At 45.8% G+C, this 57,671-nt stretch carries 49 protein-coding genes (1 of these 49 running past the window's edge); 18 read left to right on the forward strand and 31 right to left on the reverse strand.

Annotation, left to right across the window (positions count from 1 at the left end; genetic code table 11):
* The 4 genes from ACLGGO_RS03070 to ACLGGO_RS03085 all read right to left on the reverse strand — a co-directional run.
* On the reverse strand, positions 1–4,807 hold a 4,807-nt coding region (locus tag ACLGGO_RS03070), incomplete at its 3' end, for a tetratricopeptide repeat protein (protein WP_446418233.1).
* A gap of 253 nt (positions 4,808–5,060) precedes the next feature.
* On the reverse strand, positions 5,061–5,507 hold the full coding sequence (locus ACLGGO_RS03075; protein ID WP_446418234.1) for a type II toxin-antitoxin system VapC family toxin: 447 nt from the start codon (positions 5,505–5,507) through the stop codon (positions 5,061–5,063).
* On the reverse strand, positions 5,495–5,746 hold the full coding sequence (locus ACLGGO_RS03080; protein WP_446418235.1) for a hypothetical protein: 252 nt from the start codon (positions 5,744–5,746) through the stop codon (positions 5,495–5,497). The genes ACLGGO_RS03075 and ACLGGO_RS03080 overlap by 13 nt, the downstream gene beginning before the upstream one ends.
* Before the next feature lie 141 nt (positions 5,747–5,887).
* A complete protein-coding gene (locus ACLGGO_RS03085) occupies positions 5,888–7,189 on the reverse strand; it encodes a P-loop NTPase fold protein (protein ID WP_446418236.1) in 1,302 nt (433 codons plus the stop codon).
* Between the two features lie 231 nt (positions 7,190–7,420).
* Here ACLGGO_RS03085 and aroA point away from each other — a divergent pair, with 231 nt between their 5' ends.
* The 3 genes from aroA (at position 7,421) to ACLGGO_RS03100 (ending at position 10,328) form a co-directional block, all read left to right on the forward strand.
* Positions 7,421–8,791 carry a 3-phosphoshikimate 1-carboxyvinyltransferase gene (gene aroA / locus ACLGGO_RS03090; protein WP_446418237.1) on the forward strand — a complete coding sequence of 457 codons (1,371 nt, stop codon included), beginning with the start codon at positions 7,421–7,423 and terminating at the stop codon, positions 8,789–8,791.
* A gap of 92 nt (positions 8,792–8,883) precedes the next feature.
* Positions 8,884–9,264, forward strand: coding sequence for a hypothetical protein (locus ACLGGO_RS03095; RefSeq protein WP_446418238.1), 381 nt, complete (start codon positions 8,884–8,886; stop codon positions 9,262–9,264).
* 488 nt (positions 9,265–9,752) lie between these two features.
* Positions 9,753–10,328, forward strand: coding sequence for a hypothetical protein (locus ACLGGO_RS03100; RefSeq protein WP_446338660.1), 576 nt, complete (start codon positions 9,753–9,755; stop codon positions 10,326–10,328).
* A gap of 73 nt (positions 10,329–10,401) precedes the next feature.
* Here ACLGGO_RS03100 and ACLGGO_RS03105 read toward each other — a convergent pair whose 3' ends face one another.
* The 9 genes from ACLGGO_RS03105 to ACLGGO_RS03145 all read right to left on the reverse strand — a co-directional run bounded on the left by ACLGGO_RS03105 (position 10,402) and on the right by ACLGGO_RS03145 (position 21,190).
* Entirely contained in the window at positions 10,402–13,266 is a 2,865-nt protein-coding gene (locus ACLGGO_RS03105) for a GAF domain-containing protein (RefSeq protein WP_446418294.1), read from the reverse strand.
* A gap of 368 nt (positions 13,267–13,634) precedes the next feature.
* The gene (locus tag ACLGGO_RS03110; RefSeq protein ID WP_446338659.1) at positions 13,635–14,579 is read right to left on the reverse strand and encodes a glutathione S-transferase family protein; all 945 of its coding nucleotides are present in this window, start codon (positions 14,577–14,579) and stop codon (positions 13,635–13,637) included.
* Between the two features lie 138 nt (positions 14,580–14,717).
* Positions 14,718–15,011, reverse strand: a complete 294-nt coding sequence (gene gatC, locus ACLGGO_RS03115) for an Asp-tRNA(Asn)/Glu-tRNA(Gln) amidotransferase subunit GatC (RefSeq protein WP_446338658.1) — start codon at positions 15,009–15,011, stop codon at positions 14,718–14,720.
* Between the two features lie 68 nt (positions 15,012–15,079).
* A complete protein-coding gene (locus tag ACLGGO_RS03120) occupies positions 15,080–15,601 on the reverse strand; it encodes a photosystem I assembly protein Ycf3 (protein WP_446338657.1) in 522 nt (173 codons plus the stop codon).
* 186 nt (positions 15,602–15,787) lie between these two features.
* The gene (locus ACLGGO_RS03125; protein ID WP_446338656.1) at positions 15,788–16,621 is read right to left on the reverse strand and encodes a pentapeptide repeat-containing protein; all 834 of its coding nucleotides are present in this window, start codon (positions 16,619–16,621) and stop codon (positions 15,788–15,790) included.
* 31 nt (positions 16,622–16,652) lie between these two features.
* On the reverse strand, positions 16,653–18,272 hold the full coding sequence (gene lnt, locus ACLGGO_RS03130; protein ID WP_446418239.1) for an apolipoprotein N-acyltransferase: 1,620 nt from the start codon (positions 18,270–18,272) through the stop codon (positions 16,653–16,655).
* Between the two features lie 420 nt (positions 18,273–18,692).
* Positions 18,693–19,064, reverse strand: coding sequence for a hypothetical protein (locus ACLGGO_RS03135; RefSeq protein ID WP_446338654.1), 372 nt, complete (start codon positions 19,062–19,064; stop codon positions 18,693–18,695).
* A gap of 105 nt (positions 19,065–19,169) precedes the next feature.
* Positions 19,170–19,922: a hypothetical protein gene (locus ACLGGO_RS03140; protein WP_446418240.1), complete on the reverse strand. Its 753-nt coding sequence runs from the start codon at positions 19,920–19,922 to the stop codon at positions 19,170–19,172.
* A 26-nt stretch (positions 19,923–19,948) separates the two neighbouring features.
* Positions 19,949–21,190 (reverse strand): RNA-guided endonuclease InsQ/TnpB family protein, encoded by a 1,242-nt coding sequence (locus tag ACLGGO_RS03145; RefSeq protein ID WP_446418241.1) that lies wholly within the window; start codon positions 21,188–21,190, stop codon positions 19,949–19,951.
* A 409-nt stretch (positions 21,191–21,599) separates the two neighbouring features.
* On the opposite strand from ACLGGO_RS03145, the gene ACLGGO_RS03150 reads away from it, so the two are divergent.
* The 3 genes from ACLGGO_RS03150 (at position 21,600) to ACLGGO_RS03160 (ending at position 26,608) form a co-directional block, all read left to right on the forward strand.
* Positions 21,600–22,463, forward strand: coding sequence for a Tab2 family RNA-binding protein (locus tag ACLGGO_RS03150; protein ID WP_446367125.1), 864 nt, complete (start codon positions 21,600–21,602; stop codon positions 22,461–22,463).
* A gap of 68 nt (positions 22,464–22,531) precedes the next feature.
* A complete protein-coding gene (locus ACLGGO_RS03155; RefSeq protein ID WP_446418242.1) occupies positions 22,532–23,860 on the forward strand; it encodes a TldD/PmbA family protein in 1,329 nt (442 codons plus the stop codon).
* Between the two features lie 132 nt (positions 23,861–23,992).
* A complete protein-coding gene (locus tag ACLGGO_RS03160) occupies positions 23,993–26,608 on the forward strand; it encodes a chloride channel protein (protein ID WP_446418243.1) in 2,616 nt (871 codons plus the stop codon).
* Between the two features lie 283 nt (positions 26,609–26,891).
* Here ACLGGO_RS03160 and ACLGGO_RS03165 read toward each other — a convergent pair whose 3' ends face one another.
* Both ACLGGO_RS03165 and ACLGGO_RS03170 read right to left on the reverse strand, forming a co-directional pair.
* Positions 26,892–27,905, reverse strand: coding sequence for a hypothetical protein (locus ACLGGO_RS03165; protein ID WP_446418244.1), 1,014 nt, complete (start codon positions 27,903–27,905; stop codon positions 26,892–26,894).
* 75 nt (positions 27,906–27,980) lie between these two features.
* The gene (locus ACLGGO_RS03170) at positions 27,981–28,190 is read right to left on the reverse strand and encodes a hypothetical protein (protein ID WP_446338648.1); all 210 of its coding nucleotides are present in this window, start codon (positions 28,188–28,190) and stop codon (positions 27,981–27,983) included.
* A gap of 61 nt (positions 28,191–28,251) precedes the next feature.
* Between ACLGGO_RS03170 and ACLGGO_RS03175 the strand changes: the two genes are divergently transcribed.
* Positions 28,252–28,611: a hypothetical protein gene (locus ACLGGO_RS03175; protein WP_446418245.1), complete on the forward strand. Its 360-nt coding sequence runs from the start codon at positions 28,252–28,254 to the stop codon at positions 28,609–28,611.
* A complete protein-coding gene (locus tag ACLGGO_RS03180; RefSeq protein WP_446338646.1) occupies positions 28,583–29,911 on the forward strand; it encodes an ATP-binding protein in 1,329 nt (442 codons plus the stop codon). Before ACLGGO_RS03175 ends, ACLGGO_RS03180 begins: the two co-directional genes overlap by 29 nt.
* Positions 29,912–30,023: 112 nt before the next feature.
* Here ACLGGO_RS03180 and ACLGGO_RS03185 read toward each other — a convergent pair whose 3' ends face one another.
* The 3 genes from ACLGGO_RS03185 to ACLGGO_RS03195 all read right to left on the reverse strand — a co-directional run bounded on the left by ACLGGO_RS03185 (position 30,024) and on the right by ACLGGO_RS03195 (position 33,660).
* Complete coding sequence (locus ACLGGO_RS03185) at positions 30,024–30,698, reverse strand: histidine phosphatase family protein (protein WP_446338645.1); 675 nt, start codon at positions 30,696–30,698, stop codon at positions 30,024–30,026.
* A gap of 233 nt (positions 30,699–30,931) precedes the next feature.
* On the reverse strand, positions 30,932–31,948 hold the full coding sequence (locus ACLGGO_RS03190) for a serine/threonine protein kinase (RefSeq protein ID WP_446418246.1): 1,017 nt from the start codon (positions 31,946–31,948) through the stop codon (positions 30,932–30,934).
* A gap of 251 nt (positions 31,949–32,199) precedes the next feature.
* On the reverse strand, positions 32,200–33,660 hold the full coding sequence (locus ACLGGO_RS03195) for a PAS domain-containing sensor histidine kinase (RefSeq protein WP_446418247.1): 1,461 nt from the start codon (positions 33,658–33,660) through the stop codon (positions 32,200–32,202).
* 547 nt (positions 33,661–34,207) lie between these two features.
* Between ACLGGO_RS03195 and petJ the strand changes: the two genes are divergently transcribed.
* Entirely contained in the window at positions 34,208–34,540 is a 333-nt protein-coding gene (petJ, locus tag ACLGGO_RS03200; protein WP_446338642.1) for a cytochrome c6 PetJ, read from the forward strand.
* Positions 34,541–34,779: 239 nt separating this feature from the next.
* Here the strand turns inward: petJ and ACLGGO_RS03205 are convergent, their stop codons facing one another.
* The 8 genes from ACLGGO_RS03205 to ACLGGO_RS03240 form a co-directional block, all read right to left on the reverse strand.
* Complete coding sequence (locus ACLGGO_RS03205) at positions 34,780–35,730, reverse strand: F0F1 ATP synthase subunit gamma (protein ID WP_446338641.1); 951 nt, start codon at positions 35,728–35,730, stop codon at positions 34,780–34,782.
* A 74-nt stretch (positions 35,731–35,804) separates the two neighbouring features.
* Positions 35,805–37,322 carry a F0F1 ATP synthase subunit alpha gene (gene atpA, locus ACLGGO_RS03210; protein ID WP_446418248.1) on the reverse strand — a complete coding sequence of 506 codons (1,518 nt, stop codon included), beginning with the start codon at positions 37,320–37,322 and terminating at the stop codon, positions 35,805–35,807.
* Positions 37,323–37,456: 134 nt separating this feature from the next.
* Positions 37,457–38,014, reverse strand: a complete 558-nt coding sequence (atpH, locus tag ACLGGO_RS03215) for an ATP synthase F1 subunit delta (RefSeq protein WP_446418249.1) — start codon at positions 38,012–38,014, stop codon at positions 37,457–37,459.
* 2 nt (positions 38,015–38,016) lie between these two features.
* Positions 38,017–38,538: a F0F1 ATP synthase subunit B gene (locus tag ACLGGO_RS03220; RefSeq protein ID WP_044207913.1), complete on the reverse strand. Its 522-nt coding sequence runs from the start codon at positions 38,536–38,538 to the stop codon at positions 38,017–38,019.
* A gap of 177 nt (positions 38,539–38,715) precedes the next feature.
* Positions 38,716–39,207 (reverse strand): F0F1 ATP synthase subunit B', encoded by a 492-nt coding sequence (locus tag ACLGGO_RS03225; RefSeq protein ID WP_006102101.1) that lies wholly within the window; start codon positions 39,205–39,207, stop codon positions 38,716–38,718.
* A 142-nt stretch (positions 39,208–39,349) separates the two neighbouring features.
* Positions 39,350–39,595 carry an ATP synthase F0 subunit C gene (gene atpE, locus ACLGGO_RS03230; RefSeq protein WP_446338636.1) on the reverse strand — a complete coding sequence of 82 codons (246 nt, stop codon included), beginning with the start codon at positions 39,593–39,595 and terminating at the stop codon, positions 39,350–39,352.
* A gap of 147 nt (positions 39,596–39,742) precedes the next feature.
* Positions 39,743–40,483, reverse strand: coding sequence for a F0F1 ATP synthase subunit A (gene atpB, locus ACLGGO_RS03235; protein WP_446340728.1), 741 nt, complete (start codon positions 40,481–40,483; stop codon positions 39,743–39,745).
* A 195-nt stretch (positions 40,484–40,678) separates the two neighbouring features.
* Complete coding sequence (locus tag ACLGGO_RS03240; protein WP_446364034.1) at positions 40,679–41,032, reverse strand: ATP synthase subunit I; 354 nt, start codon at positions 41,030–41,032, stop codon at positions 40,679–40,681.
* A gap of 659 nt (positions 41,033–41,691) precedes the next feature.
* Between ACLGGO_RS03240 and larC the strand changes: the two genes are divergently transcribed.
* The 7 genes from larC to ACLGGO_RS03275 all read left to right on the forward strand — a co-directional run bounded on the left by larC (position 41,692) and on the right by ACLGGO_RS03275 (position 48,407).
* Positions 41,692–42,981, forward strand: coding sequence for a nickel pincer cofactor biosynthesis protein LarC (gene larC, locus ACLGGO_RS03245; RefSeq protein WP_446418250.1), 1,290 nt, complete (start codon positions 41,692–41,694; stop codon positions 42,979–42,981).
* 166 nt (positions 42,982–43,147) lie between these two features.
* The gene (locus ACLGGO_RS03250; protein ID WP_446354576.1) at positions 43,148–43,360 is read left to right on the forward strand and encodes a DUF2997 domain-containing protein; all 213 of its coding nucleotides are present in this window, start codon (positions 43,148–43,150) and stop codon (positions 43,358–43,360) included.
* Between the two features lie 13 nt (positions 43,361–43,373).
* Positions 43,374–43,916 carry a nucleotide exchange factor GrpE gene (locus ACLGGO_RS03255; RefSeq protein WP_446418251.1) on the forward strand — a complete coding sequence of 181 codons (543 nt, stop codon included), beginning with the start codon at positions 43,374–43,376 and terminating at the stop codon, positions 43,914–43,916.
* A 147-nt stretch (positions 43,917–44,063) separates the two neighbouring features.
* Positions 44,064–45,650 carry an Hsp70 family protein gene (locus ACLGGO_RS03260; protein ID WP_446418252.1) on the forward strand — a complete coding sequence of 529 codons (1,587 nt, stop codon included), beginning with the start codon at positions 44,064–44,066 and terminating at the stop codon, positions 45,648–45,650.
* 865 nt (positions 45,651–46,515) lie between these two features.
* Positions 46,516–47,700, forward strand: coding sequence for a GerMN domain-containing protein (locus tag ACLGGO_RS03265; protein WP_446418253.1), 1,185 nt, complete (start codon positions 46,516–46,518; stop codon positions 47,698–47,700).
* Between the two features lie 198 nt (positions 47,701–47,898).
* On the forward strand, positions 47,899–48,162 hold the full coding sequence (locus ACLGGO_RS03270) for a DUF4258 domain-containing protein (protein WP_446418254.1): 264 nt from the start codon (positions 47,899–47,901) through the stop codon (positions 48,160–48,162).
* A complete protein-coding gene (locus ACLGGO_RS03275) occupies positions 48,159–48,407 on the forward strand; it encodes a DUF2283 domain-containing protein (RefSeq protein WP_446335540.1) in 249 nt (82 codons plus the stop codon). The genes ACLGGO_RS03270 and ACLGGO_RS03275 overlap by 4 nt, the downstream gene beginning before the upstream one ends.
* Before the next feature lie 318 nt (positions 48,408–48,725).
* Here the strand turns inward: ACLGGO_RS03275 and ACLGGO_RS03280 are convergent, their stop codons facing one another.
* From ACLGGO_RS03280 to ACLGGO_RS03290, 3 genes are all read right to left on the reverse strand, one after another.
* Complete coding sequence (locus tag ACLGGO_RS03280; protein ID WP_446335541.1) at positions 48,726–49,256, reverse strand: NUDIX hydrolase; 531 nt, start codon at positions 49,254–49,256, stop codon at positions 48,726–48,728.
* Between the two features lie 370 nt (positions 49,257–49,626).
* Positions 49,627–51,465, reverse strand: coding sequence for an ATP-dependent zinc metalloprotease FtsH3 (gene ftsH3, locus ACLGGO_RS03285; protein WP_446335542.1), 1,839 nt, complete (start codon positions 51,463–51,465; stop codon positions 49,627–49,629).
* A gap of 162 nt (positions 51,466–51,627) precedes the next feature.
* Positions 51,628–52,443: an aminotransferase class IV gene (locus ACLGGO_RS03290; RefSeq protein WP_446418255.1), complete on the reverse strand. Its 816-nt coding sequence runs from the start codon at positions 52,441–52,443 to the stop codon at positions 51,628–51,630.
* Between the two features lie 164 nt (positions 52,444–52,607).
* On the opposite strand from ACLGGO_RS03290, the gene ACLGGO_RS03295 reads away from it, so the two are divergent.
* Both ACLGGO_RS03295 and ACLGGO_RS03300 read left to right on the forward strand, forming a co-directional pair.
* The gene (locus ACLGGO_RS03295) at positions 52,608–53,954 is read left to right on the forward strand and encodes a cytochrome P450 (RefSeq protein WP_446418256.1); all 1,347 of its coding nucleotides are present in this window, start codon (positions 52,608–52,610) and stop codon (positions 53,952–53,954) included.
* A 127-nt stretch (positions 53,955–54,081) separates the two neighbouring features.
* Positions 54,082–55,608, forward strand: a complete 1,527-nt coding sequence (locus ACLGGO_RS03300; protein WP_446418257.1) for a 2-succinylbenzoate--CoA ligase — start codon at positions 54,082–54,084, stop codon at positions 55,606–55,608.
* A gap of 271 nt (positions 55,609–55,879) precedes the next feature.
* Here the strand turns inward: ACLGGO_RS03300 and ACLGGO_RS03305 are convergent, their stop codons facing one another.
* Positions 55,880–57,148: a glycosyltransferase family 4 protein gene (locus ACLGGO_RS03305; protein WP_446418258.1), complete on the reverse strand. Its 1,269-nt coding sequence runs from the start codon at positions 57,146–57,148 to the stop codon at positions 55,880–55,882.
* A gap of 154 nt (positions 57,149–57,302) precedes the next feature.
* A protein-coding gene (locus tag ACLGGO_RS03310) for an RNA-guided endonuclease InsQ/TnpB family protein (protein ID WP_446418259.1) crosses the window boundary here: on the reverse strand, positions 57,303–57,671 show its 3' end. Its footprint extends 867 nt past the window's final position; only the last 369 of its 1,236 coding nucleotides appear in the window; its start codon lies off the right edge, out of view; it ends in the stop codon at positions 57,303–57,305.

Below are 57,671 nucleotides of genomic sequence, written 5' to 3' on the forward strand. Positions count from 1 at the left end.
CTAAACACTTTTGTTGACACTCTATAGATTTTTCATACTGTCCCCTGTTTCGATAGCAATCACCTAGCCAGTACCACGAATCAGCGACATCCTTCTGCTTGTCTAAATGTTCATAAAGTTCAAGGCTTTGTTGGTGATGTGCGATCGCATCGTCATATTTGCCCCATTCCTGGTAGATTCTACCCAATTGATAGTAGGCATCAGCGATATTGAATTGGTCATCTAGCTGCTGGCGAATGGCTAAACACTTTTGTTGACACTCTATAGATTTTTCATACTGTCCCCTGTTTCGATAGCAATCACCTAGCCAGTACCACAGATTAGCAACAGCCTGCTGTTTGTCTAATTGCTCATAGAGTGAAAGGCTTTGTTGGTGATGTGCGATCGCCTCCTCATATTTGCCCCAATTGTGATAAATATAACCAAGCTGAAAGTAGGCTAAAGCGATAAGGGGTTGGTCATCTAGCTGCTGGCGAATGGTTAAACACTTTTGTTGACACTCAATCGCTTTCTCATATTGTCCCCAAGCTCGATAGCAATCAGCTAGGTTGTACCACAGAGTAGCGACATCCTGCTGTTTGTCTAAATGCTCATAGAGTTCAATGCTTTGTTGGAAATGTGCGATCGCCTCCTCATATTTTCCCCAATCCTGATATATTCTACCTAACTGATTGTACGCATTAGCGCTATCTGATGGGTCATCTAACTGCTGGCGAATCGCTAAATCCTTTTGTTCACACTCTATGGCTTTTTCATACTGTCCCCAGTCTCGATAGCAAGCGGCTAGACAGTACCACGAATCAGCCACATCCTTCTGTTTGTCTAATTCCTCATAGAGTTCAAGGCTTTGTTGGTGATGTGCGATCGCATCGTCATATTTGCCCCATTCCTGATAGATTCTACCCAATTGATAGTAGGCATTAGCGATATTGGGTTGGTCATCTAGCTGCTGGCGAATGGCTAAATCTTTTAGTTCACACTCTATCGCTTTCTCATATTGTCCCCAAGCTCTATAGCAATCAGCTAGGTTGTACCACATATCAGCGACATTCTGCTGTTTGTCTAATTGCTCCAAGAGTTCAATGCTTTGTTGGTGATGTGCGATCGCGTCCTCATATTTCCCCCAATCCTGATAGATTCTACCCAATTGATAGTAGGCTAAAGCGATTCTGGGTTGGTCATCTAGCTGCTGGCGAATGGCTAAATCCTTTTGTTCACACTCTATGGCTTTTTCATACTGTCCCCAGTTTCGATAGCAATCAGCTAGCCAGTACCACTGATTAGCGACATTCTTCTGTTTGTCTAATTGCTCATGGATTTCAAGGCTTTGTTGGTAATGTGCGATCGCATCTTTATATTTGCCCCAATCCTGATAGATTCTACCCAACTGATAGTAGGCTAAAGCGATACGGGGTTGGTCATCTAGCTGCTGGCGAATGGCTAAACATTTTTGTTGACACTCTATGGCTTTCTCATATTGTCCCCAGTCTCGATAGCAATCAGATAGCCAGTACCACTGATTAGCTACATTCTGCTGTTTATCCAACTGCTCATAGCGTGAAAGGCTTTGTTGGTGATAATCTATTGCTTGTTCATATTTTTTCCAATCTTGATAGGTTCTTCCTATGTGATAAAGAGCGAGTGATTCATCTTTAGGCTTGCCAACCTCTCTAGCTATCGCTAACATTTGCTCAAAGCAGTCAATTGCCTGTTCATATTTTTCATGTAATCGGTAACAAATACCCCAATTTCTCCAGAAAATCATCAAAGCGGTTGGCTCGATATATGGCTCCAGCTTTTCAAAACAGGCTTGATAAGCATCAATTGCTTGGTCAAACTTATTCACTTCCTGATAAGCAGCAGCCAGTGACCAATCGATATAAGCTTGAATCACGCTGTTATTTGGCTCAGTTATCTCTTCTAAAAGAGGAATGGCTTTTTTATAATCATCGCTTCGCAGGTAAGACATCCCGGTGAGAAAGGTTAATCCCATTAACCCACTACTCTGATTTTGTCGCGTTACCTCTAACGCCGAAGTCATTTCTTCCCCTAATTCTTCCACTAAATATTTAATTGAACAAAACAACGTCGGTTCTAACTGATTAACAATCTCTGTCACACAATCAACCAATTCCGCACCCGATTCACCACAAGCCACATATAAAATAGCCGACTGTGCTTTCACTCGTTGTTCCGCTATTTCTTGAGCCTCCTCAACCGCTTGACGCAAATAACGGATCACTTCTCCTTTCTGATTAAATCGTTCAATTTGTCGCAGCAATCTCAATACCTGTTTAATCGTTTCATTCTCAAACTCCTCATCCAATCCCAAATAGGTCACACCTAACTTCTCAATCACCTTTGACCGAATCCGGCTATTCACCTCCACTTCAGCCACAACCTGACCCGCAAATAGCAATTCCTTCAATATCGATGCAGATTCACGCGAGAAAATTGTCCCATCTTCCGCCAAAACTGACCACCGTAAAATCGGCTTACTTGATGAACTATTTTTAACCTGAATTTCTCCCTCTCCCAGAACAGGTTGATACTCGTCCAACCCCTTAAACAACCGTTCCACTAAATGCTTTACCTGCTTAGGACTATGAATTCCCAAATACCCCAACGCCAATAAAATCGGTTCTTGCCAACGTGCATCATCCTGGTGTTTCTGGATAATCTCCAGAATCTCACTCACGTCATTATCGGCAATATACCGCGCTGTCAAATACTCCTCAAAAGTTAAATGCATAAACCCATAAACATTGGGCGCACGTTCTACAAATAACCCCGTCGTTTCCCGTACCCGCCGCAAAAACTCCTGTACGGCTTTTTTCACACTATCCGCTTCCGCATCTTCATCATTTAACGCTGCCAATTTTTCCCCTAACTGCGCTTCCGCTTCCGCTTGAGTAATTAACCCCGATGGTTTCTCCTCATGCATCCAATACGCCAGAGGTGCTAATAGTTCAATTACCTCACTTTCCCGCAGCACTACCTGCGGCGCATCGGGTAAATTCTTACTCAATTGCCAATCTTCAATCAACGTTTTCACCGCCAACGCATACAGTTCCACCCGCCGATTCGGGAGGCGCGACCCATTGCGATGAATTAATGCCAAAATGGTTAATAATAGGGGATTTCCGGTGAGGCGTTTGACCCCTTCATTCTCTTGAATTGCCTCCAACAGTTCCTCGGCTTCTTTCTCCGCGTCTCGTCGCCAAACCTCCTCCGTTTCATCGGGTTTCTGGGCTTTTTCAATCGCCAAACACCAGCAACCCAGGAATCGCTCTACCTGATCAAATTCCATCTGAGTAATCGTAAACTGGGTAAAGCGACTGTCTAATTTCACATCCTGATAGCCAGCAATCCGGCTGGTAATCACATATTTGTTATCAGGATAATCGGTAACAAACGCCTCTATTTGTTTAACAATCTGCTGACGGCTAGTCTGATTAAATACCTCATCCAAACCATCCAGCAGCACCAAGCATTCACCCTGACGCATCTTTTCACACAGCAGTGTAGAGACGCGCCATGGCGCGTCTCTACATTCATCGTTCACATCCCGAACATCCGCTTCCCACTGCTGATAAAATTCTTCCAGAAACGCCAACCAACTCAACTCTGGCTGTTTCACCAACCGTTCCGCATAATCCGCAACTCGTAAAAACACCGGGAAACGAGTATCCCCCAATACCTCCCCAGCTCCCCCAGCTCCCCCAGCTCCCCCAGCTTCCCCAGCTCCCCCAGCTTCCCCAGCTCCCCCAGCTTCCCCAGCTCCCCCAGCTTCCCCAGCTCCCCCATCCACCAAAACCTCCACCTTCCCATCCCGTTGCGCCATGGCAAAATGCAGCGCTAGATATCGCAAAAGTGTGGTTTTTCCCGCCCCCGGATCACCTAAAATCACACTATAGTTACACTTCCCCACCGCCTCCGCCAAATCTACCTTATGTGTCACCGTCTTCGTCGTCATTTCCGACGGCGCAAACTCCATACCTAACCCCCCAGCCTTGGAATTTAAAGCCTTCTTAAGAGCAGGAGAGAGGTTTGGAGAGAGGTTTTCCAGATCCCGTGAAACGTAAGCCTTGTTACCTGGTTCGTCAATCTCGGCGTACCTTTGTGTTTCAAAACCTAACTTACTCCCCCCCTTAAACTCCGTCACCTGCTGCTGACGTTCCGCCTGTAGGGACACATAAACTTGATCCAAAAAAATATCCACTTGGCGCTGAACTTGCATCACGCCACTCATTTTCAGATAGGAATTCTCCGCAATTAAACTCTCTAAATAGGGATAAAGTAGCAGGTTCAACGGCGGACGAGTGGTAAACTTAACCACCTTTTCCCGCCAATCCCAAAAATCCGGCGCATAACCGCGAAACGCCTCTAAGAAATCCCGCTTATTCAGCCAAAATATCAGGACAATCTCCCGTGAAAACAGCGCCTCTCGCCCCAGATTCAATCGTTTCAGTTCCTTCAGTATCCGGGGGCGAGGTAATTGTTCAATCCCAAACGCCATGATGACTGGACGTTTGGATTCGTCTTTTGCGTCTGGGTTAATGGGGATTCTCTTTTCTAAAGCGTAGAGAAACGCAATCAGCGACTCTTGACTATAAAAGAAGTTTTCAATCTGAAATTCATCGGGGTTGAGGACGGATTTTAATTGTTCGATGACGGGATGATTGGGGGCGCTTTCGGGGGCGATGGCAAAGATAATGGTTGTCCCGTCGGATAATTCTAGGGTGGTGGCTAAATCGTCTAAGGTTTCCTGGTCAGGTTGATTTAGGTGGTTTGTGTCGATTGCCATGGTCAATCCATCCTGATGCTTAGTCTAATTGTAGATGATTTTGTTAGTAGTAGGCACTTTAGTGCCTTAAAATGCTTTATTTGCCAGCACTAAAGTGCTGACTACGAACAGGTTCATAACATTTCAGGATGTTGGTGGGTTACGGCGGACATCTAATTAAATGGTTATTTCCTAAATTTAACACCGCCTAACCCACCCTAAAATCAATTTAATTTAACCTTAAGTTTGAGGGTTTTAATCATTTAGATATGTCTCATAATGTTAATACCTCATCTAGAATTAAGATGGGCAAACCAGGTACTGTCCGCAGACGCTGATCATTCGTGAGAAACTGACTACATCCTAAAATCATTGCGGTAGCTGCATGAATAGCATCTGGTGTTCTCAGTGAGGTTGTTCCTCCGCGAAGTTGGGCGGCTTCTCGAATGATGGTTCGATTAATTGGAATTAATTGAATCCCTGACCACAGGAGCAACTGATCATAAGTATTAATCAAATTCGTATTTCCTTGCCTAAATGGGACGACTAGCGATTCCATGAGAGTAAGTTCGCTAGTTATCAGTTCAATTTGACCAGATTGAAACTTTTGCCATAGGGGTTGAAGCAGTTGCCAATACGTTGGATTGACCTCAATCGTATAAATCACGATTACTGTGTCAATGTATATCTTGGCAAAATCTGGTAAATTTAGCTGTCCCATGAATCTCTTTCAGCCTGGATATCACGATTAATTTCTTGAGCTGTTCTAGACGGATGTTGGCTTCGAGCTTGTTCAATCCATTCCAGAACATTTTGACGCATTAGCTTGGGTGGATTGGGTATAATAACAATTACCTCAACGGTTTGTCCTACTGCCTTGGAAACTGCATCTGATGGTAAAGTTATTTCAATTTTATTTCCGGGTAAAACCTTGGTTTTAATCCTTAACGCTGATTGCATTAATTAGTCTCCTTGTAAAGGTTTATGTTTGTATGTACCAGGATGTTGGTGGGTTACGGCGGATATTAATTAAATGGTTATTTCCTAAGTTTAACACCGCCTAACCCACCCTACGAATGATTACAAATGGCAAATGACGAATCATCCTTGAGTCGCTTGCCATCGCTGTAAGTCTTCAATCAATATCGGATTTACATCAAACCAAGGATTCTGATTTTTATCATAATAGCCTAAAACAAATTTATTTTGCAGGAGTTCATCGCTAATCACAAATTCTCCTTTATTCGGCAATGTATGGGTTTTTGTGGTTAATCGTCCAGTTCGGTGAATCGCGGCTAATTCCGTAAACTGATAATCACTAATGGTATACGCTTGTCGTTCTTCTTTTACCGCTTGTTCAGCTACGGCTTGATCCACAGAGGTGGCTTTCTGTTTCACCGCTACTTGACAGGCTGTCCGCCCTAAACGAATTAAATCTCGCATCACTCCCCCACTTTTTTCACACAAGAGTTCTAAGGCTTCTGGGGTAAACAAGTCTTGGGTATTATAATGGGTTAATCGCGCTAATCGCTTTTCAATCACTTGTTTCAATATCTGTCGCCCCATCTGATCCGGCTGGGTTGTGGGACATAAATTGGCGTCACATTCAAATACGGGGATATTCGCCAAGTCTAAACAGTCTTGGAACCGCTGCATGGGTTGGCGAAAACTGGGAGAATACCGCAGGGAAATGGGTATAGTGTAGATGATATGACAATTGAGTTCTGTCAGCAGGGGACTGGCAAACATTTCTAAGGCGGTCATCTGATCATGACGATCTAATCCATCGACAATAACTAATAGTTTTTGCTTTCTATCGTTTTCTGCGGATTGAATAATTGCATTGACTTTAGCGATAATTTCACTTAACAGTGGGCGAATATTTAAGCTTCTCGTCATTTCTCGCGTTAGCCCTAATTTTAAGGTCATGCCCATTTTGGTCAGCAGATCGGGTAGGGCTAATCCTTCAACGGAATTAGTTTTATCTTGATAAATAACGGTTTTGAGACTGTCTTCTAAGGCTTTGAGTAAACGGTCATCTTTGCGTGACCACCACCCGGGTTTAATCGCTTGACGACAAATTTCTTGACCAATTAAGACCACGACTTCGGCATAACCAATATTATAACGGTCAAGGGCGGTGGCGGTGTCAATCCAGATTACGGTATAGTTATCAGCTAAACAATGTTCAACGCGATGTAATTCTGTGGTTTTACCGCTACCTGTGTGACCCGATAGTAAAAATTTGGCGGGGTCATCTTCCATTTCCAATGCGTTGACTAAATGCTCAACGGGACTATCCGATCGCGAAACGTAAAAATCCCGAATATCTTCAGGCTTTTCCAGGGGTTCTTCAGGTTTAAACAGTTGATAAACGGGTTTCCAAAATTTGGGATTAGTCATTGGTCATTTGTTCATTGTTGATTGTTAATGGTTCTGCTGAGAAAATTCTTCTCTCCCCCATCTCCTCTGGAATTGGGCGAAGCATTCGCGTTGAAACTTGGGTAGAAAACCGATAGAGATGGGCGCGAATGCTTCGCCCCTACGAATGTATTTCTTCCTCCGCCCCCATTACCCCGATACAATTATCTTTGATACAATTCTAAGTCCCCCCTGTTAAACCCCTCCATACCTATGCCCGTTACGGTTGTCACCCTGAAGCAAATCGAAACTCAACTCGATTTAATTATCACCCGCCCGCCATCGGGATTGTTCCTGAAAGGAAATCTACAGGTTCCCGGTGATAAATCTATCTCCCACCGCGCTTTAATGTTGGGTGCGATCGCGCAAGGGGAAACCCGCATCCAGGGACTCCTACTGGGGGATGATCCCCGCAGTACCGCCGTTTGTTTCCAAGCTATGGGTGCAAACATCTCTGTACTCAACGCCGCAGCGGTTATCGTTAAGGGCGTGGGTGTGGGAGAATTACAAGAACCTCTGGATATCTTAAATGCGGGTAACTCTGGGACTACCCTGCGGCTGATGCTGGGACTTTTAGCCTCTCACCCCGGACGCTTTTTTACTGTAACCGGAGATAAATCCTTGCGATCGCGCCCCATGTCTCGTGTGGTGCAACCCTTGCAACAAATGGGTGCCCAAATCTGGGGGCGTGGGAATGGTTCATTAGCCCCCCTAGCAATTCAGGGACAACGCCTCAAGCCGATTCACTATCATTCCCCCATCGCTTCTGCCCAAGTTAAATCCTGTATTCTATTAGCGGGGTTAATGGTAGAAGGGGAGACAACGGTAACAGAACCCGCCCTGTCTCGTGACCACAGCGAACGGATGCTTAAGGCGTTTGGTGCTAAGATTACCGTTGACCCAGACACCCACAGTGCTACAGTCACGGGTCCGGCGCAACTCCAGGGACAAACGGTGATTGTTCCCGGCGATATTAGTTCCGCTGCGTTTTGGTTAGTCGCTGGGGCGATTGTTCCAGATTCTGACTTATTGATTGAAAATATTGGTGTTAACCCCACCCGCACGGGTATCTTAGACGCCCTGGCGATGATGAATGCGGATATCCAGTTGGAGAATCAACGGGTAGTGGCGGGAGAACCGGTTGCTGATATCCGAGTTCGCTATAGTCACCTCAACGCTTGTGAAATCGCTGGGGATTTAATTCCCCGTTTAATTGATGAGATTCCCATTTTGGCAGTTGCGGCTGTTTTCGCCCAGGGAACCACCGTAATTCGGGACGCCGCAGAACTTCGGGTTAAAGAAAGCGATCGCCTCGCGGTTATGGCGTCTCAGTTAAACCGGATGGGCGCAAAGATTACCGAACTCCCCGATGGGTTAGAAATCACTGGAAACACCCCCCTAACTGGTACAGAGGTTGACAGTCATACCGATCACCGGATCACCATGAGTCTTGCGATCGCGGCTCTCAACGCCCAAGGTATTACCACCATCCACGGTGCAGAAGCCGCAACCATTTCCTATCCCGACTTTACCACCACATTACAACGTCTGTGCAATAGGGGCAGTGCGGAGCAACTTGTTTAAATCTTGGCACAGACTAAGCCAGTGAAGCGAGGTTTTTATTAAATTTAATTAACTTCGCATTTACTAATTTTTTAGCTCCCCAAGCATTTTCCTTGAATTTCATCATTGGCACGCCTAATGATGATGTTGCCATCGTTGGCACCAATGAACCCGATCAAATTTTCGCCCTCGACGGCAATGATGGCATCTTTAGTCTTGATGGCGACGATACAGTCTTTGGCGGCGGTGGCGTTGACGTCATTATTGGTGGTGGCGGTAATGCTGACTTTGCCTTGATCACTGACTTTACTCTGGGTCAAGACACAATCCAACTGGCTTCGGATACCTTGTTTAATGATCTGGAGTTTGGTTTCTCTAGTGGTTTCCTCCCACCAGGGGCGACGATTTCTTTCCAAGGCGACCTAATTGCGATTATTCAATCCTCCGTTTCACCTTCTGCCCTTAACAACCCTGTACACTTCGTTAACGCCTAGAAAATGAAGCGGTTGGAAACGCTGAGCTTGACGGTTACCGAAAACCCCACAGAGACAATCTCTCTCAACTAAGTTCTCAGACACTTCCCAGACTCTCATCCTCGGTTTCCGTAGACTCGAACGCCCCATCCTAGCTCCTGACTAGGGTGGGATTTCGTTATAGCAGGACAGATTCTATTTAATTTATTGACACTATACTGGTTTTGTGGATGAGAGTCAGGTGGCAGATGAAATTCCCTATTCTCACGTTGACCAAATCGGTGGTCTAGCAGGTAAGCTGAAGGCAGTCTCAGAATGGGCTGAGCTGGGATTAGTCTAATTCTCCAACATTCCTCAGTCAGGTGGGAGAGCAAGATCACCAATTTTTTGGCGGAGGCGCTATATTATAAACTCTTGCATTCTACGCCACTATCCTTATGAACTATACTTTGGCACAATTGGTCAAATAACTCCCCTAGAATAGTTTTTTTACTAAAAACGTTGGACTTATGCGCCAAAATAACCAGACATTGCGTTTGCAACTGAACCACTACCGCTCCTATATTGCCATTTCCTGCGAGGATATGGAAGTTGGGTTTTGTACGCCAGAATTTGCGGCGAAGATGGTGGAAATCTTTAATGAGTACGAACGACTCCATGAAGAAAATGAAATGTTAAACAAAGCCTTAAAATTAGCCTGTATCGATTTGCTTAAACAAGCTGGGATTAGCATAAATCATCTCGACCGGCGCATCCAGGATTATCTGGACAGAGCTAAACGTCCGGAACATGGAACTCGTGCTATCGCTTTTTTACTGCGGGAAAGACAGCAAGCCCTCGATATTAGTAATCGAGAATTTGTTCGGTTTTGTGCCTCTTACAAATTAGCGCCGCAACAACTTAAAGATATATTCCAAGGTAAAGATATTCCGGATAGCCAGCTTAAGTCATTATCCCGAATTTTAGGAAAATCCATGGAAGAGCTAATCGAAGTACGGGATGGATTCAGTGATAGCGAACTCAATCGATTGGCACGCATCTTGGGAACGTCTAATGAAGATTTAGCTCAGGTATTTAGCAGTTAGAAATTGTTCATTGTTCAGTTTGTTATTGGTCACTCAAAACAGACGCGCCATGGCACGTCTGGTACAAACTCAATCAACGAATAATACCTGGAAGCACAACACCCACTTGATTGTTAAAAATTTCCATGTCCCGTTGATCATTTTCATCAAAACTGGCTTTAAAGTACTCAGGAACTTGGGGCCAATTGGATGGATCATACTCCGTCGTATCCTCACCATGACGTTTGTTCACGAGTTGGGTAACGGCAAGTAACTCACCATCACAACTTAAAACAGGCATACATAACAGACTGCATGTCCGATAATGGGTTTTGGCGTCTGTTCTGCGGGCGATATCAGAATCGGGGTGATCGTAGAGGTCAAAGGGAATGTTTAACGGTTGACCGGTTTGGGCAACTTTCCCAGCAAACCCTTCTCCTAAAGGTACTCGCGTTTCCATTAATGATCCATCGGCTTGGGGAATTTTTGTCCATAATTCCTGAGTTTGGTAATCAATTAACCAAAGGGTGGTGCGATCAGCATGGGTCAGTTGTTTTGCCGCTTGCATCACCGTTTGGATGATTTCTTCGGCATTTCCGCCACTACTGCTACTAACTAAACTAATCGCTTGATAGAGGGGATCGATCGCCTTGCGTTGTTCCTGAATATTGCGGATTTCCCGGTGAAATGCTTGGAACCCTTGCAGAATGGGTAACGTGGATGTCATACGTTCCTGCAATTTCTGGGCATCGGCTTGGGTAAAGCCATTGATTTCGATTTGTTCGGATAACGTCCCTCCCGGTTCATAGGTAAATATGAATTTGTTAAATGACCGAATAATAGCCATCACTTTCCCTTTCGAGTCTACAACCGGGAATAACAACAGGTTTTCGATGTGTTTGATCGCGTCAGGTTCTAAGCCAATATGGATTAACAGATCATTCAGTTTCTTGGGGTTTTTGCTGGCTTTGACTGAACGAGACTCAACAATTTTACTGGCGATTCCTAGGGTGGCGGACACCCGAATCTCTTGAGCATTTAGGGTTCTGGAGTTCCAGACTAATGACCAAAAGATGCTTTGTTCGGCATCCATTAGGAAAATCGTGGTTTGTTCGGCACCCAAGAGTTTGTTGATCGAGTTAGTGACAAAGCTCAACGTATAATACAGCGCATTGTAGAGCGCTTCATCACTCTGATCGGCAACGGAATTACTGAGAATTGCCAGGGTGTTATAAACGGATTCTTTTGGCTCAATTTGAGCAAGCTGTTTTAGTGTCTCATGGGTCTTGACAAATTGCAGGATTACGCCCACTCGTTCGTTAAAGACTTGCATGGACTGGCGGTCATTTTTATCAAAACTCGCTTTAAAGTAACTGGGAACGTGGGGCCACTCGTCTTTGTTATACTCTGGATGATCTCCGGGTTTGCGCTTGTTAATCAGTTGGGTTACGCCCAATAATTCCCCATCTGGACTAACAACGGGCATACAGAGGAGGCTACAGGTACGGTAGCGGGTTTGTTCATCCGTTTTTTTGGCATTTTCCGCACTGGGATGATCGTAGAGGTCGAAGGGGATAATCATCGGTTGGCGGGTTTGCGCCACTTGACCCGCAAAGCCCACCCCAATATCACAGCGCACCTCTCCTTTCCCTGGAAGTTCCGTCCATAAGTCTCCGCGATCGCGATCCACTAACCACAAGGTACTGCGATCGGCGTTCAGCAGCTTCTTGGCGGTATTCATTACCCGCTGCAAAATGGCTTTGGTATCTAAGTTAATCTGATCGAGCGATCGCGTGGCTTCCGCTAACGCTGCTGTCGCCCGCAGCTTTTTCATGACCTTATAACAGGATTGGCAACTTTCCAGAATTCGCCGCACTGGAACCACACATTTTGCCAACCGTTCTAAGTCTAAGGTGGTGAATCCTTTGGGTCGCTTGTCAGATTGCTCATCGGTGGGTAATTTATTCAGTAGCTGAATGACCGCAATCACTTCTTGGCTTTCACTTAAAATGGGAAATGCCAAGATGTTTTCAGTGCGGTAACTATATTTTTTGTCAAATTCTTTAACCAGGGCGGCGCGTGGATCATCATAAACATTGTCGGGAATATGGATCACCTTTTTCGTCTGAGCCACCTGACCGGCAATCCCTTCCCCGACTCGCACTTGAATATCCAGGAATTCCCCTTCTTCATTCTCCGCCACTAATGACCAGAGTTCTGTCTTCTCGTCATTCAGTAAGAAAATGGTGGCGCGATCAGCACCGAGTAATTCGCCGACTTTAGAGGTGACATCGCGCAGCACCTCATAAAGGGCTTGCGCCGAACCTTCATCCTCGGATTCCGTATCGGCTTTTGATAAGATTTCCACTTGGGAAACCAGGAGTTTTCGTTCTAATTCTGCTAAGGCTTTGAGAAATTCCGAGTCCCCTGGTTCTAAATCCGCTTGGATGGTTTTTAAAGCCTGATTGACCCATTCTTGGTTAAAGACTGATTCATAGATGCGATTGTGAATCCTAACTTTCCCTTGATGCTTGAGGATTAACCCCATCATCCGCAGTTCCTTCTGTTCGGAACTGTCATTAGCGATCGCTTCTCCTTGTTGGAGGATTCGCTGATACACCAGCAACAGCTTATGACTGCGGTGTTTGCGTCTGAGCAAGCGATCGCGGATCGTCTGCAAATGCATCAGTTCCGGTTGCTGCTCCCAATTCTCGATCCAGCGCGATCGCACTAAGTTTTCCACCCATTGCGCTTCTGCTCCTTTCGACGGTGCATCAGGTGCTTGAGCGATCAATCGACAAAGCTGCTGGGTGAGGAAGGGTTGTCCTCCTGTCCATTTCAACACCTCCACCAGCAATCGTTTATAGTTTTGTGATTTAGCTTTTAATCCTCTGGCGATTTGTAATCCGCTACTGGCACTTTCTGGATAATGGGACTGTTCCGATAAATTAGAAATCATAGTGCAACCTGGTGTAAACGCCTTGGCAGCTTGCCTTCTCTCGCTAGTCGGGTGGTGATTGGGGATCAGGAGCCGTGAGTAATCCATTGGGACTATCTCAGATGCTACCTCACCTATGGCTTAAATTAGACTCTACCGATCTCAATATCGTAAGACAAATAGTATTGACAATACTACTAAATTATGTATGCTCCTGAATATATTTCACCCTATCGGTGAAAATTTGTGAAGATGAGGGAGATGGGGGAACACAGGCGCTGCTTGAAGCTGGGGGAGTTGACTCAACACTCAGTCAGGGCGGGCGCGAGTTAAGTTAACGGTTTGCTTCTGAATGGTATCTGTAAAACCCGCCCCTACACACTCAACACTTACCCCATCACCCAATCAATTACTGGCCCTTTGGGTACAATGCGAGTCGGGTTAATGTGGGGATGGCTTTTGTAATAGTGTTGCTTGATCTGGTCAAGGTTACAGGTATCACTAACACCCGGTTGCTCATAGAGATCTTTGAGATAATTTCCCAGATGGGGATAATCGCTAATTCGGCGTAAGTTGCACTTAAAATGCACGTAGTAAACAGGGTCAAAGCGAAACAGGGAGGTGAACATGCACCAATCGGCTTCCGTTATGCGATCGCCACACAGATAAGGTTGCTGGGATAGAACGGCTTCCCAATAGTCTAGTTCTTCAAAAAGTTCTGTTACCGCCTCGTCATAAGCCGTCTGAGTCGTGGCGAACCCAGCACGGTATACACCATTGTTGATCGGTTGGTAAATTCTGTCAATCGCGCGATCGATTTCTGCTTGCAGATGATCGGGATAGAAGCTAACCTGAGATTTCGCGATCGCCTCAAACTCAGTATCGAACATGCGGATAATCTCACGGGATTCATTATTCGCGATCGTATTCTTTTGTTTATCCCAAAGCACAGGGACTGTCACTCGTCCGGTACAGTTCGGGTCAGCTTTTAGATACACTTGTCGCAAATAACGAGACCCATGAACCGTATCCGGGATACAACCGGGAGCATCAGAAAATTCCCATCCGTCCTCATCCATAAACGGGTCAACAATTGAGAGGCTAATTGCCTCCTCCAAACCCTTTAATTTCCGCATAATCAGCGTGCGGTGCGCCCACGGACAAGCGAGAGACACATAGAGATGGTAGCGTCCCGACTCAGCTTTAAACCCTGTAGAACCATCCGCACTCACCCAGTTATGAAACTTGGTCGGATTTCGCATAAATCGCCCCTGAGGGTCTTGCTGGTAAGGTTCCTTTGTCCATTGTCCATTCACCAGCATTCCAGTTGCCATATTTTCTCCCTATTTCAACGCTTTGTTAATTATCCCAAATTTATGTTATTCAATTCTCTATTTCATCTTGTCATCCTTCGCCCTTGGTTATTCTCAAAAAAAACGGCACATAACCAAAGACGAAGGACAAATTCAGCGTTACTCTTCCGTACTGAGGATTTGCGGCACTTTAAAAAAGTCCCCATCTTGGTCAGGAGCTTCTGCCAATAAAGCATCCCGCTCCGGATATCGTTGAAGTTGGTCAGGTCGGGTCACATTACTCACATCAATAGCTCTAGTCGTTGGCGGAACATTTTCTGTATCCAATTCACTAAGCTGTTGAAAGTAATCCAAAATGCTATTAAGCTGCGGCAAAAATTGATCTTCTTCTTCAGAAGTCAATTCCAAACGCGCCAGATTAGCGACTTTGCGAACTTGTTCTAGGTCAATCATGATTGTTGATTGTTAATTTTTGATTCTTCCCTAGTCAATGACCAAGGACAAATGACAAATGACGATCACTAAAAATAGATATCAATAGCTGAACGTCCGCTAGTTTTTAGCCAATTTTGGGCTTCCAAGTAGTTATTAGGAGCCAGACGAATCGCTCGTTTCCAATACTCGGCGGCTTGCTCAAACAACTTTTCTGCGGCTTCATCATTTCCTGCTTCCTTCTGCTTCTCACCTTGGAAGTGGTAAATGACAGCAACATTATTCAGCGCTTGGGGGAGACGGGGATTAGAGTCGAGGGCTTGATGGTAGTACTCTAATGCTGTCTCATGCTCACCGTTGCTGGTATAAATTAACGCCATGTTGTATAGAATCAAGCCGCGGTCATAGGAATCTTCTTCTAACTCCAACGCTTGCTTGTAGTTATCCAAAGCTTCGGCATATTCGCCATCTCCCTGAGCAGACATACCATCTCGGTAATAGACAAATGCTTCTTTCGCTCTCTTGTTGGTTGGCAAAACCTTAAGAATTAGATCTGCCATTACCGTGAAGGTTTTATCAACAAAGTTATCGTTACGCTGTGTTCGTGGCATAGTAGCTTCCCAATTATCCCGGTTGTCAATCATCGTAGCGTGTCTGGGATGCACTCGATCAGACATTGGGGAAGAGGTGATTATTGAATCGGGGACACGTCGCTTTGATACAAGGGCGCAGGTCGGTGCGCCCCTACGGTTTGCGGGCGTACAGCAGAAATAACTGAACAGCTAATACCTCCCCTATCAATGAATCGTCCCCTCGGGCAGAATTGTCCCTTGGAGACTAGCACCCTCTAGGTTACAATCATCTAAATTTGCCCCTGTCAGATTCGCTTTGTCAAGATGGGTACCTTCCAATCTAGCGCCTTTGAGGTTAGCGGCTTGGAGATTTGCTGCTGTGAGATTCGCCCATCTCAAATCTGTTCCTTCTAAATCGGCGGCGCTGAGGTTTACCCCAAACAGATAAGCACTACCCAAATGAGCCTGACTCAGGTTAGCCTTTTCCAAGTCAGCTTGGTAGAGGTAAGCACCAATCAATTCGGCTTCATGGAGGTTAGCATGACTCAAATTAGCCCGGTTAAGATGGGCATGAATCAAGCTGGCTTCACTGAGATTGCTGCGTCTCAAATTGGCTTCATTGAGCATTGCGCCTTTCAGGTTTGCCTCTCTCAAGTCTGTGCCAATCAGATTAGCATGACTCAGATTAACGTTCATCAACTTAGCGCTTCTGAGATCAGCGCCGATTAAGTTAGCATGGCTTAGATCAGCATAACTGAGTTCCGCTTGCATCAAATGAGCGCTGACTAAGGAAGCTTCGATGAGATTAGCGTCAATCAGATTAGCCAGACTCAGATAAGCAAGGCTCAGGTTGGCTTTTGTTAGGTTGGCGGTGATTAGATTCGCCGACTCTAACTGCGCCCCTTTCAGGTTAACGTGCTTCAGGTTAGCGCCTCTGAGGTTAGCGCCTTCTAGGTTAGCCTCGCTCAAATCGGGTTCTATGGTTTGATGTTGATTTCTCCATTTAATCCAGCCAACTGCACCTTGTTGAAGTAATCTCAGATGCTCTAAATTTGCCATTCGCGTCTCCCGCTTTACCGTTCACTCTTGTCTATTGGTGAAGATTCAAGCGACTCACGATAAACGCCACAATCGCCAATCCTAATAATGTCGGAGTTAACCAATTTCCCCAGCGCACGTAAAGCGTCTGGGTTTGTCGCCGATATATTGTCGCCGCGTGAATCTGGTATGTATTAATCCCAGAAAGCCATAAGGTTCTCCCATGAGGATCTACAATGCCAGAATAGCCCGTATTCGTCGCCCGTACTGCCCACCGGTCTGTTTCAATGGCTCGCATCACATCTTGGGCGTGATGTTGGGCGGGCATGGTTTCACTATAATGAGCATTATTTGAGGCACTGAGAATAAACTCACCCTCCCTGGCGGCTTGATGGCGGAAATGATAGGCAAAGGCTGACTCATAACAAATCCCCGCGATCGCACGACCAAAAGGTGTGGCAAACTGTTGGTTGGGTTTACCTGCGGCTAAATGGGCATCTAAGGGGGAAAGTCGATCAATTAAACCGCCGAATAGTTCCTCAAAGGGAATATATTCTCCTAAAGGTACAAGAATAACTTTGTTATAGCGACTGATGGTTTCACCCGTACCTGTAATCGTAAATAAGCTATTGGTAAGGCTATCCCCTTTTTCACCAAAAGCCCCCAGCCAAACCAGTACACCTTTTTCTAAAATAGCTTGTTTTAAACGGTCGAGTTTGTATTGATAAAACGGAACGGGTGAGCGAAATTGATTATCCTGTTCATCCCAGATAAATGGCAAAGCTGTTTCGGGTGTCAAAACTGCCTCAACTCCTTGATCAGCTAAGGCGTTGTAACCGTTGGTATAATTTTCAATTGCCCGACTCAAACCATCTCGGTAGAGTTTAATTGTGTTCGGAATATTCCCTTGAATAATGCCAACCTTGAAGGCGGCTTGAGTCGGTTGAATCAGAGGGCGACTGTAGAGTCCAAATCCAATCAGATGGAAACCGATGAGGAGTCCTAAGGCTAGCATAAGTTTCTGCTTTGCGTTAGAATCAGTAACTCGTTTGGTTCGATTTGAGAAATAACTAATCCCAGCTTCGGCGATTAACCCATTTACAGCAACAACGGCTGCAGTTACCGTAAACGGACCTGAAATCTGACCTAGATGCAAAATCCATAAATTATGGGGACTCTGGGTATAAGCCAGGGATGTCCAGTTGAGATCGCCTAAGGTCCAGAAGGCTTCTAAGCCACACCAGAGGGCAATTCCCACCAAGACGCGAGTGAGGGTTTTAAATTTTGCACCTTGACGATTCAACATTGAATTGAACGCCGTCATCCCCACCGCCCACAGCACCACAAGCACCGTCCCCCAGAGGGTAATAAACGCCCAGCAAAAAAGCGCGATCGCTAAACTGGCTAACCAGGGTACTCCCATCCAATCCATGGGATGAACACCTGTAATCCAAAATAGGGCTAAGCCTTGATAGCCAATCCCCCAGCAGAAACCAGATAAAGCCGTCTGGCGCAGGCTTTGACGGGTTACGACTAAGAACCATAAAGGCATCAAAGCAATCCACGCCAAAGACCATGCTTCTACAGGGGATGGGGTTAATCCCATGAGGATACCACCCAACAGGGATAACAAGAAAGGAGATGCTCGCCAAAGTTGCTTAGGAATTTGCATAGTAAGGATTGTGGTACTCAGGGTAATCTGTCACCCAATTAAGTCCTATTAAACATTCTGCCTTAATCTAGCCGTTAGCAGTTTTCAATGATTGGCAAAATTGTCTTTTCCTGTTCCCTGTTCTCTGTTCCCTCTGACTGAAGAGAATGGGCTAGCACTATTGAGAATTTATGAACACTTCTCACCGTACTAGCCCAGATTGCTTGTTTTTGTTGGAGATGTTACTTGATTGTGTTCTGTTTTTAACGGCTATGACATCGGCAATAGTTATCAAATAATTTTGCGCTACTTTGCGGATGTCATTTGAGAAGAATCGGATCTAAACACCATAAGATCCATGATGCCTTTTTTGGCGTTTTAGGATATGGGGTTCCATTTAAAATTAGATACACCCATCCCAACACTATAACGAGTTGCAAATTATTCACTGAGCGGCACTTGTAACTTGAGTCTTTGAACATCCCCCTCTTCACCCACAGCCGGAAATAGGTCAAGGGGATCGCCAGAGTTGAGGGTATCTCCGACTACAATTCGTAGGCGATCGTTGATGGCAAAGCCTGAATCTGTAGAATTCACTCCCGCTTCATCTGGAGCAATGGGCGAGTTGGTATTGAAGAAAGAGCGGTAATCATTGGATAAACTGCGACGTTCTACAGTCCGTAGGGATTCACCAGATAACGTAACTGAATTTTCATTAGAACTAAACGGCGCGTCAGACTGAGCTTGGGTAAGGGGGGCTAAGCCAAAGACCGCAGCGGTGATACCTAAAACAATAAGTGTGTGGCGTCTCATGAGCGCTCTCCCTGATTCTATAGTGTTGGAAACTTGCTACTGTTGAGACCAATCATACTTTTTAGCATAGCAAGAATTGCCCTTGGCTAATCAATCGAGTTTCAGCTACTGACCTCTGTCTTGATCATCAAATTCAAATCCCCAGTCTTCATCCTCATCCTCAGGTTCCTCTTGTGGTGGGGGTTGACGATAGGGTGGGGTAATCACTCGATAGTTAGCATCATACACTCCATCAGCTCTGCCAATCCCCGACTTAGACTTATTTGATTCTCGGTAACTGTAGGAATAAACAGAGTCGGGTTGAGATGGGCGGCTGGGTTCTTGAGTGGCTTCGTAACCCCTACTTGGGCGCTCTGTTTCCTCTGATACCTCTTCCTCCTGCTCACTCTCAAACTCATCCCAGTCAAACTCGTCATCTGTGGATGTTGCAGGTTCTCCTTCAAAGTTCCATTCTGGAGCAATAGATTGATCCCAATCCGAACCTGAAGCAGAGGACGAGGGTTCTGGAGGTGGTGGTTCTGGAGGTGGCGGGGGAGGTGGAATTTCCGGTTCAGAGTTCTCCGGTTCAGGTTCCTCCTGCTCAAACTCGGCTTCCTTTCGCCAGCGATTTTGAGGCGATGCTTGGGCGACGCGCTCAAACCTCTGAACCCTCCTGGGTCGAAAACTGAGCAATTGTAAGACTAAACTGGTGAGTATGCCGAGTGCGATCGCCAGTCCTATCCATACCGTCAGAGGCAATGCAACGGTTTGCATTCCCAAAAACATGACAGACAAGACGGGGGCTGACAAATTTGACAAAACAAATATAGCCAGTCCGCCTCCAACCACGCATAAGAGTACAATTCGATTGACAGGCATGATCACTCACAGTTATAGATCCAGCGTTACCTGCTACATAAAACTAATACAATTCCCGACATAACCGGACATTGATGTTTACTTACTGCTTCTACCAGGGCTGTCGGCAGCGTCCTGTCCACAGTCGTTAAGTTCCGGGCCCAGCCGCCCGTACTTTTTCTTTTGGTGCCTTTTCGCTTGTTAACTGCCGCGTTGAAATCCCGGCACTTAACAGCACCGCACCCAAGACAGTGAAATACCCTATCGCTCAATTTCATCGGTTGTATGTGTCCACAGTCTGAACACATCTTCGATGAAGGAAACCATCGGTCTACCAATTCAACCACTGTGCCAAACATCGATTGTTTGTAGGTGAGTTGACGCCGAAATTCATAAAACCCTAAATTGCCAATCGCATCGGCTAACTTTGAATTAGCCATCATCCCGGACACATTTAAATCTTCTATCCGAATGTGATGATAGTTTCGACTGATAGAAGTGGTTAACTTCTGTAGGAAATCACGTCGAATATTGGTAATTCGGTTATGCAATCGGGCAACTCGTTTGTAGAACTTCTTGGCGTTATTGGAAGCGGGTATTCCCTGTTTAGAATTTCCTAGTTGTTTATGGCGGTTACGCCATTGTATTTTCGCTAGCTTGATTTTCGCTTGCTTTATCGATTCGGGTGCTTCTACTGTTGTCCCATCACTGAATGTGGCAAAGGTTTTCACTCCCAAGTCGATACCAACTTTCTCTACAGCCTGAGAGCTAACAGGTCGTTTATCAGCCCGGATAGCAAAGGACACATACCATTTAGAGGCAACACGAGACAGTGTAAACGTCTGCGTCGCACAGGTAAAGGGTACGGGTTCAGCTAACCTAAACGTCCCTAGGGTCGGGATTTTTATCCTCCGACCTGACCACACTGTTACTGGTCCGTTGGATGAATCCACTGTGAATGACGCTTGAGCTTTTTTGCGCTTGAATTTCGGGAAGTCTCCCAACCCTTTAAAAAAGCGAGTCAAGGCGTTTTTCAGGGCAATCAAGGCGTTTTGATAAACACGAGAGGAGAGCTGATTCATCCAAGCGAACTCGGGCTTCGTCTTTGTGAAGTTGGTGAGAACTTTACGGATTGCCGAAATCTTCTTAGTCACACCTCCCTTGATATCCATCACCTGCTGGTATAGCGCCAGTCCATAGTTATAGACAAACCGGGAAAAGCCTGCGTGTTGCGCCATCAAGGTTTGTTCAATGTTATTGAGTTTTAGTTCCAGCTTGATGGCATACATAGTAGGTAGAACCTAAGGGTGGCAACCCCAGTCCATTGACTCTCTCTGAAATCATGTTAATTTATTTTGGCAACAAAGAGCGAGTGCTTCAAAAAATGTCATATAATGTCGGAAAATGTCAGTAAAATTATTGTCCTAGGTCATCCTCTAACTTACCGCTTTCTTTGCATCTGATCCCTCATCCTGAGTGGGGTGTGGAGTTTAGGATGTGGGGTTTAGGGTTTACAGCAGTAGCTCAAATACCGAGTTTTACCGATAATTGACCTGTACACGGATGAGATCATCGCGTCCGTGGTAGGTTCCTCATGTATTAGCGCGATACATCACTGATAGTTCCTTGGGAGTACGTCCCGGAGCGGATCACTAACCCGTATTATTAGAAGAGGGGTTAGATTATAACAGTCTTGGCATGACGATTATTTGGGAACTCGATTTCTATTCGCGTCCAATTTTGGACGACAATCAGAAGAAAGTCTGGGAAGTCTTAATTTGTAAGAGTCCTTTAAACATCCATCAATCCTCAGACGACATATTTCAGTACGCGCAGTTTTGTTCCAACCAGCAGGTCAACTCCTTATGGTTACGGCAATCTATAGAAGAGGCGATCGCGCAAGCGGGACAAAAACCCAAAAAAATTCGCTTTTTCCGGCGTCAGATGAGCAACATGATTAGTATTGCCTGCCAAGAGTTAGGCATTCCGGCGATCGCGAGTCGTCGGACTTATACCCTAGATCGCTGGCTCCAGGAGCGGATGCAGGACGTTTATCCCCATCAACCCGGATATCAGTCCTCAGCCGCCGCGTCTTCCTTTGTGCGCTACCAACCTCAGGTTCCCCAACCCTTACCCGACGCCATCCAAGGACAAAAATGGGCATTGGTGAGCTTGGAAGCCGGAGCATTTGCGGAAATGGAAGAGTGGGACATTGACTTTGGCGAAGCCTTTCCCCTGTCAATGATGAAACTCGCTCCAGATACGCGCATTCCCGGCATAATTATTTTCTCTGATCGCGCCAAAGCCTTAGCCGCTTGGATGTCTGGCTTAGAACTGGCGTTTGTTAAATTTCAGGGAGGCGTCACCCCTAAGTTATTACTGGAAACGGGTGCTAGTGATAGCTGGATTTTAGCTAATATAACCGATACCCAAACCCTAGCGGAAGCTCAAGGATTTGAATCTGCCAAAGAAAACGCCCAGTTCGTACATTTTCTCGCTGTGCAGTCAACGCCAACCTCAGAAACCTTTGCCGGATTTTGGTTGTTGCAAGAGCTAAAGTAGCGCTTACTGGGTTAGGGGTTCACCACCATAAGCCGGAAATATAAACAGAATAATTAACTCTAAACATTATGGAGTCTCCAAATTTGTCACCCGCCCTCTTGAGCGAGCAACTCTTAGATCTGGCACTCAAAGCCGGAGCCAAGGATGCTGAAGTCTATCAGTCGCGATCGCTGTCTCGACCTGTATTATTTGAAGCGAATCGCCTCAAGCGGCTAGAAAGTAGTCAATCAGAAGGGGTGGCGCTACGTTTATGGAAAGATGGACGTCCAGGATTGGCGGTTGCTTATGGTGGGGTGAATCCCCAAGATTTAGTGGATCGAGCTATCGCCATTAGCGCCCTGAATGAATCTGAATCGGTGGAACTAACACCAGGACGAACGGAAAGTTATCCCGACTTGGGCAAGTTCGTAGCGGTAGAAGAATTGGTCGTCATGGGCAAAGAAGCGATCGCTCAAATTCGGGATGCCAATCCAGATGTCATCTGTACGGCGGAATTGGAATGTGAAGCAGAAACCACCCGTTTGATCAATTCTCAAGGCTTAGATTGCCACTACACCGACACCACACTTAACGGTTTTTTCTCCGTAGAATGGGTGCGTGGTGATGACTTTTTATGCGTATCTGATGGTCAAACTCAACGAGAGGAGCTTAACCCAAATAAGGTCGTACAAGCAATTCTGCAACGCTTAAACTGGGCGCAAGCCAATGTTTATCCCCCCATCGGTCAAGTGCCAATCTTGCTCACAGCCAAAGCCGCAGATTTGCTCTGGGATACCGTACAAACCGCTTTGAATGGGAAGCAGGTTTTGGAAGGCGCTTCACCTTGGAGCGATCGCGTGGGTCAAGTGGTCAGTTCCCTCAATCTCACCCTCTCTCAACAACCGAATACAGGTCCATATAGCTGCCCTTTTGACGACGAAGGTACGCCCACTCGACCCCTACTATTAATTCGAGAAGGGCAATTGCAGCAGTTTTATTGCGATCGCACCATAGGGCGATTAATCGGAGGAGGCAGTACAGGTAATGGATTTCGCCCCAGCTTAGGCAGTTATCCGACCCCAGGCTTAGTCAATATCATGGTGCAACCGGGTAAAGGATCGTTGAGAGACTTGCTACGTCAACTCGATGATGGATTAGTAATCGACCAAATCCTCGGTGGTGGAGCTGGCATATCCGGTGACTTTTCTGTCAATGTTGATTTAGGGTATCGCGTTTGCAACGGTACGATCATCGGTCGGGTGAAAGACACTATGGTCGCGGGTAACGTCTATACCGCCCTTAAGCAGATTATTGCCCTCGGTGAAGATGCGGATTGGAATGGTCCATGTTATACCCCATCCTTAATTTTAGAAGGACTCTCGGTCACCGCTTCCGAGCAAACCTCTATTCTGATTTAGCCCGTTAGGGGAGTTATCAGTTATCAGTGAGCAGTTATCAGTTATCAGGAGCAGGGGAAGCAGGGGGAGCAAACAAAGAAGGCATGATAAATGATAAATGACAAATAACCAATGACAAATGATAAATGACCAATGATCAATCCCATACGTCAATGGTTACTACCCAAGCGACGTTTGGCGATCGCAGAAGCCTGTTTAATTGGGGTGGTTTCTGCGCTATCCGCCGTGTTACTCCAACACAGCATTGGCTGGCTCGGTTCATGGCGCATTCATTTTTCTGAACAATTTTCGCCATTTTTAGTTTTACCCGCCTTCGGACTGGTATTGGGAGCGCTGTCTGGATTCCTAGTCGAGTACTTGGCACCCGATGCTTCAGGGAGCGGTATTCCTCAGATTAAAGCCGCACTTGCCCAATATCCCATCGCTCTAGATTTGCGTGTAGCGCTAGTCAAACTCGTCAGTAGTATTTTAGCGATCGCGGGAGGACTAACCCTAGGACGCCAAGGACCTACTGTGCATATTGGCGCAGCGTTAGCGGCTCAGTTTAGCCGTTGGTTCCCCACATCCCCAAGCCATCGACGACAGATCATTGCGGCGGGGTCAGCGGCGGGTTTAGCGGCGGGGTTTAATACCCCAATCGCGGGTATTTTGTTTGTGGTTGAGGAATTACTCCATGATTTTTCTGGGTTAACTCTAGGAACGGCGATTCTCGCCTCATTCATCGGTGCGGTGATTTCCCGGATTTTAGGGGGTCGTAGTCTCGATCTGAACCTGGAACTGAGTCAGACGACCAATAGTTTTTCCGCCCTGGAAATTCCTTTTTATTTGCTGCTGGGTCTTTTAGCGGGATTACTGGCAACATTATTTAATCGCGGGATTCTGTTTTCGTTGACGTTACAGCGCCGCTTTCATGTCTCTTTGGCGGTGAAAATGGGGCTAGCTGGATTAATCTGTGGTTGTGTGGTGTCTCTGTTACCATCAGATTTTCGCAATAATCGTGGGTTGCGGGAGTTGTTAATTACAGGCGCAGAAACTTGGCAATTCACTAGCCTCGCCTTAGTAATCTACTTTTTTCTCACTCTCATTTCTTACGGATCGGGCGCTCCTGGGGGTTTATTTCACCCCTCACTGGTTTTGGGTTCTGCTTTGGGTCATCTGGTGGGCGTCGCTAAGTTGTCTTTTTTTGGTTTTGGATCGCCGACGACTTACGCTTTGGTCGGGATGGGGGCATTTTTTAGTGCGGTATCCAAAGTTCCCATAACCGCGATCGTGATCATATTCGAGATTACGGCGGATTTCAATCTGGTTTTACCGTTAATGATCACCTGTGTGGTGTCTTACCTGATTGCCGATCAACTCTCCAAAGGTTCGCTTTATCAGCGTCTGTTGGAATGGAGGGGGTATATCTCCCCGACTGAAAAAGTAGACAAGGGTTCATTGACTGGGTTAACCGCAGCGGATTTGATGCAACGGCGGGTGGAAACCTTATCGCTGCAAATGAGCCTTGATGACGCTTTACAAACGGTGTCTAGCTCGACGCACCAAGGGTTTCCTGTGGTAGATGAGGGGACACTGGTGGGGATTATTAGTCAATCAGATATTACAAATGCGACAAAAATGCAAGGTAATCCCCCCCGCTGTGCTTTTCCCGGAACCACACCCTTAACGGATATTATGACGCCACACCCGATCACGGTTAAGCCGACGGCGAGTTTAGTGGATGTGCTGTATTTGCTCAACCGTTACCACCTCAGTCGTCTCCCAGTAACTGAAGGGCGTAAGTTATTAGGAATTATTACCCGCAGCGATATTATTCGGGCGGAATTAGATCAGCTAGATCGTAAGACAACTCAACCCGGCTCACAATTGACACCCTCTTGTGTGGTTTATCAAACCCGCGCCCCAGAAACTGGACGAGGACGGTTATTAGTTCCCATCGCCAATCCCCAAACTGCGCCGATTTTAGTCAGACTCGCCGCCGCCATTGCCCGCGATCGCGATTATGAATTGGAATGCTTACAGGTGATTATCGTCTCCCGCAGCAATTCTCCAGCAGAAACTCCAGTAAAAACAGCAAAAATTCGTCGCTTATTACGTCAGGCAGAAAAGTGGGGACGAGATTGGAATATACCTGTTCACACTCAAATACGGGTGAGTCAGGATATTACTCAAGGGATTCTAGAAACCATTAAAGAACGACATATTAATCTGATTCTGATGGGGTGGAAAGGCTCAACCTCAACCCCTGGGCGCATTTTTGGCGGGGTGGTGGATGGGGTGATTCGACAGGCGCCCTGTGATGTGATGGTGGTGAAATTCGGTGAGATGATGCATCCGCCTTATATCCCTCCCTTCTTTCAGCGTTGGTTGATTACCATCGCCGGGGGTCCCAATTCTCAACGCGCCTTGGAGTTTATTCCGGCGTTAGTTCCCTTAAGTGGTAAGCCCCTAGATATTCAATTATGCCAAGTCTTTGATCCAGATGATACGCTGATGAATACAACAGCCCTAGAAAAAGCCAGCAACTTTTTAAAGGGGCAAATGAATGGTCGGATTCGCCAGATTCCCATTCGCGCCAGTGAGGTATCTGATGCTGTTGTTCATTTAGCCAATGACCAATTCTGTGATGTTGTGGTTTTAGGGGCAAGTCGGGAAGGGCTGTTACAGCAGGTGATTCAGGGGAATATTCCCGAAGCGATCGCGCGACGGGTTAAGAGTACAGTTATTTTAGTTCGCAGTGTGACATAATTTTTCTTACAATTCCTATTTTTTCCAGGGAAGCTTTGTCCCCATTTCAGTTAGCGCTGAGAAAACCAAATAGAGGATAAGACAGCTAACACCTGCCCAAAAAAGAACTAAATCATTATCCATAATTTGCTAACTCTAAAATCATTTTTGAAACAAAGCATGACTTGGTTGCCACAAAATCCCTAAAATTTATCAATGGATAATTAATAATTGTCAATTATCAATTATTAATTATCCATTGATAAAGGCGGATTTGGTATAATGGGATATTGATATGACACATTCAGCGTTTTTTCTTCGACCCAGAAGAGCTGCTACTACTACCAAAACTAGAGGAACTATTTCTGGATGAATTAGGTTTAGGTTTTGATTGGTTAGATCTTAAATTACTACTCCCGTAACCAGAACCCGTAGTTTTGCTACTCGATGAAGACGGGGAGGAACTTGTTGAGGAACCTGTCGATGGTGGAGCAGATTGAGTTGTTGTGGCTGGATTTCTTGTTCCCGGTGGAGTTTTCGGTATTGTCGATTTATCCGTTGGCGTTGATGGCGTCGTACTGGATGAATTTGTGGATTCGGGTGAAGTTTTCGGAGTCGTTGTTTGACTCGTGGTTGACTTCCTCAACACTCCCGATGTGCGTAACTGATTGTTCGACACCGCAGGCGGTGGTGTATTGTGGTTGCTTTTATATTTAGCTACCGCTTGGTCATAACTTGAGGCATGATAGCCACTATACAGCACTTGACCTGATCGATAGGGGGGTGGAATATAATATCGAGGAGAATTAAATTCCAGTTCAATCTCAATCCCCCCGTCACTCTCAAAGGGTTGCCAGTACGTTGATTCCTCACGCACAATGACCATTTCATTATTACTGGCTCCTTCCGTAACCGCGTGGATATATTCAATCTGAAAATCTGGACTCAAATGCAAAACGGCTTGGTTATTCTGCTTATGTAGATAACTTTGTTCTCCAGCATTGAGTTCCCCTTGTGTCAGGGGTATCATTTGCGGATTCGTCGTGCTGTACGCCGCGCCTGTATAATTCATCAAAAATAAGGTATACTGCCCATTGGCGTCATTGTAGGTCACTTGCTGGAGAGCATACTTCCCATCAGTGAGTCGAGTTTGAGACGATACGGTGTTGGTGTCCTGTCGCCCAGTAGACTGATAAGAGTTGGTTGAATCCTGACAAGCCACTGTTGTCCAACACAGCGCTACACTGAGAATAACGGGCGTAAATTTGCGGAACCTTCGGCGTGGCGTACCCATAACTGCTTTTAAAGAATTTTTCATCGCTACTACTTTAAACTTTAACTCGTGATTATTTAAGGAAGGAAGGTTGTTAACGTTTAGACATGACGCCTCGGCTTAGCCAATAGCCAAACTGGGGATGAGTGTCTGTCTATTACTCAAGATTAGGTCTTGGATTATATGCGCGATCGCGAGTTTTGTTAAATTTCTTAACCGATTGTTCCCAGTTCCCGGAAAATCCCTGGTGTGACACTGAACGGGTGGGGAATCTCTTGACCAAACCAATATAATATCCTGATTTCGGCTAAGGCGTCCAGAATATTGCATAGAAAACCGATGGAAGAGTGATCGCAATCTTCACACCGACGCGAGCAAGTTGTAGGAAAAAATGAATAAACGACTATTGAGTGTCAGTCTGCTCTTCCCTATTTTACTCCTTGAGGCAGCTCACAGTTTAGCTTATCCTGGAAACACAGCGACTCAAGCATTCGTATTTTCCAGACTTAGCCAGAGAACATCTCAAGTTACATTTGCTACAAGAGAGTCCCCCTCATTTTTCCTTACAGCTAGGAAAGAGAAACCGAAAACCTGTCGGTGGGCGGGCTATTGTGACGATGAAGATAACGAAGATGAGAATAACGAGGATAATGAGACAGGTGCGATCGCGTGGCGAGATGCTATGTCTTTCAACGACAATAGAATAAGGATGATGAGGACTTATGGGACTAGATCTACCGAGATTTTATAAAGCGTGCAATCCAAGCAAACCCTTAACCGCAGGGGAAGTGGAAGATCAGAACTATTATATTGATTTTTCCCCCGTTAGAGGGAACCGAATTATTCAGTCACTGCGACGCACAATTGCCCTAATTTCACCAGATGAACCCACCTGCCAACTTTTTACAGGTCATATTGGCTGTGGTAAGTCTACTGAATTACTGCGACTCAAAGCTGAGTTAGAAGATCAGGGATACTATGTGGTTTACTTTGAGTCATCCCAAGACTTAGATATGGCGGATGTCGATATTACTGATATTCTCCTCAGTGTTGCTGGTCGAGTCAGTGAGAGTTTAGAAGCGATTAAAATTAAACTTCACCCCGGTTATTTTGCCAATCTTTTTAGTGAAATTGCCGATTTTCTGCAAACTCCGATTGAATTGAATGCCGAAGCAGAACTCTCGATTGGTATTGGTAAAATTACCGCCAAAACCAAAGAAAGCCCAAAACTCCGCCGCCGCTTACGGGAATATTTAGAACCCCGTACCAGTGGTATTTTAGAGTCGATTAACACTGAACTTTTAGGACGGGCAAACACCGAACTGCGGCGACGGGGAAAAGCGGGACTGGTAGTGATTGTCGATAATTTGGATCGGGTGGATAATCGTCCGCTTCCCTCGGAACGCTTACAACCCGAATACTTATTTATTGACCGAGGTGACCAATTACGGAAACTGAATTGCCACGTTGTTTATACTATTCCGCTATCGTTAACCTTCTCTAATGATGTCGAAATTCTGAAAAATCGATTAGGAGGTGGACTACCGCCGACTATTTTACCCATGGTTCCTGTGCGCGAACGGGATGGATCAGAATGTAAGGAAGGGATGGATTTGCTGCGACAAATGGTCTTAGTGAGAGCATTTCCTCATCATACTCCAGCACAACGATTAGCCTTACTTCCAGAAGTCTTTGATAATGCTGAAACCTTAGATCGTCTCTGTCAAATCAGCGGGGGTCATCTGCGAAATTTATTGGGACTTCTATTTGGCTGTTTGCGACAAATGGACCCCCCAATCTCGCGGGATTGTTTAGAAGGCGTGATCCGCGAAAGTCGGGATTACCTCACCTCATCTATTGATGATGAGGAGTGGGAATTGTTATTTCAGGTGGTACAACAACAGACAGTGAAAGGAGACGTGGAATACACGACTTTACTCCGTAGCATGTTCGTCTATGAATACCGCGATCGCAACGGGAATTGGTTCTCTATCAATCCAGCTTTAGAAGAGACACAGAAGTTTCAAAATTGGTTGAGAGAAAACACCTAAAATGACGGTTGGTGTAACTCTACTTAGCAACAATTTTAGGGGCGTGTTTAGGGATTCAATGATGAGACAAACTTAAAACAAAACAACAAAACCAGCCCCTACAACCAAAATTTTACAAGTTTGTAAAATTTAGACCTTTCTCGATAAATTCTGGAATAATTAAATGATGCCACTCCAGTTTTGTCAACTCAGTATTAGCAAAACGCTGACCCAATACATCCACAGGATTTGTGTTTTCCGTGATTATACCAACTAGAATCCGGATTGAACCGATATGACTACAAATCAGAACCTTATTCACCTTACCCGTTTGCGTTGCCTGAGCCAGCTCAATCAAAAATGAGAAAATCCGTTGAGCTAATTGTGCATAACTTTCGCCATTTTCTGGTGCGTAGTTTAAATTTCCAGCCGCATATTCGGGAATAAATCGGAGTTTCCCTCCTTCTAATACCCCTAAATTACGTTCATTCAGGCGCTCGTCTTTGTGGATACTGCCCACGCTGATCCTGCTGCTAGTTATAGCAATATCTAACGTTTTATAGGCGCGTTTTAATCCGGAGGCAAATGCTAAACTGTAATCCGGATCAAGTTGAGTTCCTAATACCCTGGCTTGATCTTCTCCTTGAGGCGTTATGTCTACGTCTTGAGAACCGGCAATTCGCTTTTCGGCATTGACGGTGCTTTGAGCATGACGAAAAATGTGTAATGTTATTGGAGTTGCTAAAATCAAAGGGTATTTTAGGTGTTTGCGGATGTCTTGCCAACTAAGAAATTTGTCATTGTTCATTCATTTTATTTCCTTTGAGGCAATAGAAATTGAAGCAACTCTTGAGGGGCGGCAATGTTCCTATAATCCCTTTAACAAACATAACTTTACTACTCTAAGTTCTCTGGATAAATGAAGAATCCCGCGCTGTAATCAAAGATTTCAGCGTCGGGAGTGTCAATGTAAAAGCGAAGTATCCGAGCCGAGTCATAATTGGCATAACCTAGTAGATAGACGATCGCGCGATCGCAGAGTTATTCTTCGGTTTCTGGTGATTTTAAATATAAGGGGGATGAGACGGAGGGGTTAACATCTGGAGATGATTCAGGAATAAACTTTTCCCAAAATCCCATTCCTTCAATACTGGCAGATACCACGCCAGCGGCTATGCCAACTACCCCTAAAATCCCGACAACCATCGCCCAACGGGGTGGTTTAGCTAATCCAGAAATCACACCACCTCGCTGTACTCCCAACAATTTTAACCAATCCAGCACAGACTTGGGACGTGCTTCGGGTTCGAGTTTCATTCCCGCCAGAATCGCTTTATTAACGCGCTTAGAAATTTGAGGATTAATCTGTTTTGGGGGAATTAAATCTGCCTTACCCTTTTGGCGATCGCTAGAGGTGGCGGGTAGCTTCCCGGTTAAGAGGACATACAGCGTTGCGGCGAGGGAATAGACATCCGTACAGGTTCCGTGCGATCGCGTCTTCGACTTAAGTTCAATCGGGGCAAAGGCTTCCTCTTGCCATCCCAAGATTAAAGGATACTCAAATTTCCCGCCCAGGTCAAAATCAATCAGTACCGCCTCATATTGACTCGCCCGCACCATAATATTGGCAGGTTTTACATTCCGATGCAGCAATCCCTGCTGATGGGCGGCGATTAGCGCCTCCCCCATCTGCTGAATATAACTTAACGCTTCCTTTTCCGGTAAAACTCGTTGAGACAGATTCCCTAGATTCCTTCCCCGAATGTACTCCATCGCCAGACAGAACCACTGTCCTTCCACAAACGTCTTGTATACCTTGACAACATGAGGATGCTTACATCCCTCTAGCCTCCGCGCCTCATCGACAAACTTACATTTGAGACTTTCCCGACGTACAGGAGTAAGCTGTTTGAGTCGATCCTCATTCAGCGTTTTGATAACCAGTTTGTTTCCTTGTGCGTCTGTCGCTAGGTAGGTAATACCGAAGCCTGCCTTACCTAACGTCTTTTCAATGGTGTATTGACCATTATGTAGTTTCTGCCCTATTATCCACGCCATCGCCTGTGCATTTAAACCCTTTGTTTCTATTTTGGCAGATTTGTCATTTGTTCATGGTTCATGGTTCATTGGTAATCCTCTTCCCCATCTCCCCCATCTCCCCCATCTCCCCCTGCTTCCCCTGCTTCCCCATGGGAATTGGGCGAAGCTTATGCGCTCTTGTGTTGGCATAAAACCGAGACATCTGGGCGCATAAGCTTCGCCCCTACAAATGCCCCATCTCCCCCTGCACCTGGAACCCCCGTCATCCCTCATCCTTCCTGCGCCAACGGAATCGCCACGATAAACTGGCTTCCCTTTCCCTCCTGGGAAATACAGCGGATTTGACCCTGGTGCTTTTCCACGATGATATTATGAGCGATGGATAACCCTAACCCTGTCCCCTTCCCCGTGGGTTTGGTGGTGAAAAAGGGATCGAATAAGTGATTCTGAGTCGCTTCTGGCATTCCCGGTCCATTATCGGCAATGGTAATCACCGCCCACTGCGTCTGAGGGGCGCGATCGCACCCTAACCCTATCCCCTGCTTCTGCCAATATTCCCCCCTTTTTACGGCTGTAGAAAGCGTAATTTTTCGCGGTTCAGGCTGATTTTCTAAGGCGTCAATTGCATTAGAAATCAGATTCATAAACACTTGATTAAGCTGACTGCCATAGCACATAATAGGCGGCAGATCTCCATACTTTTTAATTACCTGAATTTCCGGGCGTTCAGCTTTGGCTTTGAGGCGATTGTGCAAAATCAGTAATGTACTTTCTAACCCTTGATGAATATCAACCAACTCCATCTTCTGCTCATCCAGACGTGAGAAGTTCCTCAAAGACAGCACAAGATCTCGAATGCGGTTGGCTCCGATTTGCATAGAAGACACCATTTTCGGTAAATCTTCAACAATAAACTCAATATCGTCCTCCTCGATAATAGCTTCAATTTCAGGTATCTCCACCGGGCAATGTTTCTGGTAAAGACGCAAAACATGTAAAATGCTTTCCACATACTCGCGAGTATGAACCAAATTGCCGTAAATAAAATTGACAGGATTATTAATTTCGTGAGCAATTCCAGCCAAGAGTTGACCCACACTGGACATTTTTTCACTTTGAATCAGTTGAGTTTGAGTTTGTTTAAGCTTCTCCAGTGCTTCCTCAAGTTGTTGTGCCTGTTGTCGCGCCTTCTGTTCCGATTGTTTCAAGGCTTCCTCTACCTGCTTACGCTCAGTAATATCGAAGCGAATTGCTAAATATTGATAGATTTCTCCGTTGTCATTCAAAAATGGAACGACGGTAGTATCTACCCAATAATAGGTTCCATCCTTGGCTTTATTCTTGATTTCACCTTTCCAGACTTTACCCGATGCAATCGTAGTCCAGAATTCTTTGAAAAATGCTGGTGGATGATGACCTGATTTAATAATACGATGAGTTTTGCCAATTAACTCTTCTCGACGATATCTGGATATTTCACAAAACTTATCATTGACATAGCGAATCACACCTTGCTTATCGGTAATCGCCACGATTGCGGCTCGATCTAACGCAAATTCCAAATCTGATAATTCTTTGAGCGTCCGCTCCAACTTTCTCGCCACAAAATTTTTCTGTCCAATCCCTAGGTTCGTTAGAGTATCTATAGGATCTCTGAATTCTGTATTCACCCGCCCATTCATTTCACAATTATAAGAACTCTCTTGCTGATGAATCTTTTCGGCTGTCATCTTAGGTTTGCCTTTACTTAACTACATCTATTCATGTTTACGGATTAACCGCGATTTATAGATATTTTATTCGTTTCCCAATCAGCAATGTGTGATTTACTTCACCATTGTGGGATGTTTATAGTAAAAAAAATGGAACCTATTTTAGATTTGTATCAAATAGTAAGGAAATTTTTACAGACTGTTTTCAAACTTAATATTTCCTGAAAATTTAATCAATTTTTAGGGTTTATCGTTCAAGCTCTAATTTAATTTTTTCTTCCCCAGCTCCCCCAGCTTCCCCAGCTCCCCCAGCTTCCCCAGCTCCCCCAGCTCGCCATAGTGCCATGGCACGTCTGGAACATCCTTCCCGGCGTCTCGGCTATTTGAATTGGAACGAAACTCTGGATTAGGCGCGTGTCCTGTTAAAATTTGTAGAAAGGCGGACAATATTGCATCATGCCTATAGCATCGGATTGATGGATTAGGTCAATTCTGTCCCAAATTGCTGCAATTTATAATTGAGCAATAATACTTACTGTCTGTGTTTGAGAAGAGGAGAACTACATTGAAGAAAATTCTGTCCATCATTTTACTTGCCGTCGCTGTGTTTGGTTTGGCATTCAGCCGTCCGGCTCTAGCTGCTGATACGACAAAAGGAGGTCAAATCTTTGGTGCCAACTGTGCAGCTTGCCACATGGGTGGTGGTAATGTCGTTATGGCAAATAAGACCCTGAAAAAAGATGCCTTGGAGAAGTATGGCATGGACTCCATGGAAGCAATTGTTACCCAAGTAACAAACGGAAAAGGGGCTATGCCTGCTTTTCGCGGACGCTTACAACCTGACGACATTGAAAACGTTGCGGCTTATGTGTTAGAGCAAGCTGAAAGTGGCTGGTAATTAAGATCCGTCACATTGTAGAGACGTAGCATGCTACGTCTCTACAGTGTTGTTGGGGGTGGGTTAATTCTGGGGAGCGGGGCGGGTTTATTCACATCTGGGTGAGATAGAAACGATAATAATGAAACCCGCCCCTACAGACACACCATGGCACGTCTCTACCTAAACCCAATCCCCAAATAAAAAGCGCCTGAGTTAACCCCGACGCTTTGATTTAATTGAATTCCCAGGAAGCGATACTAACCCCCAAGAGCGCTGGCGCCGCCAACGACTTCCAGAATTTCTTGAGTAATGGAGGCTTGTCGCGCTTTGTTGTAAGACAGGCTGAGCGTGCCAATCAATTCAGTGGCATTATCACTGGCGTTGTTCATCGCCGTCATCCGTGCGGCTAATTCGCTAGCGGCTGACTCTTGTAATGCCCGCAGAAGCTGGTTGTTCAAATACAACGGTAGTAAGGCATCCAGAATTTGGACTGGATCTTGTTCAAAGATCATGTCACGGGATAAAGCACGGTTTTCTGTCGTCACTTTTTCCCGTTGTACCTCAAAGTTACCGCCGCGAGTAGTGAGGCGGAAGATTTCATCATCTTGTGCCTCTAATCCTTGGGCGGTTAAGGGTAATAATGTTTGTACCACCGGGCGAGAACTAATTAAGGAGACAAACTTGGTGTAAACCAGTTCAACCCGATCCACTTCTTCCGATAGGAACAAGGAGAGCAATTCATCGGCAATCATTGAGGCTTCAGGTGCCGTGGGAATTTGTTCTAAGCCTGTGTATTTGGCGTCAATTGGCTGCTCCCGGCGCTCAAAATACTGGATCGCTTTGCGCCCGATTAAGACATATTTGTAGTCGATGCCTTCTTTCTGGAGTTCCTTGGCGCGGTTTTCGGCACGGCGGATCACGTTGTTATTGTAACCGCCACACAAACCGCGATCGCCAGATACGACGAGTATGCCAACAGACTTGACGTCCCGTTGTTTGAGCAAGGGTAAGTCGACGTCTTCAAATTGGAGACGGTTCTGCAACCCATAGAGAACCTGCGCCAAGCGATCAGCAAAGGGACGAGTCGATGTCACCTGTTGTTGGGCGCGACGCACCTTGGCGGCTGCCACCAGACGCATCGCTTCGGTAATTTTCTGAGTATTTTTGACGGATTTTATGCGATCGCGAATCGCTTTTAAATTAGGCATAGTCTGTTCATTGTTAATTATTGATTGTCCATGGTTCATGGCTTTTTACCGATGAACCATGAACCATGAACCCATTACACAGAGACTAAGAATGTCTGCTTGTATTCAGCCAGAGCTTCTTTCAGGAGTTTTTCTGCCTCTTCGGTGAGGACTTTCTTATCCTTGATAATCTCACCAAACTGTGGCTTGCTGGTTTTCAAGTAGTCCCGCAGCCCCTTGGTAAACGCGGTGACTTTCTCCACCTCAATGTCATCTAAGTAGCCATTGATACCCGCGTAGACGAGGGCGACTTGCTCGTACACCGCTAAGGGAGAGTATTGGGCTTGCTTGAGCAGTTCCCGTAACCGTACCCCCCGTGACAATTGGTCTTGGGTGGCTTTGTCTAAATCTGAGGCAAACTGGGCGAAGGCTTGCAGGTCATCAAACTGTGCCAAATCTAGTTTGAGTTTACCTGCCACTTTTTTAATGGCTTTGGTTTGAGCGGCAGAACCCACCCGTGATACAGAAATCCCAGGGTTAATCGCAGGGCGTAGACCGGAGTTAAATAAGTCAGCCGATAGGAATATCTGACCGTCAGTGATCGAAATCACGTTGGTGGGAATATAGGCGGATACGTCACCAGCTTGGGTTTCAATAATTGGCAGCGCGGTCATACTGCCCCCACCCAATTCATCATTCAGTTTGGCTGCCCGTTCTAACAAGCGGGAGTGGAGATAGAATACATCCCCAGGATAGGCTTCCCGACCCGGTGGGCGACGCAGCAACAGGGACATCTGGCGATAGGCTTGGGCTTGCTTGGACAAGTCATCGTAGATAACCAGAGTTGCTTTGCCCTTATACATAAAGTATTCGGCAATAGACGCTCCGGTATAGGGTGCCAGATATTGCAGGGTGGCGGGGTCACTGGCGTTAGCGGCAACGATAACGGTGTAATCTAATGCCCCTCTCTCTTCCAGGGCACCAACAACCTGTACCACGGTAGATGCCTTTTGACCGACAGCGACGTAGACACAGATAACGTCTTCTTCTTTCTGGTTGAGAATTGTATCGATCGCGATCGCGGTTTTTCCGGTTTGGCGATCGCCAATAATTAACTCCCGTTGTCCTCGTCCCACGGGAATCATAGCGTCAATCGCGGTAATCCCAGTTTGCAGGGGTTCATAAACAGAACGCCGTGCAATAATACCGGGTGCCGAGGATTCAATTAGACGAGATTCGCCGCTTTGAATCTCTCCCTTGCCATCAATGGGTCGTGCCAACGCATCGACAACCCGACCAATTAGCGCCTCACCCACGGGAACCTGAGCGATTTTTCCGGTAGCCGTGACAGAACTCCCTTCCTGGATGTCGAGCCCTTCGCCCATCAGCACGACACCCACATTATCTTCTTCCAAATTCAGGGCAATGCCCACTGTACCATCTTCAAACTCGACCAGTTCCCCAGCCATGCACTGGTCTAAACCATAGACCCGGGCAATGCCATCACCGACTTGCAGGACGGTACCAACGTTAGAGACTTTGACCTCTTGGTCGTATTGTTCGATTTGCTGACGAATAATGCTGCTAATTTCGTCGGGTCTAATGCTTACCATTCAACTAATCCCTCTACTTTTTTGTCTTATGTCATTGGTCTTATGTCATTGGTCATTCGTCATTTGCCTCGTGAATTTAGCTTATGACTTATCACAGACGTAGACTGCTACATCTGGAACATGACGTTTGACATTTAAGTCGAACGACTCAAGCTCACACCAATACGACGCAGTTGTCCACGCAGACTGGCATCAACAACTTGAGACTCCACTTTAATAATCACACCACCGAGTAAATCGGCGTCAATTTGGGTATCTAGTTCTACATCTTGGGCATTGGTCATGGTGAGAACTTTCTGGCGCACCGCCTGCTTTTGGTCGTCATTGAGTTCAACAGCGGAGACGACTTCAGCTAAAACCGTCTGTTTTAACTCCCGCAAGAGTGCTTGATACTGCTTGCATACGTCTCTCAGAAACAGAATGCGCCGCCGCTCTACGAGAATCTTTAAAAAATTCACCATGTAGGGGTGAATTTGATCCCCGGTGATTTGTTCTAAGACAGCTTTTTTGTCATCGGCTTTGACAATCGGATTGCCTAAAAATTGCTCCAATTCCTCTGATTCTTTCAAAGTATCGAGCAACGCGGCAACATCTTCACCGAATTTATCCACGAGGTCATGTTCTTGAGCCAGAGACATCAAAGCCTCTGCATACGGCTCAACTACCTCAGCACTAAATGAACTTCCTTTCATAATTATCTCGCTCCTACTCGCTCAATGCTGCGGTCAACTAAGGTATGCTGTGCCGATTCGTCTAACTGACTTTTAAGTTGCGACTCGACACGCTCCATAGCTAAGGCAACTACCTGTTGGCGAAGTTGTGCGATCGCACGTTCCCGTTCTGAGTTTAAATCCTGAACGGCTGACGCTTTCATCCGTTCCACATCTTTAGCCGACGCTGCCAAAATTGATTCTCTAGCGACGTTGGCATTTTCTTCTGCCTTTGCCCGAATCTTTTCAGCTTCCGCTTGGGCTTGTGCCAGCTTTTGCTGGGCATCCGCTAAGGCGGCGGCGGCGTCTTTCTTCTGCTTTTCGGCATCGCTAATGGCGTCTTCAATACTGGAACGTCGCTCCGATAGGGTATTCCCTAAAAATGATCGCCCAAAGTAAATCAGTACCCCGATAATAATCACCAAATTAATCACATTGGTTTCTAAAATATCGAGGTTGAGACCCAAGCCTCTTTCGGCGGTAGCTAACATTGAAAAACTACCCATAATAGCCATATACACCTGCTTTAATTGAAAACTGCTATGCGGCTTTACCGCTAACGCTGGGTAACGTTTAAACGGGCTGGAATTTTTGTCCGGCGTTATTTTTGATCACACCACAGACAAAAGACTAGGGGTCAAACTCTCGCAAACCCCTGCTTCGCTACCCGGATAAAGCCGACATTACTTAACCAACTCTGGTCCAACAAGTTTTTCCAGAATCTGACGCGAAAGCGAATCCACTTCTTGTTCTAAGGATGTCATCGCTTCAGCTTTTTGTTGGTCAATTTCTTTTTGGGCTTGCTCTCGTTGTGCCTGGGCTTCCGCTTGAGCTTGAGCCATTTTATCAGCCGCTATTTTCTGAGCATCAGCTTGAGCAGCGGCAATCGTTGCTTGTGACTTGCGACGAGTTTCTGCTAGTTCTTGCTCATACTGTTTCGCCAGATTCTGAGCTTTTTCTAAGCGTTCCCGTGCTTCTAATCGGTTCTGGCGGATGTAGTCATCCCGTCCATCAATGGCGTTACTGAGTGGCTTATAAAAAACCGCATTCAATATCACCACCAAAATTAAAAATTGCAATGCCATCAGAGGTAGGGTGGCATCAAAATCAAATAACCCTCCTTCGGCTGCCTCTTCTGCTGCTTCAACAGCTAGTAAAATTGTCCAATGTATCATGATGTTTTGGTAATCCCACAGCGCACAAAATCCTTAGCTTTTTAGTTGGGATGGGATAGCGTTTTAGATTTCAATATCCTTCCAGATCAATAGCATCCAGACCTCAGTCGTTGGGGTCTGAATGCTCTTGTGGCATCAAGTGTTACGAGAAGGGGTTAGCGAATAATAAGACGAGAGCAACCACCAAACCGTAAATTGTCAGCGCTTCCATGAATGCCAAACTCAGGAGTAAGGTGCCCCGAATTTTACCTTCAGCTTCAGGCTGACGAGCAATCCCTTCTACAGCTTGTCCCGCCGCATTTCCTTGACCTATTCCCGGACCAATTGCCGCTAAACCAACAGCTAAAGCAGCAGCAATAACAGATGCAGCAGAAACTAATGGGTCCATGATATTTTCCTCGCTTTTGACTTTTTGACTAAATAACAAACAAACGTGCGTGAAACGCTTACCCTAAACCAATTCGCTAGACACAGCCGAATTTTTTGATTGTTCACAAGACGGAAGTGGCAAATCTTAATCACTAGCCTCAAATCGCTAATGATGGTCTTCCATCGCCTCCCCAATATAAGCCGCTGCTAGGGTAGCAAAGATCAGCGCCTGAATCGCACTGGTAAATAAACCCAATGCCATCACCGGGAGAGGTACGAACAGCGGAACCAACAGCACCAATACTGCCACCACCAGTTCATCTGCCAAAATGTTGCCAAACAGACGGAAACTGAGGGAGAGAGGTTTGGTAAAATCTTCCAGAACCTTAAACGGCAGCAGGATGGGAGTTGGTTGGGCATAACCAGCAAAATACCCCAAGCCCTTCTTGCTCAGACCCGCGTAAAAATACGCTAAGGAGGTCAGCAGCGCAAACGCCACTGTAGTATTAATATCACTGGTTGGTGCCGCTAATTCACCTTCGGGCAGCTCAATCAGTTTCCAGGGAACAAGCGCCCCAGACCAATTTGCCACAAAAATGAACAAAAATAACGTCCCCACAAATGGCACCCAGGGACGGTACTCTTTCTCCCCAATCTGATTTTTGGCTAAATCTCGCAAAAATTCCAGGGCATACTCCATAAAATTTTGGAGACCACTGGGAATGCGCTGAATGTTACGAGTACCAGCAATCGAGGCAATAATCAGAATGGCAATCACGACCCAGGAAGTAATAAACACCTGACCATGAACTTTTAAATTTCCGATATGCCAATACAGATGCTGACCAACTTCTAGTTCAGCAAGGGGGAAAGCATTATAGAACGCCAAACCATCTATCATTTCCATTCCGGAGATTTCCCCAGCTATCTTCTATCCTTTGGTTGAAACGACTACACAGAAAGGATTGACAATTGTCCATTGAACAATTGCCCAGTCTGTTTCCTGCTTCATCCAAGGGAGTTATCTCCTGTCCACAGGCGTTAAGTTCGGGTGTAGCCTACCCTACTGTTTGGATGCGTTGGCTGCCCTGACCATGGGAACTTACTTTGACGTAGGCAACAAGGTGCTTTGCAGCATATAAGCGATAAGCGCAGCTTTATACGTCAGAAATCCTAAAAATATGGGCAGAATGCGTAAACTCTGCCATTGACTGGCAACGACTAATAGTCCAATCAATAAAGCCAACCGAGTTGAACTCGGACGCTTCTTTTGGACACCTAACCGCTCAACGTCTTTCGCCAACATTCTCAAGTAAACCACACCAACGCACGCCCCGATCAAATAATTCAAGGCGATGTTGAGTGAGTAAAAAATCCAGACAGAGACAAAAATGACCCCTGTCATTGCCAGAGTGACCGACAACAACGCTTGTTTAAGTTGGTAGTACTCTTGCATTGAGGAACTTTCAGGGGAAGTCTGAGAACTCCCTGGCGGACTTTCCTCCGGTGTGGGCTTAGGTTGTACAGAGTTGTCTGAGAAGTTCACAGGCAGCAGCAAACGCTAGTCCATCTAAATTTGGCTGGATCGCATCTAGCCATAGGCGATCATACCACGCCAAAGTAACAATACTTAAAACATTTTTAATCGTTATTGGTCATTGGTCATTGGTCATTGGTCATTCGTCCTTTCCTTGCCCATCTCCCCCTACATAAGAAATGGGGTTTGGAGACCAAACCCCTACAACCCCATCTCCCTCATCTTCCCTATCTCCCCAATCCCCCACCCCCCATTCTCCTTTCCCTACAATAGATGTAGACCGTTACATAAGATCTACCCAAATCTGTCCACTTATGGACACATCTGGAACTTACTTCCTGCTTCACTCTGGCGGTGTCGGCACCTTCCCAGTCCACAGGCTAACACCACCTAACTGGAGGCTATCTCTCTCACCTACCTAGCTGTGGTTTTTGGCTGGATAGGTATACCAATAAAGTATACATACTCTTGGCAGACCCATTCTCTCAGAACAAATCTCTACCCAATTTTGGGCAATAATGGGTAAAGGTTTCCAGCCTTTTGGTTACAGCTAATCACCCTTCAGGATTCAAAACGTAATGCCAAAGCTCGCCTACCTAGACTGTCAGAGTGGAATTGCTGGTGATATGTGCTTAGGGGCACTCGTGGCAGCAGGAGTGCCGTTAGAGTATTTAAGTGAAAAGCTAAAAGGGCTAGGAATTGACCATGAATATCGGTTAGAGTCAGAACCAGTCCACCGTCAAGGTCAATTAGCCACTAAAGTCCATCTGAATTTGCTCACTCAAGCCCATCACCATGATCACGCTGAACCGTCAGACCATGAGCATAGCCGACACCTGGCAGATATTGAACACCTAATTACAACCGCCAGATTACCTTCACAAGTCGTCGATTGGAGTTTGGCAATTTTTCGCAACTTGGCAGAGGCAGAAGGGGCAGTTCACGGGATGACACCCGAAACCGTGCATTTCCATGAAGTGGGTGCGACAGATGCCTTAGTGGATATTGTCGGTACTTGTTTGGGGTTGGATTGGTTGGGCATTGACCGACTCTACTGTTCTCCTTTACCCACAGGAGGTGGTACAGTACAAGCCGCCCATGGTCGATTGCCTGTTCCTGTTCCTGCTGTTTTAAAATTGTGGGAATCTCGGCAAGTTCCTATTTATAGTAACGGCATTGATCGCGAATTAGTCACGCCCACTGGTGCAGCCATTGCTGTCACCCTTACCACCCAATTTGGACTCCCTCCAGCGATGATTCTGCACAAGATTGGTCATGGTGCGGGAACCAGTGAGTTAGCGATTCCGAATATCCTGCGACTCTGGATTGGAGAAGCGTCAGAGTTTGGCATTCAGTTTCAGGGAACAGATCCGGCTAATCTTATAATTGATGACCCTTGCCAAGAAACCGTTTGTGTGATAGAAACCCAAATTGATGACTTAAATCCACAAGTGATTGGGTATGTCTTTGAGGTGCTATTTAATGCTGGGGCGTTGGATGTATTTACCCAAGCCATTGGCATGAAAAAATCTCGTCCTGGGATATTACTCACGGTGATTTGTCCACCGGAAAAATTAACCGTTTGTGAAGATATTTTATTTAGGGAAACCACAACCCTCGGCATCCGCCACTTTACCCAGCAACGCACGATTTTGCAACGGGAAATTCAGCGAGTCGAAACAGAATATGGCAGAGTGCGGGTAAAAGTTGCCAGTCGCGCTTCAGGAGTACAAAATGCCATCGCCAACGTTCAACCTGAATATGAAGACTGTGCCGCGATCGCACGAGAATATAATTTATCCTGGCGGGAGGTGCATCAATTGGCACTTGATGCTTGGTATCGTGTCAATAATCCACCATTACCCTGAGTAAGGGGTGTGGGGTGTAGGGATGGGTTTCAATACGGGTTGTAGAGACGTTCCGGTGAAACGTCTGGGAGAAAAATTAAATTAGAGCTTATCCGAGTAGTATGACAAGTTGATCGGTCTGGATACTTTAAACTGTAGATGTTAGTAGCTGGGTGAGTAAGGAATTATGGCAGAGTATCAAAAGATCGAATATCGCATTGGCAAGGATGGCAAAATCACCGAAACCGTCATCGGTGCTACCGGATCAAGTTGTACCGAAACAACCAAAGGAATTGAAGCGGATCTCGGAGATGTAGAAACTCAACAATTGCTACCAGAATATTATGAAGGTGACGAAACCCTAACCACGGATCAAACTACGACTTTACATCAACAGTAAAAGGAGAGGTAAGATGGCTCATGATCCTAACCTCTTGGGGCTTGGTTTACTGTTGTGGTTTGTCTTCACCACTTTACTCATTAGTCGCTTTGGTCAAAAAAAAAGACCTGAAAACCATTCTGCCTCAGTCTCAGTTACTGACTCCAGTCAAATCAAGGAATTAGAGGGACAATGTCAGCGGCTACGGGATGAACTCGAAGCGCGATCGCAGCAACTATCCACAGATATCCAAGATACCACCTTTGAACAACTACGCCCCCTACTGACCAATTATCCCACCGCTTGCCGGATGATCGAAGCCCGCCCAGATTTACCGGCTAAAAATTTAGTCGCACTCTTGACTCCATTAGAAAATCTAATCCAGAGTTGGGGCTATGAACCCATTGGTCAACCTTGGGAACAGGTTCCCTTTAATTCCCAACTGCACCAACCTGATGTTGAAGATATCACAGAAGGAGAACTCGTTTATATTCGATTCGTCGGCTATCGAGATCATAATCGAATACTTTGTCCGGCTAAAGTCAGTCGTACCCTACCTAGGGGACTGTCACATTAGTGAGTTTTGAAGGGTGTAGGGGCGGGTTTCACTACTATCCTTTCTTCGCTCACCCAGATGTAACTAAACCCGCCCTTCGAGGGGAGCAGGGAAGAGAATTACCAATGAACCAAGAACAATCAACAATGAGCAATCAACAAATGACAAATGACCAATACAGTTGCAATTGACTTCGGTACGAGCAACACAGTCGTCAGTATACTCGAACCCGATACCAACAGTCCCAAAACCCTCAGGCTGGGTTCACTCTCTCGCCTGTTTAAAACGAACTCAAATGAGCCAGATATCCCAGTCATTCCCACCCTAGTTTTTATCAAAGACAATAACCAAATACTTCTGGGAGAACAAGTTCGTTCCCAGCGCTTAGGACAATCTCAACCCGCTCGCTTTTTTAAAGGATTTAAACGAGATTTAGCGGCGGACTTCCAACCGCCTCCGCGTCTCATTAATGGTGAATATTACACGGCTGAATCGGTTTCAGAACAATTTATTAAAACTATCTGGCAGCAATTAAAGGCTCAAAAAATTCAACCCTCTCAGCTTATTTTAACTGTACCCGTGGGCGCTTATGATCGCTATTTAGATTGGTTTCGCGAGGTGGCACGCCGCCTGGATGTGGATCAAATCAAACTGGTGGATGAATCCACAGCAGCGGCGTTAGGCTATGCGGTACAACGTCCCAGTTCCTTGGTATTGGTGGTGGATTTTGGCGGTGGAACTCTGGATTTAAGTTTAGTCCGTACTGCACCACAATTGGATGCAGCCAAGCGCGATCGCGAAACGGTATTACGGGCAGAAGTGTTGGCGAAATCTGATGCATACATCGGGGGGGAAGATGTGGATAGTTGGATTGTCGAAGACTATCTGCATCAGCAAGGATGGTCAAGGGAAGCAATTGGTGAGGTGGGGTGGCAGAATTTATTAGAGTTAGCTGAACGGTTAAAGATTCGCTTGTCTAGTACTCAAGAAGCGAAGGAAAGTTGGTTAGATGAGGAGACATTTACTTCATACAACTTGCAACTAAATCAGGATAAATTAGAAGAGATCCTGGAAAATCGCCAATTTTTAGAACAATTGCGGGAGGCGTTGGATGAAGTATTGACAATTGCCCTGGAAAAAGGAATTAGTAAGGGTGATATTGAACAGGTTTTATTAGTTGGGGGCAGTTGTTTAATTCCCGCCGTACAGCAGTTGATCCGGTCATATTTTGGCAAGACTAAGGTTAAATTAGATAAGCCCTTTGAAGCTGTGGCATACGGGGCGTTAGCGTTAAATCAAGTGGCGAGTGTGGATGATTATTTGCGCCACAGTTACGCCATTCGTTTATGGGAACCTTATGCTAAAACTTATTCCTATTTCACATTATTTAAAAAAGGGATGCAATATCCCTGTGAACGTGGGGAACCGTTAACCTTACAAGTCGCCATTGAAGGACAACGGGAAATTCGCTTAGATATTGGCGAAGTCGCAGAAATGGCACAAGCCGAGGTAACTTATGATAAGTTAGGACGGATGACCAGTAGTCAGTTATCGAAGCAAGCCGCTTATCGTTCTTTGGATAGCGATCGCGAACAGGTTTGTGTAGCACATTTAGAGCCACCGGGACAAGTAGGAGTTGACCGGATTTCAGTTCAGTTTGAGGTAGATGAACGGCGGGTTTTGGTAGCAACAGTTAAGGATTTAGTGACGGGGAAACTGTTAGTAGAAAAAGGCGCGATCGCGAAATTACAGTAGTGGTGTGACACACCTAATTTGATGGATTATCCCCAGAAAACCCATACAATTAGCTAACTTTTCACGGGAAGTCTAGAAACCTGAGTCGGGGCGGGTTTAGTCACATCCCTTGTGCAACCGAAAAGATAGTAGTGAAACCCGCCCCTACAGACGTTCTGATCGCCCTTTACTCAATCCCCTGTGTCAGAACATGTTTCTTTCAAGTTATGGGCTTTTCTTAACAGGCTTCCAACCAATTTTCCGGAGTAAAGCTAGATCAAAAGCCTGATTAAAATATAGTTTTACCTATTTAATCAAAAATTAGTTGATAATCTTCACCCGATTGGGTGAACTGACAGGGGGAAGTCAGGTGATACGAGATTAAGCTACAAAAGGCTAAACATATCAAACCGATGGATGTCGCGATCGCGTCTTGTATCAGAGGCTATTTTTGCGATATTTAGCCTAATCTGCGGAACTTTTCTTGCAGCAATGAGTCGATAGGCGGGTAGAGAAGAAAAGCTGTTCAATGAGGAAGTTTAGCCTTCTCCATTGGCTTCTGTTCTCTAGGTAATGTGACATTTTTTTGACAAAATAAGCAAAATTTTAGTGGCGTGGCACACCTAATTTGAGAGATGACGCTTACACCCGCAAACTTAGGATGAATGGCACTGAAATAAACAGTGTGAGATCACCAAAACCTTTGATATACCGTAGGGTGGGCATTGCCCACCAGCCTTAATTCAGTGACATTCAACTTACGATCGCAATACTTTGCGCCCGATTTAACCTCAAATTTTGGGCATAAATTCATGACCTTGATTTCTGGTTTAGCCAATTCTTAATCCTGTAAATTTGAACCTATACATTAGCACCCCTTTCACCAATGGCACCAATGAACAAGCTAAAAAATAAAAACCTACAGCCATATTTTTCTCCTTTACTAGGATTCTTACTCGTTTCTCTAGTGGGACTCAATGCTTGCGGACAACCTGCCAATCAGAGTGAGTTTTCAACTCTAATATCCCAAACTGAAACTGAGTTATCCGAAACTGAGTTATCCGAAGCTGAGTTACCCAAAACTAACTTATCCCAAGCTGAATCACCTGAACGCCGTTCAGAGGTGAAACAATCCCCAGACGCGGCTGAATCTCGCGTTCAACGCCAAGTTAAAGTCTTTTTTCCAGTCGCCAGATCTCAAGATTTCACTAACACTAAATCCGTTTGGCGAACCACATCCAGTCCAGGGGTTGCCCAATTTGCGATCGCCCAACTTCTCGCAGGTCCCACCTCCTCAGAAAAACAGCAGGGACTCGCCGCCGTTCCCCCTCTGAGTGGCAATTCTAACTGTGGTCAAGATTTTACTGTTTCTATCAATGATAGCGTTGCTCAATTGCAATTTTGTAAAAGAATGATTCACGGTGGTATTGGTGATTCAGCGCGAACGAAAAGCGCAATTGAGGCAACTCTTAAACAATTTTCGACGGTTAGCTATGTGAGAATCCTCGACCAAAATGGGAACTGTTTCGGTGATGAAAGTGGAGAGAATATTTGCCTGGGTAAAGGACTTAATCCTGAGAAGCTAACTCCTATATCCCAAATTGCGATCAATGGCGTTGGACCCGTCATCCTAGGAATGACTGTTCGCGAAGCTTCCCAGGCTGCGGGTATTGATTTAGTCCCCTTAAGTTCCAATCCTAATCCTGTTTGTGCTAGTTATAAGCCCACTAAAACTCCAGAAGGACTGGGTGATACGACGTTTATGGTGAGAAATGGACGTATTGCCCGAATTGATATTGGAGATTCTCGCCCTAGAACTGTCAGTGGTGCAAGGGTTGGCGATACAGAAAACCAGGTTAAATCTCTTTATGGAGGACGGCTTCAGGTGAATCCCTTACCCTATTCCGAACAGGGTCATTTCCTGACATTTGTCCCTCAAAGTCAAAAAGACCAAAATTTGCGCCTGAAGTTTGCCACGGATGGAACGAAGGTGACCAAAATTATTATCGGTCAACTCCCAGAAGTAGATTATCTCGAAGGCTGTCTAGATGTTGTACCGGGTGGAATTTAAAGAGACTGGGCGAGGAGGAAGTCACAGCTACACAAACAAAGTCCGCCTGCGCGGACTGGGTTATAACGGAGGTGGTTAACCCGGATTAGGTATGAGCGCTTATCCGAACAGTATTGAGTCTTAATCTTTATGGCAACAGTATTATATTATTTTTGTTAGGTTTCGTTCCTCGACCCAACCTACTTATTTGGCTATTAAATGTCAACAAAACCTGATTATATTCTTACCGAACACGCAAGAGCAAGGATGCTGGAGCGCAATATTCAGCAAGAGTGGATCGAAAGAACCCTGTCAAATCCAGATCTGTTAGAGTTAGACTCAGAAGATTATACAAAGAGACACGCTTTTAAGACTATCCCTGAATATGGGGACAGAGTTCTACGAGTTATCTACAATCCTAATTATAACCCTTGGATAATTATCTCTGTTTATTTTGATCGCAAGCGTAAGGGGACATTATGAGGATAGATTTTGATCAAGAGACTGAAGCCGTCTATTTCCGACTTAAGGATTCAATAATTGTTGAGTCTGAAGAAATCAGCCCCGGCATTGTTTATGACTTTGACGAAAATGATACCATTGTGGGCATTGAGATTTTAAATCTAAGTCAAAAAAACCCCGACTCGATCAAAAATGTGAATTTTCCTTTCACCCAGGAGGAAAAAAAGCTTTTAAGAGATGTTTTAGGTTGGCTTACCCTGGTTTAAACCACAACAGGCGGGAGTCGGTGCAAAAAGCGAAATAAATTATTAAATTAGCGACTCAAAAAGACGGCGAGTCTAGAGGTGAAGGTGCGTTACGCTACCCTACCCTTCGGGAACGCTTCGCGATCGCTCTCCCCACGATGGCGGCGTGGCACAGCTAAAATGGTGGAATAGATTTGTTTTGTAGTGAGGGAACCTTAGCCCTCTAAAGCTAGGCGTTAAAGCACTAAGGTGCTTACTACAAACAAAGCCCTTTTTTAGCGTGCGGTAAAAGGGCGCACGTCGGTGCGCCCCTACGATTCTAATCCACCACGCCGTATTTTATCCAAGAATAGATTTGAGCCGAAAATACCCAATCTGGCAGGCTGAATAATCGCATTCATTCAAATAATCCAACGGATGCCATTCATTATGGCTAATCGATTCAAAATAGCTGCCATCTTGCCGCGCAATCTCCGGCTCTATATTCGTTACATCGGCATAGTACATATAACACATTTCATTGGTTTGAGACCCCCCAATATACTTCCCCAAGGGCAGAACCTGAACCGAAAATCCCGCTTCTTCATCCACCTCTCTAACCGCCGCTTCCTCTGGCGATTCCCCTGCATCGATACCCCCAGTAATGGGACAAGGATAGAGTCGATGTTCTTGATTAATATCGGGAATATCGATACAAAGCGGCTGCTGTCTAATCAGAACCTCATATCCTCCGTTGTTACTCTGACTTTTTCTGATCAGAAATATCGCCACTGAATCTCGTCCCTTTCGTTCTAGGTAGTGATAGCCCCTAGCCGTTTCCTTAACCGTAATCCAATCGGTGCGAAAAATAATTTTCTCTTTACTCATCATTTGTAATGCTCGTTAATAGGCTTATTAATATTGTTTTACGAAGCATCCAATAAACTACCACAGTCGGGGCGGGTTTAGTCACATCCCTTGTGCAACCAAAAAGATAGTTGTGAAAAGAACCCCTACATAATACCAAATCCGGGTTAGCTACCCCCGTTATAACCTAGTCCGCGTAGGCGGACTTTGTTTGTGTAGCAGCGATTTCAATCGCCGTGGCAAAAGGGGGTAATAAAGGCGGATTTGGTATAAAACCAGGTTCCCCTGATTCCAGACGCGCCATGGTACGTCTGGAACATTACATCCGTTGCATCATCAAAAAAAAGGACAGCGTATGCTAACGCTGCCCTAAACATTATTACAGACTGGAAAATTAAATGATCGCAGCCATCTTAACGTCGTTTTCGGCTAAGAGTTCTTGCAGTTCCTCAGCATCTACGGTTTCTTTCTCAATCAGCATTGCAGATAATTTGTCCAGGATGTGTTTGTTATTCACCAAGACATCTTTAGCACGATGATATGCTTCATCCACCAACTTACGCACCTCTTCATCAATCGTTGCGGCGGTGGTGTCGGAGAAATCCCGATCTGAGGCAATGTCCCGTCCTAAGAACATATTGCCATTTTGCCGTCCTAGGGCGACAGGACCCAAGCGATCGCTCATCCCAAAGCGCATGATCATTTGCCGTGCGACGCGAGCAACTTGTTGTAAGTCGTTAGAAGCACCGGTGGTCACTTCTTCTTCACCGAAGATAATTTCCTCAGCGATTCGACCCCCCAAAGCTACCGCCATTTGATTTTGCAGGTAGGAACGGGAATACAACCCAGAATCCATGCGGTCTTCACTTGGGGTAAACCAGGTTAATCCACCTGCCCGACCGCGTGGGATAATACTAATTTTCTGCACTGGGTCATAATCGGGCATTAACGCACCGACCAAGGCGTGACCGGCTTCATGATACGCCACTAACCGCTTGCGCTTCTCGCTCATCACCCGATCTTTCTTCTCAGGTCCTGCCAATACCCGGTCAATGGCGTCATTTACCTCATCCATGGAGATTTCGGTGAGGTTGCGCCGTGCGGCTAAAATTGCAGCTTCGTTAAGCAGGTTTGATAAATCGGCACCCGTGAAGCCGGGAGTCCGACGGGCAATTTTCTCTAAGTCTACATCCTTGGCTAAGGTCTTGCCGCGAGCATGAACGTTGAGAATTTCCAAACGTCCGGCGTAGTCGGGGCGATCCACGACAACCTGACGGTCAAAACGACCTGGGCGCAGTAATGCTGAATCGAGAACATCAGGACGGTTGGTGGCGGCAATAATAATAATACCCGTATTGCCTTCAAACCCATCCATCTCAGTCAATAACTGGTTCAGGGTTTGCTCCCGCTCATCGTTACCGCCGCCTAAGCCAGCACCGCGTTGACGACCTACGGCGTCAATTTCATCGATAAATACGATACAGGGAGCATTATTCTTGGCTTGCTCAAATAAGTCGCGGACACGAGAAGCACCCACACCTACGAACATTTCCACGAACTCAGAACCGGAAATGGAGAAGAAAGGTACGCCAGCTTCCCCAGCAACAGCACGAGCTAAAAGGGTTTTACCCGTTCCCGGAGGACCAACAAGCAGAACCCCTTTAGGAATTTTTGCACCAATGGCGGTGAAGCGATCCGCGTTTTTCAGGAAGTCAACCACTTCGTTGAGTTCCAGCTTGGCTTGTTCAATACCCGCGACATCGCCAAAGGTCACCTGGGTTTGCGGTTCCATCTGAACTCTGGCTTTGGATTTGCCGAAGTTCATCGCTTGAGAACCAGGACCATTTTGCGCCCGCCGCAGTAAGAAAAATAAACCGACCAGAAGCAGGATGGGGAAGAAGAGTCCGCTCAGGGTTCTGAACCAAAAACCATCATCACTCTGAGGTCGAACTTTAATATCTACGTTATTTTGGGTGAGAATACTGATTAGTTCTGGATCGTTAGGCAGGTTGACCAGGTACTGGGAACCGTCTTGAGAGGTTACCATTGCCTGAGTGCGGTCAGAACTGAGTTGAACGATCTCGACCTTCTTGCTGTTAACGTTATCAATGAACTGGTCGTATCTCCAGGTTTCCCGGGTTTGGGATGGTTGGTCTAAAAATGCTGTTGCCAAGGCGATGACTACTATCGCTAGTAGTGCATAAAGCCCCGCATTTCTCCATTTTTTATTCACTACTGATTTCCTCCTAAGACTTAGGATGTGATGTGATGACGTCGAATCGGCTGATTATATTAACTAATGTTAACGTCTATCAGAATATTTGGCGAAGTTGGTTTGGTCAAAAGCAGGGAATGAGCTAATTTTCTATTGATGTGGTATAATAAGAGGCTGTAATTATTTTTTAGACTCCACAAATAAACACTGCAACGGTGCTAAAACACCAGAAAGAGAGCGATACTCAAAGGGCTGATCTGACGTCAGAACGGTGTGAATGGGGATAATTTCCATGACACTATTGGTATACGCGATCGCGTCGAACTCCTGTACCCGTTCCTGATTCCAGGGAAATTGCCGAATTTCTAATCCTTGCTGTTCGAGCCAATTAATAAGTTGCGATCGCGCCACTCCCGGTAATATCCCCACATCAATCGGCGGTGTCCACCAGCAATCGTCTTTGGCGCCCCAAAGATTCCCCGTACTCGTTTCTAACCAATTCCCTTGATCATCTACTAATATAGCCTCCTGAGCGCCGAGTTGTTGTGCCTTTTGCAGCGCTAGCCATCCCCCCAGATAGTTCCCGGTTTTATAGGTAGGTAAGGAACGGCGCAAGTGGGGCGCTGCGGCTAACCAGGCGATGACACCATGGTGTTGGCGTTCGCTTAAATCGGCGGGTAGAGGACGCCCAGTAATCCATTCTCGCCCATCCGGGAAAATCACGATTCTCAGAACCGCAAATGAGGGGAGTAATTGTTCTGCACCGTGGCGGATTCTCTCCCAGTCAGGGAATTGCCAACCAAAAACCTGCAAACTGTGACGTAAACGCGCACAATGGGCGTCCCAATTGGTTAAGGGGTGGGAGAGGGAGTGGTGGTAAACTCGCAGGGTGGTAAAGGTTGTCGCACCGTAAATCAAGCCCGGATCATTAATCGCGAGTTCGATGCGATCGCCGAGAATAAGTTTACCGTTATACCAATAACCGACTTGGGACATAAGAAAAAAGTTCGTAGCACGCTCCAATCCGACAAGATTTTTCCCGATCAGGGCTGATCTCAATGAATTAGCCCTGCTTAAAGGGGGTACTACAGGGGGGTGGATATAGCTTAACATCATGGATAATTAGTATCACCATAAAAGCCATCATCCTTGCCCGTCTTATGATTCAAGTCAAAGAAAAACAACCCGATGGACCCAAAGCCCCCCCATGGTGGCAGAAGATTCAGTGGATTACTAATCCTCTGGATTACATGGATGCAGCCGGACAACGGTATGGTGATATTTTCAATGCCCCTGTTCTTGGCAATCATTCCTGTCTATTGTTTGTCAGTCATCCCCAAGCCCTACAACAGATTTTTACCAATGATACCAAGCAATTTACAGCTCCTCCGAATAGACTTTTACAGCCAATTGTCGGAGATCATTCGATATTTGTGCTAGAAGGCGATCGCCATCGTCGGGAACGTAAACTTTTAATGCCACCGTTCCACGGAGAACGCATCCGAACTTACGGGACACTTATCTGTGATCTAACCGAGAAGGTAATGCGGCAGTTGCGTCCGGGTCAAACCTTTATTGCTCGTTCCTTGGTTCAGAAAATCTCCCTAGAGCTTATCTTAAATGCTGTTTTTGGTATTCATGATCCAGAGCGTTTTGGTCAACTGAATGCGCTAATTTCTACTCTGATGGATCAATTTAAATCTCCCTTCACATCAGGATTACTCTTTTTCCCAGCCCTACAGAAAGATTGGACGCCTTGGGGTTCCCTCCGTCGCTTACAGCAGCAAATTGCTCAACTAATCTATGCGGAAATTCGAGAGCGCCGTCAACAGAAAGACTCTTCTGGTTCAGACATTCTCACCCTGCTGTTATCGGCGCAGGATGAAGAAGGAAAACCAATGACCGATGAAGAATTGCATGATGAGTTGTTCACTCTATTACTAGCCGGTCACGAAACTACAGCCACCGCGATCGCATGGGCGCTGTATTGGGTTTATCGATCACCTGATGTGCAAAAGAAGCTATTGCAAGAATTGGATTCTCTCGGTCAAGAAGCAGATCCTCTGGATATTGCTCGTCTACCTTATCTCACAGCCGTGTGCCATGAAACGCTGCGGATTTATCCTGTGGCTGTCTTAACTGTACCTAGAACCGTGAAAGAACCCGTTGAACTGATGGGATATCAGCTACAACCTGGAACCCAAGTTTATGGCTGTATTTATCTCACCCATCATCGCCAGGATTTATATCCCCAATCTGATCAATTTAAACCAGAACGCTTTTTAGAACGCAAGTTTTCTCCCTATGAGTTTTTACCCTTCGGTGGTGGAACACGGCGCTGTATTGGTGAAGCTTTGGCATTATTTGAGATGAAATTAGTCCTTGCCAAAATCGTCTCTCAGTATCAGCTAACTCTGGCACAACAGCAACCTGAGCGTCCTCAGCGACGGGGTGCCACTTTAGCGCCTAGCACAGGTGTAAGGTTAATTATGCAATCTGGGAGATAGGGGAGCAGGGGGCGGCGGTGCGAGGGGCAAAGGTATTTTTAGGGATGGGTTTAGGGATTAAAATTGATTGTTTACCCTAACTGGATTGCGAAACTCGTCCTAATAATTTGTATGAATTTTTAAGAAAATGAATTCCATTTTAACCTCTATAAGACAGCGAAATAATGATTGGTTGATTGCTTGGAATAATAATCAATTCAATGAATTAAACCAGGAAATATTTGATCAATTTTATCAATTAGATCGAGTTGAAACAGTTCCTAAGATTATTCTGGCTGAATCTAACTCTTACCGATTCCTTGCTGCATTTATCGCCGCTGTTGCTGCCGATTGTTCAGTATTTTTAGGCAATCCCAACTGGACACCACAGGAATGGCAGTATGTTTTAGCATTAGTCCAACCCGACTTAATTTGGGGAGATTTGTCAAGAGTCATTCCTCAAGAGTCATTCGTCAAAAATAACGGACAATGGATAATGGAGAAGGAAGCTACAATGGGTGTCACTGAATTGGGCGTTTATAGTCAGCGCTTTAGCGTTGATGGCACTAAAGTGCCTACTCCGAACCCTAAAATAATGATTCCCACAGGAGGTTCCTCTGGTAAGATTCACTTTGCCATGCACACCTGGGATACCTTAATGGCGTCGGTGCGAGGGTTTCATCAGTATTTTGACCAGAAGCCTGTGAACTCATTCTGTGTCTTACCGATGTATCATGTCAGTGGGTTGATGCAATTTCTGCGATCGCTAACCACGGGAGGACGATTTGCTAGTCTACCCTTTAAAGACGTGGTGGCGGGAAAAGGACGAGATATTGACCCAAGAGATTTTTTTATTTCCCTCGTTCCCACTCAGCTACAACGATTACTCCGGGTGAATGCAGCGAGTTGGTTATCCCAGTTTCGCACGGTTTTGTTAGGTGGTGCGCCAGCGTGGGAGTCTCTCTTAACTGAGGCGAGACAACAGGATATTCGTTTAGCGCCAACCTATGGAATGACGGAAACGGCGTCTCAAGTGGTTACCCTGAAACCGGATGCATTTCTGGCGGGGAATAATAGCTGCGGTCAAGTTCTCCCTCACGCTAAAGTTACAATTCGCAGTACAACTGGGGAAGTTTTGGGGACGAATCAAATAGGGATTGTAACGATTGAAGCAGAATCTTTGGCTTTGGGTTACTATTCCTCAGGAGATCAGGGAAAATTCCCCCATTACCAATCACCAATTGAGGAAGAAAAAGCATTATGTATGAATGCAACGCCTGATAAAATCTCAACGCTGCAATCTGATGATTTGGGATTTTTTGATGATCAGGGGTATTTAAATATTGTCGGACGACACAGCCATAAAATTATTAGTGGGGGTGAAAATATATTCCCAATAGAAGTTGAAGCGGCTATTTTAGCTACCGAATTAGTGAGTGATGTTTGTGTGATTGGCGTACCAGATGAATATTGGGGGCAAGCGGTTACAGCGGTTTACGTCCCTCGTTTATCAGAGGTTTCTGTGGATGTTTTAAAAGCGGCGCTGATTAATCGATTAAATCGGTTTAAGCAGCCTAAATATTGGGTTTCTATTGAAAAATTACCCCGTAATGAGCAAGGAAAAGTGAATTATGAATTTGTTAAAAAAATAGCTTTAGCAAAACTTACACAGTAGGGCTGTGTACTGAAGTTTAGACTACGGGAAATTAACCCAGCTATAAGCAGTCGCGTATTTGTATGGATAATAACTTTGTAGGGGCGGGTTTCACAACTTAATTTTATTCTTGACCCTAATATGACTAAACCCGCCCGTCTCAATCATGGAATAAATGGGGTGAACTACCAATAAACTACGCAGATATCCAATATAGAGTAAGCCCAAGCTTTTGGCATTCCCCTGTGAAGTCTCCAAGTCCACATTCCCATAGGGGTCAGCGGTGGGAAGTTCAGGCGCTAGCTTGTTCCAACACCTGGGAGGAGTTTCGGACTAACTGAAGATAAAGGTCACTAAGTTGATGCGCGACACCATCCCAGCAAAACTTTTCCTCCACCCGCTGTCTTGCCCTTTGACCCAATTGATTGCGCCAGTCGGGGTGAGACAGAATCCGGTCTATTGCTTCAGCAAAAGCTACCTCATCTTTAGGCGATGCCAGTAATCCGGTTTCTTCGGGTACGACAGTAAACTGCAACCCACCGACATCACTGGCAATAACTGGTGTACTACAAGCCATAGCTTCAATTGCCACTAGACCAAAGGGTTCATAGTGACTGGGAACAACGCAGACATCAGCAGCCGTATAGTAAACTGATAGAAGTTCATCGCTAATGCGTCCGGTAAATGTGGTAATATCCCTCATCCCCAGTTCATCAACGATTGCCTCAATCCGTTCTCGCTCAATCCCGTCACTTTGACCGGGACGAGACCCCCCGCCAATAATCAGTTTTACCTGTGGATCATGGCGTATCTGGGAGCAACCCACAGCGCGAACTAGCGTTTCTATGCCTTTGCGCGGATCAAAGCGTCCCACATAAAAGATGATTTTGTCGTCAGGATTCCATCCTAATTGTTGTCGTGCTTGAGTGCGGTCAATCGCCCCAAAGCGTTGAATGTCTGTGCCACAGGGAATAATCTCAATATTACCCTTACTCGAAACCAGCGATCGCATCTGGTCTTTTTCCTGGGGAGACGTAGCCACAGTGCGTTCGGCTGTCTCTAACACCGCTTTTTCCACTTCCAAGCGAGTACCAGCAATCATGGGGATCGCTTCTACTGACTGGTACTTTACCGCACCTAGAGAATGGTAGGTATGAACTTGGGGAATGGATTGCCGTTTTTTCCACTGCATCCCCACCCAAGCAGAAATCCAATAGTTGGTATGCACCAGGGAATAGCGAATACCTTCCCACTCCTGAAACCTCAGCAGATTATCTAAGAACTCGCTGGTATAGCCAAAGATCTTATCCCGGGGGACAAATGCATCTGGACCCCCTTTCAAACGAATAGTCCGACACCGTGGACTATGTTCTACAATTGTCAGATCATCAGCACTAGCTTTTCGGGTAAACATATCAACGTGCCATCCAAGGTGGGCAAGAGCTTCACCCAGATGGCGCACGTAAACATTCTGTCCACCCGCTTCTTCCTTGCCAATTTCTACAGCGGGGTCGCCATGAACTGAGATGAGAGCAATATGCTGTCTACGTTTACTGTTCATAAGTTGGTCTAATCCTCGATTTCAACAAGGGTTAAGGCGGATTAAGCGTTTGACTCTTGTGCAGCTTTTCCCTGGGTTCGTGTTTTTTGTGAGAAAACCTTAAACGCTTAGGGATTTGTCCGTATCAGTCTATAGGATGTTGACACTCTCCCGGTTAAAACGCGGGAGATTCTTCCGTCACAGGGAGGCAGAGTTTAACGTCTTCCGGGACGGAACCTTTACCCTCAGAAAGCTTATCTACCGTGTGTCCCACGGCTTGCAGTCCTCTTATTTCTACTACCTGGGCGGATGCCACATCGCGGTCTTGAGTGTACCCACAGAACTGACATTTGTGAACACGTTGGCAGAGTTTTTTCTTGCCTGTTTCCTCCAAGCAGTTGGGACAAGTTTGACTTGAATAGGCTGCTGGGATTTTCTGAAAATACACGCCCCGCTTAAAGCAACATTGGCAGAGAATATCTAGAAACTGACCCCAACCCGCATCTAGACAGTGCTTGGCTAAAAAACCTCTATCTAATGCTTT

Source organism: Coleofasciculus sp. (genome assembly GCF_046565525.1).
GTDB lineage: Bacteria > Cyanobacteriota > Cyanobacteriia > Cyanobacteriales > Coleofasciculaceae > Coleofasciculus.

Bases quoted from the DNA above. Each gene is read 5' to 3' on its own strand.
- ACLGGO_RS03080 (WP_446418235.1), bottom strand. From the start codon at position 5,746: ATGCAATCAGCGTTAAGGATTAAAACCAAGGTTTTACCCGGAAATAAA.
- ACLGGO_RS03185 (WP_446338645.1), bottom strand. From the start codon at position 30,698: ATGAACAATGACAAATTTCTTAGTTGGCAAGACATCCGCAAACACCTA.
- ACLGGO_RS03290 (WP_446418255.1), bottom strand. From the start codon at position 52,443: ATGTCCCAAGTCGGTTATTGGTATAACGGTAAACTTATTCTCGGCGAT.
- ACLGGO_RS03280 (WP_446335541.1), bottom strand. From the start codon at position 49,256: ATGATGAGTAAAGAGAAAATTATTTTTCGCACCGATTGGATTACGGTT.
- lnt (WP_446418239.1), bottom strand. From the start codon at position 18,272: ATGCAAATTCCTAAGCAACTTTGGCGAGCATCTCCTTTCTTGTTATCC.
- ACLGGO_RS03240 (WP_446364034.1), bottom strand. From the start codon at position 41,032: ATGCAAGAGTACTACCAACTTAAACAAGCGTTGTTGTCGGTCACTCTG.
- ACLGGO_RS03160 (WP_446418243.1), top strand. From the start codon at position 23,993: ATGATCAATCCCATACGTCAATGGTTACTACCCAAGCGACGTTTGGCG.
- atpA (WP_446418248.1), bottom strand. From the start codon at position 37,322: ATGGTAAGCATTAGACCCGACGAAATTAGCAGCATTATTCGTCAGCAA.
- ACLGGO_RS03255 (WP_446418251.1), top strand. From the start codon at position 43,374: ATGGCTCATGATCCTAACCTCTTGGGGCTTGGTTTACTGTTGTGGTTT.
- ACLGGO_RS03120 (WP_446338657.1), bottom strand. From the start codon at position 15,601: ATGCCACGAACACAGCGTAACGATAACTTTGTTGATAAAACCTTCACG.
- ACLGGO_RS03275 (WP_446335540.1), top strand. From the start codon at position 48,159: ATGAGGATAGATTTTGATCAAGAGACTGAAGCCGTCTATTTCCGACTT.
- ACLGGO_RS03195 (WP_446418247.1), bottom strand. From the start codon at position 33,660: ATGACAGCCGAAAAGATTCATCAGCAAGAGAGTTCTTATAATTGTGAA.
- ACLGGO_RS03190 (WP_446418246.1), bottom strand. From the start codon at position 31,948: ATGGCGTGGATAATAGGGCAGAAACTACATAATGGTCAATACACCATT.
- ACLGGO_RS03250 (WP_446354576.1), top strand. From the start codon at position 43,148: ATGGCAGAGTATCAAAAGATCGAATATCGCATTGGCAAGGATGGCAAA.
- ACLGGO_RS03110 (WP_446338659.1), bottom strand. From the start codon at position 14,579: ATGGCAACTGGAATGCTGGTGAATGGACAATGGACAAAGGAACCTTAC.
- ACLGGO_RS03075 (WP_446418234.1), bottom strand. From the start codon at position 5,507: ATGGGACAGCTAAATTTACCAGATTTTGCCAAGATATACATTGACACA.
- ACLGGO_RS03165 (WP_446418244.1), bottom strand. From the start codon at position 27,905: ATGAAAAATTCTTTAAAAGCAGTTATGGGTACGCCACGCCGAAGGTTC.
- ACLGGO_RS03150 (WP_446367125.1), top strand. From the start codon at position 21,600: ATGACGATTATTTGGGAACTCGATTTCTATTCGCGTCCAATTTTGGAC.
- ACLGGO_RS03140 (WP_446418240.1), bottom strand. From the start codon at position 19,922: ATGCCTGTCAATCGAATTGTACTCTTATGCGTGGTTGGAGGCGGACTG.
- ACLGGO_RS03270 (WP_446418254.1), top strand. From the start codon at position 47,899: ATGTCAACAAAACCTGATTATATTCTTACCGAACACGCAAGAGCAAGG.
- ACLGGO_RS03220 (WP_044207913.1), bottom strand. From the start codon at position 38,538: ATGGGTAGTTTTTCAATGTTAGCTACCGCCGAAAGAGGCTTGGGTCTC.
- ACLGGO_RS03295 (WP_446418256.1), top strand. From the start codon at position 52,608: ATGATTCAAGTCAAAGAAAAACAACCCGATGGACCCAAAGCCCCCCCA.
- aroA (WP_446418237.1), top strand. From the start codon at position 7,421: ATGCCCGTTACGGTTGTCACCCTGAAGCAAATCGAAACTCAACTCGAT.
- ACLGGO_RS03100 (WP_446338660.1), top strand. From the start codon at position 9,753: ATGCGCCAAAATAACCAGACATTGCGTTTGCAACTGAACCACTACCGC.
- ACLGGO_RS03300 (WP_446418257.1), top strand. From the start codon at position 54,082: ATGAATTCCATTTTAACCTCTATAAGACAGCGAAATAATGATTGGTTG.
- ACLGGO_RS03170 (WP_446338648.1), bottom strand. From the start codon at position 28,190: ATGCAATATTCTGGACGCCTTAGCCGAAATCAGGATATTATATTGGTT.
- ACLGGO_RS03180 (WP_446338646.1), top strand. From the start codon at position 28,583: ATGGGACTAGATCTACCGAGATTTTATAAAGCGTGCAATCCAAGCAAA.
- ACLGGO_RS03135 (WP_446338654.1), bottom strand. From the start codon at position 19,064: ATGAGACGCCACACACTTATTGTTTTAGGTATCACCGCTGCGGTCTTT.
- ACLGGO_RS03145 (WP_446418241.1), bottom strand. From the start codon at position 21,190: ATGTATGCCATCAAGCTGGAACTAAAACTCAATAACATTGAACAAACC.
- ACLGGO_RS03260 (WP_446418252.1), top strand. From the start codon at position 44,064: ATGACCAATACAGTTGCAATTGACTTCGGTACGAGCAACACAGTCGTC.
- ACLGGO_RS03155 (WP_446418242.1), top strand. From the start codon at position 22,532: ATGGAGTCTCCAAATTTGTCACCCGCCCTCTTGAGCGAGCAACTCTTA.
- ACLGGO_RS03105 (WP_446418294.1), bottom strand. From the start codon at position 13,266: ATGATTTCTAATTTATCGGAACAGTCCCATTATCCAGAAAGTGCCAGT.
- ACLGGO_RS03265 (WP_446418253.1), top strand. From the start codon at position 46,516: ATGGCACCAATGAACAAGCTAAAAAATAAAAACCTACAGCCATATTTT.
- ACLGGO_RS03225 (WP_006102101.1), bottom strand. From the start codon at position 39,207: ATGATACATTGGACAATTTTACTAGCTGTTGAAGCAGCAGAAGAGGCA.
- gatC (WP_446338658.1), bottom strand. From the start codon at position 15,011: ATGATTGACCTAGAACAAGTTCGCAAAGTCGCTAATCTGGCGCGTTTG.
- atpH (WP_446418249.1), bottom strand. From the start codon at position 38,014: ATGAAAGGAAGTTCATTTAGTGCTGAGGTAGTTGAGCCGTATGCAGAG.
- atpB (WP_446340728.1), bottom strand. From the start codon at position 40,483: ATGGAAATGATAGATGGTTTGGCGTTCTATAATGCTTTCCCCCTTGCT.
- ACLGGO_RS03125 (WP_446338656.1), bottom strand. From the start codon at position 16,621: ATGGCAAATTTAGAGCATCTGAGATTACTTCAACAAGGTGCAGTTGGC.
- atpE (WP_446338636.1), bottom strand. From the start codon at position 39,595: ATGGACCCATTAGTTTCTGCTGCATCTGTTATTGCTGCTGCTTTAGCT.
- larC (WP_446418250.1), top strand. From the start codon at position 41,692: ATGCCAAAGCTCGCCTACCTAGACTGTCAGAGTGGAATTGCTGGTGAT.
- ACLGGO_RS03205 (WP_446338641.1), bottom strand. From the start codon at position 35,730: ATGCCTAATTTAAAAGCGATTCGCGATCGCATAAAATCCGTCAAAAAT.
- ACLGGO_RS03085 (WP_446418236.1), bottom strand. From the start codon at position 7,189: ATGACTAATCCCAAATTTTGGAAACCCGTTTATCAACTGTTTAAACCT.
- ACLGGO_RS03305 (WP_446418258.1), bottom strand. From the start codon at position 57,148: ATGAACAGTAAACGTAGACAGCATATTGCTCTCATCTCAGTTCATGGC.
- ACLGGO_RS03175 (WP_446418245.1), top strand. From the start codon at position 28,252: ATGAATAAACGACTATTGAGTGTCAGTCTGCTCTTCCCTATTTTACTC.